Source organism: Humibacter ginsengiterrae (assembly GCF_054780115.1).
This window is the reverse complement of sequence record NZ_BAAGWY010000007.1, coordinates 110,269-167,108: the sequence shown is the minus strand read 5'-3', so window position 1 is coordinate 167,108 and position 56,840 is coordinate 110,269. Positions and strand designations below refer to the sequence as shown.

The 56,840-nt window shown below is 67.4% G+C and carries 54 protein-coding genes, 1 tRNA gene and 1 riboswitch (1 of these 56 running past the window's edge); of the genes, 38 read left to right on the top strand and 17 right to left on the bottom strand.

Annotation, left to right across the window (positions count from 1 at the left end):
- Nucleotides 1–74: the 3' portion of an L-idonate 5-dehydrogenase gene (locus ACYVII_RS10645; RefSeq protein WP_460534705.1), read on the top strand. 970 nt of this gene lie to the left of the window's left edge; the window shows 74 of its 1,044 coding nt (coding positions 971–1,044); the start codon falls outside the window, past its left edge; its stop codon occupies nt 72–74.
- A gap of 69 nt (nt 75–143) precedes the next feature.
- On the opposite strand, the gene ACYVII_RS10640 is transcribed toward ACYVII_RS10645, so the two are convergent.
- The 7 genes from ACYVII_RS10640 to ACYVII_RS10610 are packed head-to-tail and all read right to left on the bottom strand — an operon-like array spanning nt 144 to nt 6,852.
- Nucleotides 144–1,358, bottom strand: coding sequence for an aspartate transaminase (locus ACYVII_RS10640; RefSeq protein WP_460534703.1), 1,215 nt, complete (start codon nt 1,356–1,358; stop codon nt 144–146).
- Between the two features lie 29 nt (nt 1,359–1,387).
- A complete protein-coding gene (locus ACYVII_RS10635) occupies nt 1,388–2,134 on the bottom strand; it encodes an RraA family protein (protein WP_460534701.1) in 747 nt (248 codons plus the stop codon).
- Complete coding sequence (locus ACYVII_RS10630) at nt 2,131–2,886, bottom strand: SDR family oxidoreductase (protein ID WP_460534699.1); 756 nt, start codon at nt 2,884–2,886, stop codon at nt 2,131–2,133. The genes ACYVII_RS10635 and ACYVII_RS10630 overlap by 4 nt, the downstream gene beginning before the upstream one ends.
- Nucleotides 2,867–3,901 carry a 5-oxoprolinase subunit C family protein gene (locus ACYVII_RS10625; protein ID WP_460534697.1) on the bottom strand — a complete coding sequence of 345 codons (1,035 nt, stop codon included), beginning with the start codon at nt 3,899–3,901 and terminating at the stop codon, nt 2,867–2,869. The genes ACYVII_RS10630 and ACYVII_RS10625 overlap by 20 nt, the downstream gene beginning before the upstream one ends.
- Before the next feature lie 28 nt (nt 3,902–3,929).
- A complete protein-coding gene (locus ACYVII_RS10620) occupies nt 3,930–4,661 on the bottom strand; it encodes a 5-oxoprolinase subunit B family protein (protein ID WP_460534695.1) in 732 nt (243 codons plus the stop codon).
- On the bottom strand, nt 4,658–5,425 hold the full coding sequence (locus ACYVII_RS10615) for a LamB/YcsF family protein (protein ID WP_460534693.1): 768 nt from the start codon (nt 5,423–5,425) through the stop codon (nt 4,658–4,660). Before ACYVII_RS10615 ends, ACYVII_RS10620 begins: the two co-directional genes overlap by 4 nt.
- A gap of 56 nt (nt 5,426–5,481) precedes the next feature.
- Nucleotides 5,482–6,852, bottom strand: a complete 1,371-nt coding sequence (locus ACYVII_RS10610; RefSeq protein ID WP_460534691.1) for an MFS transporter — start codon at nt 6,850–6,852, stop codon at nt 5,482–5,484.
- Between the two features lie 197 nt (nt 6,853–7,049).
- Between ACYVII_RS10610 and ACYVII_RS10605 the strand changes: the two genes are divergently transcribed.
- From ACYVII_RS10605 to lpdA, 4 genes are all read left to right on the top strand, one after another.
- On the top strand, nt 7,050–8,087 hold the full coding sequence (locus tag ACYVII_RS10605) for a LacI family DNA-binding transcriptional regulator (RefSeq protein WP_460534837.1): 1,038 nt from the start codon (nt 7,050–7,052) through the stop codon (nt 8,085–8,087).
- 67 nt (nt 8,088–8,154) lie between these two features.
- A complete protein-coding gene (locus ACYVII_RS10600) occupies nt 8,155–8,691 on the top strand; it encodes a gluconokinase (RefSeq protein WP_460534689.1) in 537 nt (178 codons plus the stop codon).
- An 85-nt stretch (nt 8,692–8,776) separates the two neighbouring features.
- Nucleotides 8,777–10,009, top strand: coding sequence for a 23S rRNA (adenine(2503)-C(2))-methyltransferase RlmN (gene rlmN, locus ACYVII_RS10595; RefSeq protein WP_460534687.1), 1,233 nt, complete (start codon nt 8,777–8,779; stop codon nt 10,007–10,009).
- 94 nt (nt 10,010–10,103) lie between these two features.
- Nucleotides 10,104–11,501 carry a dihydrolipoyl dehydrogenase family protein gene (gene lpdA / locus ACYVII_RS10590; RefSeq protein WP_460534685.1) on the top strand — a complete coding sequence of 466 codons (1,398 nt, stop codon included), beginning with the start codon at nt 10,104–10,106 and terminating at the stop codon, nt 11,499–11,501.
- A 47-nt stretch (nt 11,502–11,548) separates the two neighbouring features.
- Here lpdA and uxaC read toward each other — a convergent pair whose 3' ends face one another.
- Complete coding sequence (gene uxaC / locus ACYVII_RS10585) at nt 11,549–12,967, bottom strand: glucuronate isomerase (RefSeq protein ID WP_460534683.1); 1,419 nt, start codon at nt 12,965–12,967, stop codon at nt 11,549–11,551.
- 18 nt (nt 12,968–12,985) lie between these two features.
- Nucleotides 12,986–14,104, bottom strand: a complete 1,119-nt coding sequence (locus tag ACYVII_RS10580) for a LacI family DNA-binding transcriptional regulator (RefSeq protein WP_460534681.1) — start codon at nt 14,102–14,104, stop codon at nt 12,986–12,988.
- A 185-nt stretch (nt 14,105–14,289) separates the two neighbouring features.
- Between ACYVII_RS10580 and ACYVII_RS10575 the strand changes: the two genes are divergently transcribed.
- The 3 genes from ACYVII_RS10575 (at nt 14,290) to ACYVII_RS10565 (ending at nt 17,494) form a co-directional block, all read left to right on the top strand.
- On the top strand, nt 14,290–15,642 hold the full coding sequence (locus ACYVII_RS10575) for an ABC transporter substrate-binding protein (protein ID WP_460534679.1): 1,353 nt from the start codon (nt 14,290–14,292) through the stop codon (nt 15,640–15,642).
- A 77-nt stretch (nt 15,643–15,719) separates the two neighbouring features.
- Nucleotides 15,720–16,595, top strand: a complete 876-nt coding sequence (locus ACYVII_RS10570; RefSeq protein ID WP_460534678.1) for a carbohydrate ABC transporter permease — start codon at nt 15,720–15,722, stop codon at nt 16,593–16,595.
- Between the two features lie 89 nt (nt 16,596–16,684).
- Nucleotides 16,685–17,494 (top strand): carbohydrate ABC transporter permease, encoded by an 810-nt coding sequence (locus ACYVII_RS10565; RefSeq protein ID WP_460534834.1) that lies wholly within the window; start codon nt 16,685–16,687, stop codon nt 17,492–17,494.
- Here ACYVII_RS10565 and ACYVII_RS10560 read toward each other — a convergent pair.
- Nucleotides 17,487–18,542: a LacI family DNA-binding transcriptional regulator gene (locus ACYVII_RS10560; protein WP_460534676.1), complete on the bottom strand. Its 1,056-nt coding sequence runs from the start codon at nt 18,540–18,542 to the stop codon at nt 17,487–17,489. The two genes, ACYVII_RS10565 and ACYVII_RS10560, sit on opposite strands and share 8 nt — an antisense overlap.
- Before the next feature lie 184 nt (nt 18,543–18,726).
- A complete protein-coding gene (locus ACYVII_RS10555) occupies nt 18,727–19,341 on the bottom strand; it encodes a TetR/AcrR family transcriptional regulator (RefSeq protein WP_460534674.1) in 615 nt (204 codons plus the stop codon).
- 241 nt (nt 19,342–19,582) lie between these two features.
- Here ACYVII_RS10555 and ACYVII_RS10550 point away from each other — a divergent pair, with 241 nt between their 5' ends.
- From ACYVII_RS10550 to ACYVII_RS10495, 12 genes are all read left to right on the top strand, one after another.
- A complete protein-coding gene (locus ACYVII_RS10550) occupies nt 19,583–20,173 on the top strand; it encodes a DUF6230 family protein (protein ID WP_460534672.1) in 591 nt (196 codons plus the stop codon).
- A gap of 5 nt (nt 20,174–20,178) precedes the next feature.
- Nucleotides 20,179–21,357: a DUF6114 domain-containing protein gene (locus ACYVII_RS10545; protein ID WP_460534670.1), complete on the top strand. Its 1,179-nt coding sequence runs from the start codon at nt 20,179–20,181 to the stop codon at nt 21,355–21,357.
- Between the two features lie 114 nt (nt 21,358–21,471).
- Nucleotides 21,472–22,329, top strand: a complete 858-nt coding sequence (locus ACYVII_RS10540; RefSeq protein WP_460534668.1) for a sugar phosphate isomerase/epimerase family protein — start codon at nt 21,472–21,474, stop codon at nt 22,327–22,329.
- Nucleotides 22,326–23,522 carry a Gfo/Idh/MocA family protein gene (locus ACYVII_RS10535; RefSeq protein ID WP_460534666.1) on the top strand — a complete coding sequence of 399 codons (1,197 nt, stop codon included), beginning with the start codon at nt 22,326–22,328 and terminating at the stop codon, nt 23,520–23,522. Before ACYVII_RS10540 ends, ACYVII_RS10535 begins: the two co-directional genes overlap by 4 nt.
- A gap of 60 nt (nt 23,523–23,582) precedes the next feature.
- Complete coding sequence (locus tag ACYVII_RS10530; RefSeq protein WP_460534664.1) at nt 23,583–24,788, top strand: mannitol dehydrogenase family protein; 1,206 nt, start codon at nt 23,583–23,585, stop codon at nt 24,786–24,788.
- A 40-nt stretch (nt 24,789–24,828) separates the two neighbouring features.
- Nucleotides 24,829–26,079: a D-galactonate dehydratase family protein gene (gene manD / locus ACYVII_RS10525; protein WP_460534662.1), complete on the top strand. Its 1,251-nt coding sequence runs from the start codon at nt 24,829–24,831 to the stop codon at nt 26,077–26,079.
- Between the two features lie 185 nt (nt 26,080–26,264).
- Nucleotides 26,265–27,122 carry a serine protein kinase RIO gene (locus ACYVII_RS10520; RefSeq protein ID WP_460534660.1) on the top strand — a complete coding sequence of 286 codons (858 nt, stop codon included), beginning with the start codon at nt 26,265–26,267 and terminating at the stop codon, nt 27,120–27,122.
- Nucleotides 27,123–27,359: 237 nt separating this feature from the next.
- Entirely contained in the window at nt 27,360–27,986 is a 627-nt protein-coding gene (locus ACYVII_RS10515; protein ID WP_460534658.1) for a 50S ribosomal protein L25/general stress protein Ctc, read from the top strand.
- A 21-nt stretch (nt 27,987–28,007) separates the two neighbouring features.
- Nucleotides 28,008–28,595 carry an aminoacyl-tRNA hydrolase gene (pth, locus tag ACYVII_RS10510; protein ID WP_460534656.1) on the top strand — a complete coding sequence of 196 codons (588 nt, stop codon included), beginning with the start codon at nt 28,008–28,010 and terminating at the stop codon, nt 28,593–28,595.
- A 73-nt stretch (nt 28,596–28,668) separates the two neighbouring features.
- Nucleotides 28,669–29,379 (top strand): alpha/beta fold hydrolase, encoded by a 711-nt coding sequence (locus ACYVII_RS10505; protein ID WP_460534654.1) that lies wholly within the window; start codon nt 28,669–28,671, stop codon nt 29,377–29,379.
- A gap of 49 nt (nt 29,380–29,428) precedes the next feature.
- Nucleotides 29,429–29,866 carry a GNAT family N-acetyltransferase gene (locus ACYVII_RS10500; RefSeq protein ID WP_460534652.1) on the top strand — a complete coding sequence of 146 codons (438 nt, stop codon included), beginning with the start codon at nt 29,429–29,431 and terminating at the stop codon, nt 29,864–29,866.
- A 65-nt stretch (nt 29,867–29,931) separates the two neighbouring features.
- A riboswitch (guanidine-III (ykkC-III) riboswitch) is annotated at nt 29,932–29,997 on the top strand.
- A 10-nt stretch (nt 29,998–30,007) separates the two neighbouring features.
- Nucleotides 30,008–30,301 carry a CBU_0592 family membrane protein gene (locus tag ACYVII_RS10495; RefSeq protein WP_460534650.1) on the top strand — a complete coding sequence of 98 codons (294 nt, stop codon included), beginning with the start codon at nt 30,008–30,010 and terminating at the stop codon, nt 30,299–30,301.
- Between the two features lie 86 nt (nt 30,302–30,387).
- Here the strand turns inward: ACYVII_RS10495 and ACYVII_RS10490 are convergent, their stop codons facing one another.
- Together ACYVII_RS10490 and ACYVII_RS10485 are read right to left on the bottom strand one after the other, a co-directional pair.
- Nucleotides 30,388–30,648: a hypothetical protein gene (locus tag ACYVII_RS10490; protein ID WP_460534648.1), complete on the bottom strand. Its 261-nt coding sequence runs from the start codon at nt 30,646–30,648 to the stop codon at nt 30,388–30,390.
- Between the two features lie 169 nt (nt 30,649–30,817).
- Nucleotides 30,818–31,384, bottom strand: a complete 567-nt coding sequence (locus ACYVII_RS10485) for a YceI family protein (protein WP_460534646.1) — start codon at nt 31,382–31,384, stop codon at nt 30,818–30,820.
- A 155-nt stretch (nt 31,385–31,539) separates the two neighbouring features.
- Between ACYVII_RS10485 and mfd the strand changes: the two genes are divergently transcribed.
- From mfd to ACYVII_RS10455, 6 genes are all read left to right on the top strand, one after another.
- Complete coding sequence (mfd, locus tag ACYVII_RS10480; protein WP_460534644.1) at nt 31,540–35,184, top strand: transcription-repair coupling factor; 3,645 nt, start codon at nt 31,540–31,542, stop codon at nt 35,182–35,184.
- Between the two features lie 11 nt (nt 35,185–35,195).
- Complete coding sequence (locus tag ACYVII_RS10475) at nt 35,196–37,091, top strand: gamma-glutamyltransferase family protein (RefSeq protein WP_460534642.1); 1,896 nt, start codon at nt 35,196–35,198, stop codon at nt 37,089–37,091.
- Nucleotides 37,092–37,118: 27 nt separating this feature from the next.
- Nucleotides 37,119–38,087, top strand: a complete 969-nt coding sequence (locus ACYVII_RS10470; protein WP_460534640.1) for an aldo/keto reductase — start codon at nt 37,119–37,121, stop codon at nt 38,085–38,087.
- A 68-nt stretch (nt 38,088–38,155) separates the two neighbouring features.
- Nucleotides 38,156–38,614: a GntR family transcriptional regulator gene (locus tag ACYVII_RS10465; RefSeq protein WP_460534638.1), complete on the top strand. Its 459-nt coding sequence runs from the start codon at nt 38,156–38,158 to the stop codon at nt 38,612–38,614.
- Complete coding sequence (locus ACYVII_RS10460; RefSeq protein WP_460534636.1) at nt 38,611–39,795, top strand: DUF1648 domain-containing protein; 1,185 nt, start codon at nt 38,611–38,613, stop codon at nt 39,793–39,795. Before ACYVII_RS10465 ends, ACYVII_RS10460 begins: the two co-directional genes overlap by 4 nt.
- A gap of 83 nt (nt 39,796–39,878) precedes the next feature.
- Nucleotides 39,879–40,829 carry a lysostaphin resistance A-like protein gene (locus ACYVII_RS10455; RefSeq protein ID WP_460534634.1) on the top strand — a complete coding sequence of 317 codons (951 nt, stop codon included), beginning with the start codon at nt 39,879–39,881 and terminating at the stop codon, nt 40,827–40,829.
- Nucleotides 40,830–40,843: 14 nt separating this feature from the next.
- Here ACYVII_RS10455 and nhaA read toward each other — a convergent pair whose 3' ends face one another.
- The gene (nhaA, locus tag ACYVII_RS10450) at nt 40,844–41,995 is read right to left on the bottom strand and encodes a Na+/H+ antiporter NhaA (RefSeq protein ID WP_460534632.1); all 1,152 of its coding nucleotides are present in this window, start codon (nt 41,993–41,995) and stop codon (nt 40,844–40,846) included.
- Nucleotides 41,992–42,483 carry a VOC family protein gene (locus ACYVII_RS10445; RefSeq protein WP_460534630.1) on the bottom strand — a complete coding sequence of 164 codons (492 nt, stop codon included), beginning with the start codon at nt 42,481–42,483 and terminating at the stop codon, nt 41,992–41,994. Before ACYVII_RS10445 ends, nhaA begins: the two co-directional genes overlap by 4 nt.
- On the opposite strand from ACYVII_RS10445, the gene ACYVII_RS10440 reads away from it, so the two are divergent.
- A complete protein-coding gene (locus tag ACYVII_RS10440; RefSeq protein ID WP_460534628.1) occupies nt 42,440–43,099 on the top strand; it encodes a nucleoside triphosphate pyrophosphohydrolase in 660 nt (219 codons plus the stop codon). The genes ACYVII_RS10445 and ACYVII_RS10440 overlap by 44 nt on opposite strands.
- 13 nt (nt 43,100–43,112) lie before the next feature.
- On the opposite strand, the gene ACYVII_RS10435 is transcribed toward ACYVII_RS10440, so the two are convergent.
- A complete protein-coding gene (locus ACYVII_RS10435; RefSeq protein ID WP_460534626.1) occupies nt 43,113–44,579 on the bottom strand; it encodes an MDR family MFS transporter in 1,467 nt (488 codons plus the stop codon).
- Nucleotides 44,580–44,928: 349 nt separating this feature from the next.
- On the opposite strand from ACYVII_RS10435, the gene hisS reads away from it, so the two are divergent.
- Nucleotides 44,929–46,212 (top strand): histidine--tRNA ligase, encoded by a 1,284-nt coding sequence (gene hisS / locus ACYVII_RS10430; RefSeq protein WP_460534624.1) that lies wholly within the window; start codon nt 44,929–44,931, stop codon nt 46,210–46,212.
- A 17-nt stretch (nt 46,213–46,229) separates the two neighbouring features.
- On the opposite strand, the gene ACYVII_RS10425 is transcribed toward hisS, so the two are convergent.
- The gene (locus ACYVII_RS10425) at nt 46,230–47,201 is read right to left on the bottom strand and encodes an N-acetylglucosamine kinase (protein ID WP_460534622.1); all 972 of its coding nucleotides are present in this window, start codon (nt 47,199–47,201) and stop codon (nt 46,230–46,232) included.
- Between the two features lie 93 nt (nt 47,202–47,294).
- Between ACYVII_RS10425 and ACYVII_RS10420 the strand changes: the two genes are divergently transcribed.
- From ACYVII_RS10420 to ACYVII_RS10375, 10 genes are all read left to right on the top strand, one after another.
- A complete protein-coding gene (locus ACYVII_RS10420; protein WP_460534620.1) occupies nt 47,295–48,299 on the top strand; it encodes a MurR/RpiR family transcriptional regulator in 1,005 nt (334 codons plus the stop codon).
- Nucleotides 48,296–49,051, top strand: coding sequence for a sugar isomerase domain-containing protein (locus tag ACYVII_RS10415; protein ID WP_460534618.1), 756 nt, complete (start codon nt 48,296–48,298; stop codon nt 49,049–49,051). The genes ACYVII_RS10420 and ACYVII_RS10415 overlap by 4 nt, the downstream gene beginning before the upstream one ends.
- 72 nt (nt 49,052–49,123) lie before the next feature.
- A complete protein-coding gene (gene ngcE, locus ACYVII_RS10410; RefSeq protein WP_460534616.1) occupies nt 49,124–50,503 on the top strand; it encodes a type 2 periplasmic-binding domain-containing protein in 1,380 nt (459 codons plus the stop codon).
- On the top strand, nt 50,500–51,504 hold the full coding sequence (locus tag ACYVII_RS10405; protein ID WP_460534614.1) for a carbohydrate ABC transporter permease: 1,005 nt from the start codon (nt 50,500–50,502) through the stop codon (nt 51,502–51,504). The genes ngcE and ACYVII_RS10405 overlap by 4 nt, the downstream gene beginning before the upstream one ends.
- On the top strand, nt 51,501–52,403 hold the full coding sequence (locus ACYVII_RS10400; RefSeq protein WP_460534612.1) for a carbohydrate ABC transporter permease: 903 nt from the start codon (nt 51,501–51,503) through the stop codon (nt 52,401–52,403). Before ACYVII_RS10405 ends, ACYVII_RS10400 begins: the two co-directional genes overlap by 4 nt.
- A 177-nt stretch (nt 52,404–52,580) precedes the next feature.
- A complete protein-coding gene (eno, locus tag ACYVII_RS10395) occupies nt 52,581–53,861 on the top strand; it encodes a phosphopyruvate hydratase (RefSeq protein ID WP_460534610.1) in 1,281 nt (426 codons plus the stop codon).
- A gap of 39 nt (nt 53,862–53,900) precedes the next feature.
- On the top strand, nt 53,901–54,350 hold the full coding sequence (locus ACYVII_RS10390) for an FtsB family cell division protein (protein WP_460534608.1): 450 nt from the start codon (nt 53,901–53,903) through the stop codon (nt 54,348–54,350).
- Nucleotides 54,351–54,368: 18 nt separating this feature from the next.
- Entirely contained in the window at nt 54,369–54,884 is a 516-nt protein-coding gene (locus ACYVII_RS10385; protein ID WP_460534606.1) for a DUF501 domain-containing protein, read from the top strand.
- Between the two features lie 39 nt (nt 54,885–54,923).
- Nucleotides 54,924–56,342 carry an NAD(P)/FAD-dependent oxidoreductase gene (locus ACYVII_RS10380; RefSeq protein ID WP_460534604.1) on the top strand — a complete coding sequence of 473 codons (1,419 nt, stop codon included), beginning with the start codon at nt 54,924–54,926 and terminating at the stop codon, nt 56,340–56,342.
- 185 nt (nt 56,343–56,527) lie between these two features.
- Nucleotides 56,528–56,601, top strand: a tRNA-Leu gene (locus tag ACYVII_RS10375).
- Nucleotides 56,602–56,840: the final 239 nt, after the last annotated feature.

Below are 56,840 nucleotides of genomic sequence, written 5' to 3'. Positions count from 1 at the left end.
TCAGTGACGCACTCGAGGCGTTCGAGACCGCGCGCGATGCCGCGCGTTCCGGCAAGGTGCTTCTTCGCTTCTGAGCGATGACGCCAGCCGGAGGCGTTCCCTGATCGCAGGCGACCAAGCTCGGCGCTGGCTCAGCGCCGCACCTATGACAGCTTCGCGACCGCGTCGGCGATGGCCGCCGTCCCGCGCTCGATCTGGTCGAGGCCGGTGGCGAACGAGATACGGAAGAACGGCTCGCTGCCGTAGGCGAACCCCTGGATGACGGCGGCCCCTGCCTGCTCGAGCAGATAGAGCGTCACGTCGAGATCGTTCTGAATCGTCTCGCCGGACGGCGTGCGTTTGCCGATGAGCCCCGAGCATCCGACGAAGAGGTAGAAGGCACCATCCGGCACGCTGGGGCGCAACCCCGGTACGCGATCGAGAGCGGCGACGGCGTGATCGCGCCGCGCGCGATAGGCGTCGCCGCACTCCGCCACGAATGTCTGGTCTCCAGTGAGAGCCGCGGCGGCCGCAGCCTGACTGATCGACGACGGGCACGACGAGCTCTGCGACTGGAGCTTGTTGATGGCGGCGACCAGGCGTTCGTCGCCCACTGCGTACCCGAGACGCCAGCCGGTCATCGCGTACGCCTTGGAGACACCGTTCACTGTCAGGGTGCGATCGCGAAGCTCTGGCGCGGCTTCGGCGAAGCCCACGTATGGCTCGTCGGTGTAGAGGATCTCGTCATAGATCTCGTCGGAGAGCACCCACACGTGCGGGAAGTCGGCGAGAACGGCCGCTATGGCCTCCAGCGAAGCGCGATCGTAGACGGCGCCCGTCGGGTTGCCGGGAGCATTCAGTACCAGCCACTTCGTCCGTGGTGTGATGGCGGCGCGCAGCGCCTCGGGCGTGAGCCGGTATCCGTCCTCCTGCCTGGTCTGCACCGGGACCGGCGTGCCATCGTTCATGAGCACCATGTCGGGATACGACACCCAGTAGGGCGCAGGAACGATGACCTCGTCACCGGCGTCGAGCGTCGCGGCGAACGCCAGGTTGATCAGCTGCTTGCCGCCGCCTCCTACGGTGATCTGCGAGTCCCCGTAACGGATGCCGGAGGTTCGCAGCATCCGTTCCCGGATGGCGTTGCGCAGCACGGCGGTGCCGTTCACCGGGGTGTACTTGGTCTCGCCGGCCTCGATGGCAGCGATGGCGGCGTCCTTGACGTGGCGTGGGGTGTCGAAGTCGGGCTCACCCGCGGTGAAGTCTACGATCGTCCGGCCGGCCTCGCGCAGCTCCCGTGCCCGTTGCGCGGCCGCGAGGCTCGGCGAGATCCGGATCCTGCTCACCCGCTGTGCCGGGGAGAATGCTGCCGCGCTCAATCTGTGCTCATCTCTCTTAGCCGGAGCGCTCATCGGGTGCCCAGGCCCTGGTAGGGGTCGATGTCGTCGAGGTCGGTCGTGATGCCCTTCGCACGAAGCACGTCGTGGAGGTTGCAGAGGTCGATGGTCGTGCGGCCCTGCTTGTACAGCTCGACCAGTTCCTCCTCCTTCGCGTCGCGGTCGGCGGAGAGCGCGATGACGTCGTCGACCTCCTCGCGCCGCACCACGACGACGCCGTCCACGTCGCCCTTCACCACGTCCCCGGGGCGGATGAGCTCGCCACCGAGCACGACCGCCTGGTTGATGTGACCGAGCGTCTCCTTCACGGTGCCCCTGATCGAGATGCTGCCGGAGAAGACGGGGAGGCCGAGCTCGCGGAGCTCGCGTGTGTCGCGCACGCCGCTGTCGGTGACCAGCGCGGCGATGCCCTTCGCCTTGCACGCGTTGCCGAGCACGCCGCCGAAGGTGCCTGCATCCGCGAGCTCTCCGGCCGAGACGATGAGTACGTCTCCTGCCTGTGCGAAGTGGATGGCGACCTGCAGCATGAGATTGTCGCGCGGAGCGCAGACGACGGTGAAGGCGGAGCCGACGAACGACATTCCCGGATCGATGGGCTTGATGCGTGAGGCGACTGCCCCGCGACGACCCTGAGCCTCATGGATGGTCGCGGCGCTGAACGTTCCGAGTCGCTCGATGCTCTCCGGGTCGGCCCGTTGGATGCGCGTGGTGACGTGCGGGGCAGTGCTCAGCTTGGGTAGGCCGACGGTGTTCGTCATGCGTCTCTCCTGTCGAAGGTCAGACCACCTGGAACCTGGAATGTCGGGGTGATCTCGATGAGCCCGAGGTTGACGTGTCTCGGGGCGTCGATGGCGAAGTCGACGGTGTTCACGATGTCGTCGACGGTGAGGGACTCGAAGCCCTCGTAATAGGTGTTCCACGCCTCGGCCATCGCCTCCGGCGTTCCGCCCAGGTTGCGGCCGAAGATCTCGGTCTCGACGCGCCCGGGGCAGATCTCGGTGACCCGGATACGCCTGCCCAGGACGTCGTTGCGAAGCTGCCGGGAGAGCTGCGACACGGCCGCCTTCGTAGCGTGGTAAGCCGTGTGGCCGAAGAAGTTGTATCGGCCGGCGATGCTGGAGATGTTGATCACATGGCCGAGATCCCGTTCGGCCATCCCCGGCAGGAGAAGGCGGGCGAGGTGCAGCGCGGCCCGCAGGTTCACGTCGACCATCGCATCCACCGTCTGCCGAGAGGCGTCGAGGATGTTGCCGGTCGCGCTCACACCGGCGTTGTTCACGAGGATGTCCACCGGGATGGCGCCCAGCTCCGCCTCGAGCATGTCGACATCGGCAAGGTCGACGACGTGCGCGACGGCCCCGGTCCGTTCGGCGAGCTCGGCGAGGCGGGAAGCGTCGCGTGCCACGGCGTGCACGTGCAGGCCGCGCTCGCGGAACTTCTGGACGATCGCGGCTCCCATCCCGGTCGATGCACCGGTGACGAGCGCAGTCTCATAGTCGCTGTAAGGCACGGGGTTCCTCTCTGTCGGTGGTCCGGCGTTCGATCCCGAGCGGCTCGGCGAGACCGAGGGCCGAGTAGATGGCGGCGACGCGGCGTCGCAGCTGCTGGAGGCGGATACGCCACTCGCGGACATCCTGGGCGGCGTGCTCGACGGTGATGTGCCGGAAGCACACGTGTTGCCCGGGTCTGGCCTGGCCGAGATCGTCGAGCGAGACCGGCGTCACCACAGCCAGAACGGGGTAACCGGCCGTCACGCCGCGACCCCTGTGAAGCACGACGAGCTCATCGCCTGGCGGCACCTCGATCGCGCCGACGGGTACGCCACGCGAGAGCACCTCCGCGGTGCTCGTGCGCACCGGGAGCCGGCCCGTCATGCGAAGGCCGATGTGGTTGCTCTTCTCCGTCACCGTGTATGGGGCTTGGAAGAGTCGCCCCGAGGTGCCCGCGAACTCGTCCTCGTCGGGTCCGTCGGTGACCTTCACGACGACGTCGTCGCCGAAGTAGGGGACCAGCACTCCGAGGTTGAAAAGCGACATGTCGAAGTACGGGTTCACGACGGGCCCGATCGAGGTGCGCACGTCGAGATGAGAACCGGCGGAGAGGCGCACGCCGAAGCCCACGCCGGTATCCGGGGCACAGCTGCCGAGCAGCAGCGGCACGTCGAAGGAGCCGTGCACGGCCACGTAGGTGCGCAGGCCCGCCGACATCTCGGTCAGAACCACGTGCTGGCCCGCACAGATCGACACTGGTTCCCACATGCTGCGCTCGACACCGTCGACGAGGAGCGTCATGGGCGCGCCGGTCACCGCGATGAGAAGGTCGACCTCGGCGACGAAGGAGAGATCGAACGCGGTCGCCTCGATGAGCGGGGCGTCGTCGTCGTTGGCGACCAGGATGTTCGCGACGCGTGCCGAGTATTGGTCGCTCGCACCGCCTGTGGGCAATCCCATCGCGGGCCCGCGTGATCGACCGAGGTCGGTGACGACGGCGTTGCCCGCCGCCTCGGTCCGCAATGTCCCGCTCATGCTCGTGCTCCGGTCGGGGAAGTGCGCATCATCGTTCTGCTCCGTCGGGAACGAGCGCCCGGCCGGACAGGCGCTCGAAGGCATCCTCGTCTATCCGCTCGAAGCGGAGCACGTCGCCGGGCCGGTAGGGCACGAGCGGTTCGCGGGAGAGGTCGAGGATGGTCAGCGGCGTGCGGCCGATGACGCGCCACCCTCCTGGCGACGTGGCCGGGGCGATGGTGGCCTGGCGCCCCGCGAGCGAGACGACGCCCGCGGGCACGCTGGCGCGAGGGCTCGCAAGCCGGGGGATCGGGACCGGAAAGTCGGGACCGTCGAGCATGGGGGACCCACCGGGTGCACCGAGGCAGCGCACCGTGTAGGCCGGCATTAGATGCCGCCGGATCACCTCCTCGGGGTCGAGGCCCGTCAAGCGCGCAACCTCGTCGAGGTCCTCCTGCCATGGGCCGCCGTAGAGCACGGGCACGACGAATGTGCGAGGCGCCGTCTCGAGGGGCTCACCAGCGTCGATGGTGTGCAACAACTGCCGCACGTGCTCGGCCACCGCTGCGACGGTCGTGGCCGTCGGATCGAACTCGACGAGCACGGACTCGTACGTCGGGATCGACCCGATGAGCCCGGGCTCCTGCCGCTCGGCGATTCGGCGGGAGAGTCCGTGAACGACCCGCCAGTCGAGTTCCCGGTCGCCGAGATGCGCTGAGACGCGGAGCGCGGCGGGACCGCACTCCGCGACGCGCACGTCGTGCTGGCTGACAGGACTCATCCGTCTCCCTCGGGCGCCGCGATCGTGACGCCTGCGGTCTCCAGGTCACGTCGGATGCGCTGCGCGAGTTCGACGGCTTCTGCGTTGTCGCCGTGCAGGAGAACGGTGTCGACGGCGACCGGGATCGCCACCCCGTTGCGGCTGTCGATGACGCCCTCGGTCACCATGCGCACCGTCCGCCGGGCGATCTCGTCGGCATCGTGGATGACCGCACCGGGCTGAGAGCGCAGCACCAGCGTGCCATCGTCTTCGTACGCACGATCGGCGATCCCGACGATCGACACCCGGATGCCGGCCTCTCGGGCGGCCTCCGCGAGGCAGCCGTCCTGCGCGAGCACGCGCAGCGACGGGTCGACGTGGCGAATGGCATCCACCACGGCATCCGCATAGTCCGCGCGGGTCCCGACGAGGTTCCCGAGCCTGCCGTGCGGGGTGAGGTGTGTCAGGCGGGTGCCATGATACGCGGCGAATGCGGCCAGGGCTCCGAGCTGATACACCACGTCGGTGCGCACTTCGTGGGCGGTCAGATCCATGGTGCGCCGGCCGAAGCCGACGAGGTCCGGAAAGCTCGGATGCGCTCCGACGTGCACGCCGCGGCGCACGCACTCGCCGACGGTGCGATCCATGATCCGTGGGTCGCCGGCGTGGAAGCCGCAGGCAACGTTCGCCGAGGTGACGATCTCGAGCAGGGCGTCATCGTCGCCCATGGACCAGGGGCCGAAGCCCTCGCCCAGGTCGGCCACCAGATCGATGCTGCGTGACATCATCTCCATCCTTCGATCGCGGGGAACCAGGTCGCTCGCAAGCAGGTCGCTCCCGCTTACGGAGCGGGCGCTACCGTCGGCAACACCGTGGCCGCGGTGACGGCGGCCCTCTCATGTTCGCTCTGCTGCACCTCGTCGAGTTCATCGAGCGTGTACTTGCGGGTCTCCTTCGCCATGAGCGCTGATGCACCTGCCACGACCATGAACCCGAGCGCGAGTATGGACGGCCCGACCCACCCCGTCAGCGCACTGCCCGCTAGAGCGGTCGCAAGCACGGGGCCGATCGCGCCCGAGGCGGCGAAACCGATCTGGGTGCCCACGGCGAGGCCGGAGACGCGCACCCGGCTCGGGAACATCTCGGCGAAGAACGAGGGCCAGGATGCGTTCACCACCGAGTAGAAGAGGCTGTAGTTGACGATGCCGAACAGGAAGATCAGTGCCCAGTCGCCGGTCGTGATCGACCAGAGGTAGGGCACCATCGTGATGCCGACGCCGGCGGTTCCGATGAGGAACATGGTCTTGCGGCCGATCTTGTCCACCAGGAATCCGGAGAGCGGCGTGATCCCGAGCGCGATCACGGCCGAGACCGTCGTGACCAGCAGCATGGTCGCCTTGTCGAGCTTGTATCCGCCGGTTCCGAAGGCCACGGAGAAGGTCTGCATCATGTAGCTCGTGCCCGCGATGAGCGCGCAGAGTGCGACACGGAGAATAGCCCGCCAGTGGAAGCGTACGGCCTGATTGAGGGGAGCGATGTGCACCTTGATCGCCTGCGTGGCAACGAATGCGGGAGGCTCGTGCATGCGGCGACGGATCAGGTAAGCGGCGACGACGACCACGGCAGAGAACCAGAACGGGATCCGCCACGCCCAGCCGAGCAGTTGCGACTCGGGCAGGACCGTGAAGGGGAGGAACACGACCATCGACAGCAGCGTGCCCGATGAGGCGCCCAACGTGGTGAAGCTCGTCACGAACCCGCGCCGCTGGTCCGAGGCGTGTTCGAGGCTCATCGTGATGGCGCTCGCCTGCTCGCCGGAGAGGCACAGGCCCTGGAGCACGCGGATGGCGACGAGCAGTATGGGTGCGAGAGCGCCGACCTGAGCGTAGGTCGGCAGGCATCCGATCAAGAAGGTGCAGCCGCCGATGCCGAACAGCGTGAGCATCATCACGAACTTGCGGCCGAACCTGTCGCCGAGCGGGCCGAGGATGAGCGCGCCGATCGGGCGGACCACGTAGCCGACTGCCAGGGTCGCCATGCTGAGCAGGACGCTGATGCCCTCGGGCAGGTCGGGCGAGAAGAAGATCACGTTCAGCACGAGCGCCGACGCCGTGCCGTACACAGCGAAGTCGTAGTACTCGAGTGTCGTACCGATCCAGGCGGCGACGGCCGCCTTCACAGGCGTCTTCTTGGGGAGTGCAATCTCAGTCATTTCGTCTCCATCGACGGTTCACGGAACTGCAGAGCTGGGGTGACTTCACGATAGATATGATGCACTCGAGGTTCAATGATTGTGCCAACTCTGTGCAGTCCAGCGTGCTCGGATGACAGCGATCTACTGGTGTCTGGCCCGGAATCGATGCAATACTGGCACAATTGTTGCCAATCAATTTGCAGATCGGAGCGTTCGTGGTCGTGCCCCAGCGCCGCCATCCGCGGCATGTCACCCTCACGGCTATCGCGCAGGCCTGCGGTGTCGCTCCCTCCACGGTGTCGCGCGCCTTGAGCAATCCCCATCGGGTGAGCACGTCTATGTACGAGAAGATCGCCCGTAAAGCCAGGGAGATGGGCTACTTCTCAGCACTTCTGCCGGAGGCGGATGACTGGCGCACGCACGGCACCATCGGTCTCGTCGTGCCCAATCTGACCAATCCGTTCCTCTACGACCTCGTACGCGGCAGCCAGGGCCAGGCGCAGACAGCGGGTTACTTCCACCTGCTGGTGAGCACCGACGAGTCACCTTCGGTGGAAGCCACCTGGCTGACCGATCTTGCCCGCACGGTCGACGGCATCGTCGTCGTGGCGCCGCGAACGAGCGACGACGCACTCCGGTCGGTCGCCGACGCCGTGCCCGTCGTGGTCGTGAACCGCGAGGTCGAATCCCTGTCCAGCGTCGTGATCGACACACCTGCGGGCGCGGCGCAGGCCGTCGATTACTTGGCCAGTCTCGGCCACCGTCGCATCGCCTACGTCCGGGGGCCGGAGAACTCGTGGACCGATCGGGTGCGTTACGCGGCCCTTTGCGACGCCGCACAGCGCCACGAGGCGGAGATCGTGCCGATCGGCGCGTTCCATCCTTCGCTGGCGGCCGGTGCAGCGGCGGCCGACGCGGTCTCGCTGAGTATGGCGACGGCTGGGGTCTTCTTCAACGACACGTTGGCGATCGGTGCGCTCGGCCGGTTCCGGGAGCGCGGCATCCGCGTGCCCGAAGACATCAGTGTCATCGGGTGCGACGACGTCTTCGGATCGGCGTTCGTCACGCCGCCGCTGACGACCGTGACCACGTCGGGAGAACGGGCCGGGAGAACGGCGACGGAGATACTCATCGGCCACTTCTCCACCAAGGACCACGCGCCGAGAGCGGAGCATCTCGCGGTTCACCTCACGGTCAGGGGTTCGACCGGCCCTGTTCCATCGGAACGCACCGCCGCCGCGTCGGCACGATGACGTGCGCCGGATCGGGCAATCCTTCGCCGGTGAGTGGCAACGACGGCGATCGACCAGAATGGACTGCATGACCGTCGTTCCTCCCGTCCACCTTCCCGCGATCGTGCTGATGGGGGTGTCGGGCGCGGGCAAGAGCGTCGTCGGCAATGCCCTGGCAGACGTCTCCGGCCGGGTGTTCATCGACGGCGACGATCTGCATCCGGCGGCGAACAAGGAGAAGATGCGGGCAGGCATCCCGCTGACGGATGCCGACCGCGAGCCGTGGTTGCGGATCATCGGTGAGCGCCTCGCGGTGGGAGACGGCGTGATCGTGGCGTGCAGTGCGCTCCGGCGTCGCTACCGCGATCTGCTGCGGTCGTATGCGCCCGACACCTTCTTCGCGCACCTGGACCCCCAGCCGGAGACTCTCGAACAGCGGCTCGCCGTGCGGGTGCACGAGTACATGCCCGCCGACTTGCTCGGTTCGCAGCTGGCCACGCTCGAACCGCTGCAGCCGGACGAGTTCGGTGCCGTCTTCCGCTCCGATGCGTCGGTCGACGCGACTGTTGCGGACATCCGGGCGGCGCTGGCATCCGACCTCGAGGAGCCGCCCGCCAGTCGCTAGGCATGTCGAGCGACATCGCACGCAGGATCGCGCGGTGGATGCCTGCACCGGCGGATGCCCAGCCGCACCCTGAGAGAATGGCCGGGTGAGCGAGACGATCCTGCCCGATGAGCGCACTGCCGAGGTGCCTGCTGCGGCCCGCACCGGGCGCCGCCAGGTACGCCCGGCGGCCGAGGGCTGGACGCAGCAGCTCGCAGCTGACGGCCGGCCAGCGCTGCAGTTCGCCTCACCGCGCCGCAAGCAGCCCGAGACGCACCTCGCCGACCTGACTCCGGCCGAGCGCAAGGCGAAGGTCGAGGAGCTCGGGCTTCCGGCCTTCCGTGCCAAGCAACTGTCGACGCACTACTTCACCCACTGCACGACGGATGCCTCGGCCATGACCGATCTGCCGGCATCCGGTCGCGAAGAGCTCGTCTCGGCACTGCTGCCCCCGCTGCTCACGGAAGTGCGCCGTCTGCGCACCGACGACGGCCGCACCATCAAGTTCCTCTGGCGGCTGTTCGACGGTGCGCTGGTGGAGTCGGTGCTCATGCGGTATCCGGGTCGCATCACGCTATGCATCTCGTCGCAGGCAGGATGCGGCATGAACTGCCCGTTCTGCGCGACCGGCCAGGCCGGCCTCACCCGAAACCTGTCGGCGGCCGAGATCGTCGACCAGGTGGTTGCAGCGAACCGTGCCATCGCACAAGGCGAGCTCGGCCACGGGCCCTCCGGCGCCCCGGAGCGAGTTCACAACATCGTCTTCATGGGCATGGGGGAGCCGCTCGCAAACTACAAGCGCTTGATGAGCGCCGTGCGCACTCTGCTGGCCCCGCAGCCCGACGGCCTCGGAATGTCGGCACGAGGCATCACGGTGTCGTCGGTGGGGCTGGTGCCTGCCATCCGCAAGCTGGCCGACGAAGACATCCCCCTGACGTTCGCCCTTTCGCTGCACGCGCCCGACGACGGACTGCGCGACGAGCTCATCCCGGTGAACTCGCGCTGGAAGGTCGACGAGGCGCTGGATGCCGCCCGCTACTACTTCGAGAAGACCGGCCGCCGCGTCTCCATCGAGTACGCGCTCATCAAGGACATGAACGACCACGCGTGGCGTGCCGACCTGCTGGCGCAGAAGCTCAACGAGCGCGGTCGTGGCTGGGTGCACGTCAATCCGATCCCGCTGAACCCGACGCCTGGCTCCATCTGGACGGCGAGCGAGACGGATGTCACGGCCGAGTTCGTGCACCGGCTGGAGTCGGCCGGTATCCCGACGACCCTCCGCGACACCCGCGGCAAGGAGATCGACGGCGCCTGCGGCCAGCTGGCGGCGGCGGAGTAACCGCTGGCTTCCCGGGTGGCTTCACGAGGCCAGACCACGAGGCGTACCAGGTAGCATCCCGTAGCGAAACCCGCCCGATTCCTGAGGAGGACCCATGCCCCATTTCGACGTAGTCGTGCTCGGTGCCGGCCCCGGCGGTTACGTCGCCGCTGTGCGCGCCGCGCAGCTCGGCCTGCAGGTGGCCATCGTCGAGCAGCAGTACTGGGGCGGAGTGTGCCTGAACATCGGCTGCGTTCCGGCGAAGACGCTGATCCGCAACGCCGAGGTGCTGGGGCTGGTCACGCGCGAGGGCGCGGAGTTCGGCATCTCCGGCGACATTCACGCCGACTACGGCGTCGGCTGGGACCGCAGCCGCAAGGTCGCGGATGCCCGTGCCAAGGGCGTCAACTTCCTCATGCGCAAGAACAAGATCACCCAGTTCGACGGGCACGGCTTCTTCACGGGTCCGAAGTCGATGGATGTCGCGCTCGCCGCAGGAGGCACTGAGCAGCTCACGTTCGACAACGCGATCATCGCGACAGGTTCCACCGTGCGCCTGCTGCCGGGCGTGGAGCTCAGCGAGAACGTGGTCACCTACAAGGAGCTCATTCTCAGCCGCGAGCTCCCGAAGTCGATGGTCATCGTCGGCGCCGGCGCCATCGGACTCGAATTCGCGTACGTGCTGGCCAACTACGGTGTTCAGGCGACCGTCGTGGAGTTCCTCGACCGCGCGCTCCCCAACGAGGATGTCGACGTCTCCAAAGAGGTCACGAAGCACTTCAAGGCGCTCGGCGTGCCGATCCTCACCTCGACGAAGGTCGAGTCGGTGGTCGACGACGGCAACCAGGTGACGGTGACCTACACCGGTGCGGATGGCGCACAGGGCAGCATCACCGCCGACAAGGCGCTCATCTCGGTCGGTTTCGCCGCGAACGTTTCCGGCTACGGCCTCGAGAACACCGGCGTTGAACTCACCGATCGCGGCGCGATCGCGATCGACGACCACATGCGCACCAACGTTTCCGGCATCTACGCCATCGGCGACGTCACCGCCAAGCTGCAGCTCGCCCACGTGGCCGAGGCGCAGGCCGTCGTCGCGGCAGAGACCATCGGCGGCGCCGAGACCATGACACTCGGCGACTACCGCAACATGCCGCGCGCTACCTACATGCAGCCGCAGGTGGCGAGCTTCGGCCTCACCGAGCAGCAGGCCCGCGACGCCGGCTACGACGTCGAGGTCTCGACCTTCCCGATGATGGCCAATGCCAAAGCGCACGCCCTCGGCGACGCACGCGGGTTCGTCAAGCTCGTCGCCGACAAGAAGTACCACGAGCTGCTCGGCGGCCACATGGTCGGACTCGACGTCTCGGAGTTGCTGCCCGAACTCACGCTTGCTCAGAAGTGGGACCTCGGGGCGCTGGAGCTCGCACGCAACGTGCACCCGCATCCGTCGCTCTCCGAGTCGATGCAGGATGCCTTCCACGGCCTCGTCGGCCACATGATCAACCTGTAGCCCCGCACCCTCGCGGGTTCGTCCCCGCGAGGGTGCGCGTTCGTCGGCTACAGGCGGAAGACGCCTCGCGGGATGTCGGACACCAGCCGGCGGGCGACACCGAGCGCGTCGTCCTCGTCGAGCTGGTGCGTGACGACGAGGGATGCCAGGTAGCCGGCATCCAGCCGCCGTGACATGTCGTGACGGGCCGGGATCGAGCAGAACGCCCTGGTGTCGTCGATGAATCCGCTCGTCTTGGTGAAGCCGGCCGAGTCGGTCACCGCGGAACGGTAGCGGGTGATGCCCGCGGGGGAGTCCAGGAACCACCACGGCGCGCCCGCGTACACACTCGGGTAGAAACCGGCGAGCGGTGCGATCTCGCGCGAGAACAGGGTCTCGTCCACGGTGAAGAGCACGAGCCGGAATGTCGGGTTCACTCCGAAGTCGCGCAGGATCGGCGTGAGCGGCACGGTGTAGCCGCCCACCCCCGGCAGGTCGTGACCGGTGTCGGGACCGAAAGCGTCGAAGGTCGGCTTGTGGTGGTTGCGGATGACGCCGGCGTGCAGCTGCATCACGAGACCGTCGTCCGCGCTCATCTCCGCGAGCCGGTAAAGCAGGTTGCGGCGGTACGCGTCCGCATCCGCTTGGCTGATCGTGCCGGCCAGGGCATCGCGGTGGATGCGCTCGGCATCCGCCTCGGAAAGCGGCTCGCTGCCCGCGTCGATCACGCCGGTGTCCGTGGCCGTGCCGCCCGCCGCCTTGAAATACGCGCGCCGCGACCGAAGCGCGTCGAGCATCCCTGCGTACGTTCCGCAGTCGATGTTGGCTGCGGCCGAGAGCGTTGCGAGCGCGTCGCGCCAGCCGGCCTGCAGAGGATGCATGTAGCGGTCGGCGCGGAACGTGGGCACCACTGCGCCGGTGAAGGTCGGGTCGTCGCGCAGTGCGAGATGCGCCGAGAGGTCGTCCGCCGGATCGTCGGTCGTGGCCAGCACCGCGATGCGGAAGCGGTCGAACAGCGCTCGGGGACGGAATTCGGGCCGCGCGAGCGCTGCGCACAGCTGGTCGTACAGGGCGTCCGCGGTCTGCGGCGACGGAGCATCCGTCAGCCCGAAGACGTCGGCGAACTCGCTCTCGAACCAGAACCGCACGGGAGTGCCGAGAAAGACGCCCCAGTTCTCGCACAGTCTGCGCCAGATCTCGCGACCGGATGCCTGCGACGGCACACCGTTCCGCTTCAGTCCCAGCTCGGTCAGCGGCACACCCACCGCGTGCAGCAACCGTGTCACGTAGTGGTCGGGCGTGATCAGCAGCGCTGCCGGATCCCCGAACGGCTCGTCGTCGAGCAGCAGGCGGGCGTCGACGTGGCCGTGCGGTGAGTAGATCGGAGCGTCCGCCACCTCTGCATACAGCCGCCGCGCAACATCGCGGCTGGCCGGGTCGGCGGGCAGCAGACGGTCGGGGTGCGGGCTCAGCGTTCGAGCGCTCATCGAGTCTCCAATCTTGGGTCAGCGTCGTGACTCCCGCACCGAGCTGGGCGCGGGGCCGGTCGACTCGCGCACGGTGAGATGCGTCGCGAGCACGATTTCGTGGCTCAGGGCGAGATCGTCGAAGCGGTCATCATCGTCGACCACCGACCCGGTTTCGATCCGATGCAGAAGCGACCGAATCGCGACTCTTCCTGCTTGCTCAATGGGAGACGTCAGGGTGGTCAGCGGGGGATGGCAGAACGCAGCGCCGAAGATGTCGTCGCACCCGACCACGCTCATGTCTTCCGGCACGCGTACGCCACGCTCTCGGAACCGCTCCAGCATGCCGATCGCGAGCAGATCGTTGAACGCCACGCACGCCGTAGCATCCGTGTTCAGTGCGGCATCGGCGGCCGCTGCGCCAGAGTCGACGAACGGCACGTGCGGTCCGATTCTGTTCAGTGAGAGGTTCAGCCGCTTCGCGGCGGCATTCAAGGCCCCGAAGCGGCGTTCGTTGGACCACGAGCTGTCGGGGCCTGCAACGTAGAGGATGTTCCGGTGTCCGAGGGACACGAGATGTTGGAGGGCTTGCTCCATCCCGCCAGGGGTGTCGATGAGAACGGACGGAACGCCCCGCGGCTTGCGGTTGATCACCACCAGCGGAAGTCGCTCCGCGATCTCCGCGATCCGTTGATCCGACAAGCGAGATGCCGAAATCACTGCACCGTCAGCCCGTCCGGCGATGGCGTTCAGCGCTTGCAGCTCTGTGCTCGGCGACTCCTCGGTATCGACCAGCAGCTGGATCCATCCGGCGGCTGCGAGCTGGTGCTGCGTTCCGCGGATGATTCCGAAGTAGAACGGGTTGGTGACGTCCGAGACGACGACGGCGACCGCATGTTTTCGGTGCGCTTGCGGTTCGGGTCTGATGCGCTCGTAGCCGAGTTGCGCCGCCGTGTGTTCGATGTGCAAGCGCGTCGCCTGGTTCACACGATGTGGAAGCGAGAGCGCACGGGAGACCGTCGAAGGGGCCACGCCGGCGGCCCTCGCGACATCTCTGATGGATACCCGTTTGCGGGCTTCGTCGCTGCTCGTGGTCGGCTCCCGTTCAGGTCCCGCGTTCGGGTCCCAGTCCCTTGAAGGTAGCTGCGGTGGCAGCATTCGGCAACTTGTTGCAGAACGTTGTCATCGCCCGCGAGCATATGAAGCAGGGTGATATTCGCAGTCCAATTCACGGATTCGTTGCAGAGTGTGGCAACGAATGGCAACAGCTTGATGCTTGCCCAGTCGCGTCTCTACCGTGCGACTACTACGAAGCACGTGTACTCGATGGAGAGGACCGACCTATGCACAGAAGACGCGCGATCGCTGTAACCGCGGGGATGCTCGTTGCAGGACTCGCACTGGCAGGATGCAGTTCTGGTGGCAGTCCGACCGCCAGCGCCAGCAGCGGACCGGTCAATGGCAAGGGCAAGACCATCACCGTCTTCACGCTGGCTAACACGCAGTACCCGCAGCAGCAGAAACAGTTCGACGACGATGTGGCCGCAGCGTTCCAGAAGCAGACCGGCGCGAAGCTGGTGTGGGACATGGGCGCGTCGGCGAACGACGAGCAGACCAAAATCCAGACCTCGGCGGTCTCCGGTCAAGGCCCGGACATCTATGACATCGGCACCACATTCACGCCGACCGCCTACTCGACAGGCGACTTCGTCAGCATGACCACCGCCGACTGGAACGCGATCGGAGGAAAGAGCAAGTTCGTTCCTGCCTCGCTCGGCATCTCCGGCCCGAACTCCAAAGACCAGGTCGGCATCCCGTACGAGTCTCGTCCCTTCGTGATGGTCTACAACACCAAACTGTTCCAGCAGGCGGGCCTCACCAAGCCGGCCACGACGTGGGATGGCCTGATCGCCCAGGCGAAGAAACTCACCGGCAACGGGGTCTACGGCATGGCCATGGACTACAAAGACAGCTTCAGCCCCTGGAAGTACATCTGGATGTACGACATGCAGATGGGCAACCCGTTGATCTCGGGCAAGAAGGCCACCCTGAATGACCCGAAGACGCTCAAAGCCTACGAAGACTACTTCGGGCTGCTGACCCAGGATCACGTGATCGACCCGGCATCGGTCGGCTGGACGAGCGTGCAGGCACTTGCCGCGTTCGCTCAGGGCAAGGCCGCGATGCTGAACTGGACGACAGCAACGGCACAGAACACCTTGAACGCCTCACCGGTCAAGGGCGAGTACAAGTTCGCGGTCATGCCGACCGTCCCTCCGGGGTACTCCTCGCTGCCGAAGGGCGGGAACGCCGCCGCCAGCATCATCTCCGGCGACAATCTCGTCATCGCCAAGTACTCGAAGAACCAGGCGCTCGATCTCGCTCTCGTGAAGTACCTGACGAGCGACGAGGTGCAGAACAAGCTGTACACCAACTTCGGCAATCTTCCGGTGACGCAGTCCGAGGCCAAGAAGCTGGAAACCAACCAGGCGTCGCTGGCTCCGCTCCTGGAAGCCGGGTCGAAGTCGGTGACGACGCCGTTCTCGGGCGCGTGGGGCGCGACCGAGGTCGGATTGCTGAATGTGGTGACGCAGTCCATACCCGATCTCAACAACGGCTCGGTCAGCCCGAGCAAGCTCAAGAGCCTGCTCGACAATCTGCAGAACACCGCGACTCAGGCGCTGCAGTCCCAATGACGCCTGAGACGACCGTCGCGAGCCGCTCGTCCGCCATTCAGCCGGGCGGCTCGCGATCCGCCCGGCGAAGGCGGCCGGTGACCAAGCGCGGACGGCCGCTGTGGATGCTGATTCCCGGCGGTGTGCTGCTGGTGGCGATCATCCTCATCCCGCTGATCATCGGGATCTGGATGTCGCTGCTCAACTTGAGCCAGTACACGATCCGGCAGTGGCTCGCCGCACCTTTCGTGGCGTTCCAGAACTACGTCGTCGTGGTCACGCAGACGCAGTTCTTCCAATCCCTGGGTGTCAGCATCGGCTTTGCCGTGATCGCGACGGTGTGCAGCGTCCCCATCGGCGTCGCAGCGGCAGTGGTGACTCACAACTCATTCCGCGGTCGGGCTGTGGTGCGTTCCATCTTCTTGGTCCCCTATGTGATCCCGTCCTTCGTGGTAGCCACGATCTGGCGCACGATCATGCAGCCCGGAGGGGTGTGGACGGGCATGCTCACGAGCTTCGGCGTCAAGTCGAGCCTGTGGCTGAACGGACCGAACGCATTCTGGACTCTCGTGATCGTGGAGATCTGGGCGTCTTGGCCGTTCATCTACCTTCTGACGCTCGCGGGCATGCAGACGATCGAGCACCAGGTGTTCGAGGCGGCTGCGATAGACGGTGTGACCTGGGGCCGACAGCTGCGCTCCATCGTCTTCCCGAACATCGGCGGCCCGCTGGCACTGGCGTGCGTGGTCTCGGTGCTGAACCACATCAACAACTTCACGCTTCCGTATGTGCTGTTCGGGATTCCAGCGCCGGATAACGTGCAGACCCTGCCGTTCCTCACCTACATCCAGAGTTTCACCGTGTTCCGATTCGGCCTCGGCGCCGCGACTGCCGTGCTCTCTCTCGTGCTGCTTGCCATACCGCTCATCGTGTACCTGCGCATGGTGCGGCTCGATGTCGGAAAGGAGAGCTGAGAGTGACATCCGACTCTTTCACGGCACGTGATCGCCGCCGCGCGACGGCGGGCATCGCGGTGCTCGTGCCGGTATGGCTCCGAACGGTCATCATCGTCGTGATCCTCGTGATCATCGCGCTGCCGATGATGTTCGTGGTCTTCGGATCGGTCAACTCCGATCTGGGCGTGGCCAGTGGCGAGTACTTCCCGTCATCGTTCACTTTGGTCAATTACGCGAAGATCTGGACGACCGTCGGGCTTGCGAAGGGCATGGTGAACAGCATCATCGTCGCCGGGTCCACTGCTGTGGTGGCCACGGCGATCGCCACGGTGTCGGCGTACGTGCTCGTCCGATTCACCTTTTTGGGACGCTCGACGGTTCTGCGATCGATGCTGATCCTCCAGTCGATCCCGGGCACACTGCTCGTGCTGCCGCTCTTCGTCGTCTTCTCGTCGTTCACCACGTACATCGGCGTTCAGGTGATAGGCACCCGGTGGGGCTTGTTCATCACGTACCTCACCTTCGCGCTGCCATTCGCCACCTGGGTGATGGTGACCTACCTGCGAGGCCTTCCCCGCGAATTGGAGGAGGCGGCGCGGATGGATGGCGCATCCAATGTGCGGATCGTTCGGCAAGTGATCCTGCCGCTGAGCTGGCCGGGTATCGTCGTGGCGGGCATCTTCTCGTTCCTCCTGGGATGGAACGATGTGCTCTTCGCCTCGGTCATGACGAATTCGGACACCCAGACCGTCTCGATCGCGCTCAACATCTTCAGTGCGTCGCAGTCCGGCGGATCGCTGCCGCTCTACGGTCAGCTCATGGCCGCTTCGCTGATCTGCGCGGCGCCGGTCGTCATCCTCTACCTCTGCCTGCAGCGCTGGCTCGTCGGTGGACTCACTGCCGGCAGCGTCAAGTGACGACCAGCGCAGGCGCCGGCCCGGTGGATGAGCGGACGGTGAGATGGGTGGGCAGCGTTGCGCTCCGCCGCCGAGCCGAGTCGGCTCCCGCCTCGAGCTGCGCGAGCAGCAGCGTGACGGCGAGCCGGCCGGCCTGCTCGATCGGGGCGGTGAGCGTCGTGAGCGGCGGATCGCAGAAGTCGGCGCCGAAGATGTCGTCGCATCCGACGATGCTCATCTGCCCGGGAACTCGGATGCCCCGCCCTGCCAGGTGCTGCAGCATGCCGATCGCGAGCAGATCGTTGAACGCGATAGCGGCCGTGGCACCGGTGTTGAGCAGGGCGTCCGCCGCCGCCGCTCCTGCGCTGCGCAGCGGGGAGAACGGCCCGAGCCTGCGCGTCGTCACCGCGTGCTGCTTGCCGGCCTTGACGAACCGCCGCCAGCGTCCCTCGTTCGGCCAGGATGTCTCGGGACCCGACACGTAGGCGATGTCGCGGTGGCCGAGCGACACGAGGTGCTCGACGGCCTGCTCGATGCCCTTCGGTGTGTCGATGAACACCGTCGAGACGCCGCGCGTCTGCCGATTGACCGCGACGATGGGCAGTTGCGAAGCTAGTTCGGCGAGCATCCGGTCCGACAGCCGCGATGCGGCGAGCACGGCGCCGTCGAACGACGAGCGCAGGCGGTGCAGCAGGTCGTCTTCGTTCTGATCCGACTCCTCGGTGTCGATGAGCAGCTGCGAGTATCCGGATGCCTTCAGCTGACGCTGCGTGCCCTTGATGATGCCGAAATAGAACGGGTTGGTCACATCGGAGACGAGCACGGCGATGGCGCCCGTCTTGCCAGACGTCAACGCACGGGCAGGGGAGTTGGGGGAGTAGCCGAGTTCGGCCGCGATGCGCGCGATGCGTTCGCGTGTGGCCGCGTTCACCCTGCCCGGGTTCGAGAGCGCACGCGAGGCGGTGGAGATGGCGACGCCGGCCCGCTCCGCGATATCGGCCAGCGTGACGGGACGCGGCGCCTCAGCGAGCGCCACCTGGGGCGGCGCATCGTCGCGAACTCCTCCCATGACGACAGCCAACCAGGCCCGTGGCTCACTGGCAAACGAAAGGCAACCGTTTGCCACACCGGTGCCCGATCGCGAGACTGCACGCCCGCCCGAAACCGTGGGCAATATCCGCTGTCTCGGGTAGGCGATGCAGCCTGGCGAAAACGGGCGGCCGCCGCACCCGCGGACCGGACGGATGCCGCGGTCAGCGCGGAACAGGCCCGGCGACGGACTCGACGACGGCGAGGGCACTACGCTCCAGGAAGGCAACGAACGCGGCCGCGTCGTCGTCGCCATCCGGCCCTTCGACCAGCTCTCCGTCGACCAGCGCCCGCTCGGCGAAGGCGACCCACGCGCGCAGCGCGACCTTGAGCAGCGGCGACTGCGGAACGCCGAGTTCCTCGAAGACGGCGACCACACGCCCAGTCTGGATCTGCTCCGCCTCCTCGACGACGGCCCGCACCTCCTTGTCTCCGCTGGCGACGCCGTGCACGAGCGAGACGAACGTGCTGCGGTGTTCACGCACGAACTCCACGATCTTCGTCAGCGTCGTGCGCAGTCGCTCCAATGGCGGAAGGTCGAGTTGCGGCTCGGTCGCGTTCAGCATGCCGTCGCGGGCGGCACGCACGACCTCGCGGTGGAACCCCTGCTTCGAGTCGAAGTAGTAGAACAACAGCCCGCGTGAGACGCCGGCCTGTGCCGAGAGGTCTTCCACGTTCAGCTGATCGAGCGGCCGGTCGGCCAGTGCAGCCACTCCGAGGGCGACGAGCTGCGCACGGCGTTCCTCGGGCGTCATACGGGTGCGGCGCTCGGAAGGCATCTCTCGAGGATATGGGCGATTGGGCATGAATGATCTCGACAGAGCCATGACGCCGGCTCGCGGCGCCCCAGCGGACGTGCGAGGCCTTGTCGCACGTCGCATGCCTGGCATCGACTGCGGTGTGCCCCGTCCGCGGGTCGACACCATAGACTGGCGCGCGGTACTGACTCATGGTAAATAGTTACTGACGCCGCGTCAGTAAGGGTCGTCATCCAGGAGTTGCGCGGATCGAGGAGGATCTATGAAGCTACGTTCCCTGACGGCGAAGCGCGCGGGGCGCGTCGCACTTGCCGGCATACCGGTAGGCATCGTCGCAGGCCTTCTGATGACGGGCGTGGCCAACGGTGCGGTCCCGGTGGCGTTCACCGTCTCGGGGTCCACGTTCCAGGTCGCCGCCTCGCAGCTTGAGGGCACCGGCTTCTCCCAGTACGCCGGAACCGTGACGCTGAAGGATGGCTCGACGCATCCGGTCTCAGTCGCGAACATCGCCAGCGCGAAGCTCTACGACCTGTGCCAGTCGGTGACCGTGCCCGGCATGCCGGTCGGGTTGAAGATCACCGCAGGTGGTGGCGGTACGCCCGCCACGGCGACGAACATGCAGATCGGCATGACCGACCTGCAGGGCGACGCGACGTTCAACAACATCCGCATCGGCGTCGACGCCTCGACGGTGAACACGGATGCCAAGGGCTCGGTGGGTGACTTCGCTCAGGATGCCGACTCGGTCGAGATCAAGAACCTCAAGCAGACCGCGTGGAGCACGCAGGCATCCGTCTTCAACCTCGCCGGGCTGCACCTGCAGCTGACCGACGGCAAGACGACCTGCTTCTAGGCCAGATGCAGCGACTCAGGGAATGGTGGCACGCGTTCGTCGCGTGGTCGCGGCAGCGTCCGTTCATCGGCGGTCTGCTGACCGTGCTCGGCGGCGTCGAGATGTTCTTCTCCGGCCAGCTCTCGGTCGGCGCCATGCGGGTGCAGGTCGGGATCGAAGGCTTCCAGGCGATGATCATCCCGATCGTGCTCGTGGTGCTCGGCGTGCTGGCGACGCTCATGCCGCAGCACCGCATCTTCTACGGCGTGATCGCGCTCGTCGTCGCGGTGTACTCGCTCGTCGGAGTGAACCTCGGCGGCTTCTTCGCGGGCATGATCCTCGCCAGCGTTGGCGGTGTGCTGATCGTCTCGTGGATGCCGAGGGGGCCGGACAAGGCCGCTGACACCACTGCCGACGCCGACCGCGACGCCCCCGCCGCGGAACGCGGTCGGAGGCGACGAGGCGGAGACACCGCGCGGCGGGCCTCGGGAGGCGCTCTCGCGGTGGCGCTCACGGCGGCGATGAGTCTCGGACTCGTGGCGGCGCATCCGCAGTCCGCCTCCGCCGCAGTGCCGGAGACAGAGGCCAGCGGAGTATGCATCCTCGGGTTCATCGGCGACTGCTCCAACCCGAGTCCGACGCCGCGTCCCACCCCGACGTCCACGTCGACGACTGCCCCCGGCACCCCCTCTACGCCCGCTCCGTCGCCATCGCCGGGCAGCGCCAACGGGACCGGCGGTGCAGCCACACCTCCGGCCCCTACCGGACCGACCCTGATCGCACCGGCATCCGACTCGCCCGTGTTCACCGGAAAGCCCGCACTGCTGCAGGGCTCGTCGCTGTCGTTCTCAGGGCTGCGCTACCTCGGCCTCGCCACCGTGCGCCTGTCGGACGGCAGCACCGCGACCGTGCTCAAGCTCTCGATGGACAGCGTGACCATCCCCGGATTCCGGCTGGACACCCGCGACGCGAACGGTGCGGGCACCGACACCGTCGCGACATCCATGTCGTTCAGCGGGGGAGTGAACACGTACCTCGCATCGTTCAAGGCCGTGCTCGACAACGGGAAGGCCGTGCAGTACGACATCCAGCACCCGCCGTCGTCGGACGGATCGGTGCCGGTTCTGCGCATCCTCTCGCTCGAGGTCTTCGGCATCACCGGCGGCAGCTCGGCGCTGACCGGATTCCACGAGATGATCAGCTGACCGCTCCCTCAGAGGCACTCTCGCAACGACCGGTATCGCCCTCCGGTCTACGCGCCGTGGCAACGCATGGCAAACGTTTGCAGCGACTCCGCGCCGCTGCCTAACCTGAATGGCATGAGCTCCACTTCCACGGGCGACGACATCACCTGGAACCTCTCCGGATTCGGCGACGAGATCGACGAGTCACCGCAGGTGCAACTGGCCGTGCTCGAGGCACTCGGTGCCCGGCACATCGAGGTACGAAGCGCCTGGGGGGTGAACATCGTCGACCTCGACGCGGAGCAGCTCAGCGCTCTCAAGTCGATCATCGACGCAGCAGGCTTCGGCGTCTCCGCCATCGCCTCGCCGATCGGCAAGGTGGATGTCTCGTTGCCCGTCGAGCACGAGGTGGAGCGACTGGCACGAGCGATCAACGCCGCGCACGTGCTCGGCTCGCGCTACGTGCGCATGTTCTCCTTCTATCGGGGCGAGGGCATCCCGGCGGAGGCCATCCGCGACGACGTGATCGTGCGCATGCGTGCACTCGCCGACCTCGCCGAGCGCGAGGGCGTCGTGCTGCTGCACGAGAACGAGAAGGGGATCTACGGGGACGTGCCCGAGCGGGTCCTCGACATCGTCGAGTCCGTGGGCTCCGATGCGCTGCGTCTCGCCTGGGACAACGCGAACTTCGTGCAGTGCGGCGTGAAGCCGTTCACGGATGCGTGGCCGCTGCTTCACGAGCACGTCGAGTACCTCCAGGTGAAGGACGCGCTGTTCGCCGACGGTACGGTCGTGCCGGCCGGTGAGGGCGACGGCCAGCTCCTGGAGACGGTGACCGCGCTGCGGGATGCCGGGTACCGCGGCTTCGCCTCCCTCGAACCGCACCTCGCCGGGGGGTTCGCGCTCGGCGGCTTCTCCGGCCCGCGCGCGTTCGGCACCGCCGCTCGCGCGTTCGCCCGCCTGACCGACACGATCGGAGTCACCACAGCATGAACGACCAGGCCGACACGAATTCGGCGCCCACTCTCACCGCCGTGATCGTCGGCTGCGGTGTCATCGCCGACAACCACGTACGGGCGCTTGCGGCCAGGGGAGACGTCTCGATCGTCGCCCTCGTCGACACGGTCACGCCCGCAGCCGAGCGCGTCGCCACGTTGGTCGAGGAGGTCGGGATGCCCCGGCCCGCGCTTTTCGCCGATCTCGGCGAGGCACTGGCGGAGCATCCGGTCGACATCGTCGTCGTGCTGACGCCGAGCGGTCTGCATGTGCGCCTGGCGGAGACCGCCCTGAACGCAGGAAGCAACGTCGTCATCGAGAAGCCGCTCGACGTCTCCGTGCCCCGCGCCAGGCGCATCCGCGAGCTCGCCGACGAGGCCGCGAAGCGGGGGCTGGTGGCCACCGTGATCAGTCAGCACCGATTCGACCCGGCGTCGGCGGTCGTGGCCCGCGCCGCGCACTCCGGCGAGCTCGGTGTGCTGACCAGCGCCGTCGCATCCGTCGCGTGGTGGCGCACCCAGGAGTACTACGACTCCGGCCAGTGGCGCGGCACGTGGGAGCTCGACGGCGGCGGCGCCGTCATGAACCAGGGCGTGCACACCGTCGACCTTCTGGTCTGGTTCATGGGACGCCCCGTGGCCGTCTACGCGCACACGGCCCGCCTCGCCCACGAGCGCATCGAGGTGGAAGACACCGCCGTCGCGACCGTGCGTTTCGACAACGGCGCCATCGCCGTGCTGCACGCCACGACCGCCGCGTTCCCCGGGTTGTCCGTGCGCGTTCAGGTGCACGGCTCGAACGGTTCGGCGGTCATCGAGAACGACCAGCTCGCCTACTTCGCCTCAGGAGGCACTGCGGAGACGTACGGCAACGCCGACCCGACGCGCTCCGCGGGCGAGAACCGCGCGTCCGAGTTGGTGGAGCCGTCCCAGCTGTACGGCAGCCCGCGCGGAGCGGACGCATTCGTCGTCGGGCACCGCAGGCAGTACGACGACATCGTCGACGCCATCCGCACTCACCGGGAGCCCGGCGTGACAGTGACCGATGCGCTGCTGTCGCTCGCCGTCGTCCGTGCGCTCTACCTCTCGGCCACGCTCGGCCGCGAGGTGCTCGTCGACGACGTGCTCGATGGTGCGTACGACGACCAGGACGTGCACACCGAGACAACGAATACCCAGGTCACCGCATGAAGTTCGCGGTCTTCACGGCACCGGCCCTGCAGCGGACGCCGTCCGATGGGGAAGGCGCGGATGCCGTCCGTCGCTGAGGCGCGCACATCGCGGCCTCCGGTGCGCATCGCGCACCTCGGGCTGGGCCACTTCCACCGCGCGCATCAGGCCTGGTACACGCAGCACGCGAACGCGTTCTCCGGATCGTCGGACGGCTGGGGCATCGCGGCCTTCACCGGGCGTTCGCCGCGGGCCGCCGAGGTGCTGGCAGAGCAGGACTGCGTCTACAGCCTCATCACCCGCGCCGCCGACGGCGACTCCGCCGAGATCGTGCAGTCTGTCGTGCGCACGCAGGACGGCGCGGGGGCGGGGTGGACGGGCACGCTCTCGGATCCGGCAGTCGTTGTCCTCACCGTCACCGTGACGGAGCGCGGATATGAGACTGCTGCCCCTGACGGGCCATCGGGCGGCCGCGAGAGCGCGGGTGCTCGGATCGCACGCGGTCTCACGGCGCGGGCACGGGCATCCGCCGGTCCGATCGCCCTCGTCAGCTGCGACAACCTAAGCGGCAACGGCGAGGCACTGCGTGGCGCCGTGCTGGCCGAGTCCGACGCGGATCTGGCCGCCTGGATCGGCGAGAACGTCTCGTTCGTCTCGACGATGGTCGACCGCATAACGCCGGGAACCACGGATGCCGACCGCACAACCGCCCGCGAGCTCACCGGATACGACGACGCGGCTCCGGTCGTCACGGAGCCGTTCAGCGAATGGATCCTCAGCGGCGCCTTCCCCGCCGGGCGTCCCGAGTGGGATCGGGTCGGCGCCCGCTTCGTCGACGACATCGAACCGTACGAGCGTCGCAAGCTCTGGCTGCTCAACGCCGGCCACACGCTGCTGGCCGCGGTCGGACTCCCGCGCGGCCACGAAACGGTGGCCGCCGCGTTCGCCGATCCCGAGTGCCGCATGCTGCTCGAAGACCTATGGGCGGAGGCGCGGGGCGTGCTCCCGTTCGATGAGGGGTCGACGGATGCCTTCCTCTCCGCCCTGCGCACCCGCTTCGCCAACCCGCGCATCGCGCACCGCCTGACGCAGATCGACGACGGCAGCCTGCAGAAACTGCGCCAGAGGCAGGCTGCGATCGTCGCCGCACGGCTCGAGAACGGGGACGAGCCCGGGCGCGCATCCCTCGCTACCGTCGAGTCATGGGGGCGCACCCGCGGACTCGATCTGGCCGAGGCGCTCGACGTGCTGCAGCCGGGCCTTGCCCGGCGCGTCTACGCCAACTGAACCGAACGACAACCCGAACTCCACAACGTAGGGAGAGACCATGCTGATCCAGTCCGCCGAGGTGCTCGTCGCGAGTCCCGGACGCAACTTCGTCACCCTGCGCATCACGACCGACGACGGGTACACCGGTCTCGGTGACGCCACACTGAACGGCCGTGAGCTCGCGGTGGCCGCGTACCTGAAGGAGCACGTCGTCCCGCTGCTCATCGGGCGCGAGGCGAGCCGCATCGAAGACACCTGGCAGTATCTGTATCGGGGCGCATACTGGCGGCGCGGGCCGGTGACCATGGCCGCGATCGCCGCCGTCGACACCGCGCTCTGGGACATCAAGGCGAAGGCCGCCGGCATGCCGCTCTACCAGCTGCTGGGCGGGCGGAGCCGCGACGGTCTCCTGGTGTACGGGCACGCATCAGGCCTCGAGCTGCCCGAACTGTTCGACTCGATCCGCGAGCACCTCGAGGAGGGCTATCGCGCGATCCGCATCCAGACCGGCATCCCGGGCCTGCCTTCCGTGTACGGCGTGGCACACAGCCGCAACGCCGAAGCGGGCACGGAAGCCGGAACGGACGCCCGCTACGACTACGAGCCGGCGCGCCGCAGCGCGCTACCGGTCGAGGAGACCTGGGACACCCGCGCGTACCTGCGGCACATCCCCGGCGTCTTCGAGGCGGTGCGGAGCGAGTTCGGGCCCGAGCTGCCGCTTTTGCACGACGCGCATCACCGGCTCACGCCCATCCAGGCGGCGAAGCTCGGCAAGTCGCTGGAGCCGTACGACCTGTTCTGGCTCGAAGATGTCACGCCTGCCGAGAACCAGGCCGTGCTGCGCAGGGTGCGCGAGCACACCACGACGCCGCTCGCGATCGGTGAGGTCTTCAACACCATCTGGGACTATCGCGAGCTGTTCGAGGAGCAGCTCATCGACTACGTGCGCAGCCCTGTCACCCACGCCGGTGGCATCACCGGCCTGCGCCGCATCTTCGACTACGCCGCCGTCTACCAGATCAAGTCGGGCGCGCACGGCCCCACCGATATCTCGCCGGTCGGGCTGGCCGCCGCGATCCACCTCGGGCTGGCGATCCCCAACTTCGGCATCCAGGAGTACATGCGGCATGCGCCGGTCACGCACGAGGTGTTCCGCACCACCTATTCGTTCGAGAACGGCATGCTGAATCCGTCGGATGCCCCTGGTCTCGGGGTCGACTATGACGACGAGGTCGCTGCGGCGCATCCGTATTCCGGGGCGTACCTGCCGGTGAATCGTCTGCTCGACGGCGCGATGCACGACTGGTAGTCTCGCTCGGGTGCGAGCCAGTACTGGCCGCACCGACATGCACCGCTGGTGCTTCGAATCGAGGAGGTGATGACGTGACGGTATTCTTCCGCGCCTCCGTCCGACCTCTCACTCGATTCGGGGCCGTTCGTCGCTGACGTCAACGCCTGCGACCGCCGCGGCCTCCTCGTCATTTGGAGACCGCAGTGTCTTTCTTCGGCGACGACTTCGTCGTCCCCACCTTCGCCGACTTGCGTCTTGAAGACGGCCAGCGCAGCTCGACCTGGCCTGCCACCATGCCCAGCGAGCGCGGACCGACGCCGCGCCCCGACTGGGTCGTCACCTCCGCGGATGCCATCGACAACGAACTCGGCATCGTCAAGTCGGGCAAAGAAGCCGACGTCTGGCTGCTCGAACGTGCGGTGCCGGATGTCGTGACATCCGTCTCCGGCGCACGTTCCGCCATCCTCGCCGCCAAGCGGTACCGAGGAGCAGAGACCAGCGACTTCCACCGTTCTGCCTCCTACACGGAGGGGCGACGCCTCCGCAACACGCGCGACATGCGCGCCATGAGCCGCAAGTCCTCGTACGGACGGGAGGTCGCCGCGGGGCAGTGGGCGGCGGCCGAGTTCGCCGGGCTGTGCGCCGCATGCGTGGCGGGCGTGCCCGTTCCGTATCCGGTTCAGCTGAGCGGCACGGAGATCTTGATGGAGTTCATCGGGGATGCCGACCGCGGAGTAGCGGCACCACGACTGGCATCCGCTGCGCTCACCCCGGTCGAACTCGAGTCCTGCTTCGACCAGGTCGTCGAGATCATGCACCGCTTCGCCCTCGCCGGCACCGCTCATGGCGACCTGTCACCGTACAACCTGCTCGTGCACGAAGGGCGCGTCGTCGTGATCGACCTCCCGCAGATCGTCGATGTGATCGGCAACCCGAACGGCATCGAGCTCCTCGAACGCGACGTTCGCAACGTGTGCACCTGGTTCGCCAGGCGCGGGCTCGACAGCGATCCGGAGGAGATCTTCGGCGAGCTCTGCGCCGACGCCTGGGCGAAGCGTTGAACCACAACCCGCGCGAGCGCGACGGTCCGCTGGACCGTCGTTCCAAGCTCCAGCGCGCTGGTAGACTTGTGCACCGAACTTCGGCGAGGGATGCGCGCTTCCGAAAGCGCCGGCATCCGTGATCGACGCGGTGGATCAGGCTCACGTCTGTCCTCACGCTGACATGCAGCACGAGTTGACAACGAATCCCTTCAAACGATGTGGGCCGCTGAAGCCCACCGAAAGCGAGACATCACCATGGCTGACGACAGCAACAAGGTGGCCGCGGAGACCCGCGACCGATTCGGCAAGGGCGCGGCGCGCAAGATCCGTGCGGCGGGCAAGATCCCTGCGGTTCTCTACGGTCACGGCACGGACCCGCAGCACCTGACCCTGCCCGCGCACCAGCTCGGGCTGATCCTGCGCAAGGCGAACGCGGTGCTCGACCTCGACATCGCCGGCAAGTCGCAGCTCGCCCTCGTGAAGGACGTGCAGAAAGACCCGGTGCACCAGATCATCGAGCACATCGACCTCATCATCGTGCGTCGCGGCGAGAAGGTTCAGATCGAGGTTCCGGTGCACGTAGAGGGCGAGCCGTTCTCCGGCACGATCGTGGTGCAAGACCTCTCGACCATCTCCGTCGAGGCCGAGGCCACCCACATCCCGGAGCGCGTGGTCGTCGACGTCGAGGGCCTGGAAGACGGCACTCACATCACTGCCGCAGACATCAAGCTGCCGAACGGTGTCTCCCTGCTGAGCGAGCCGGAGGCCCTGGTCGTCGCCATCAGCACGCCGTCCGCGCCGGCGGCCGAGGAGACGGAGGAGGCCGAGGAGGCCGCCGAAGCCGAGGCGGCGTCGGAAACACCCGCCGAGTCCGCCGAGTAGCTCGGGCCGGACGGCACACGGATGGCGGAACAGCCCTGGCTCATCGTCGGCCTCGGCAACCCCGGCGCGCAGTACGAGCGCACCCGCCACAACATCGGGCAGATGGTGGTGGACGAGCTCGCACGCCGGGCATCCGCCGTGTTCAAGTCGCACAAGACCAACGCGAGGGTCGCCGAGGGACGCATCGTCCCCGGCGGCCCTCGCCTGGTCCTGGCCAAGCCGAACACGTACATGAACGTCTCGGGCGGTCCCGTCGCGCAGCTCATGCGGTTCTACTCGCTGCAGCCGGATCGGCTCATCGTGGTGCACGACGAGCTGGACATCCCCTTCGACACGATCAAGCTGAAGTCCGGCGGCGGCCACGGGGGCCACAACGGGGTGCGCGACATCGCCAGCGCTCTGCGCAACCCCGACTTCACCCGCGTGCGTGTCGGCGTCGGCCGTCCCCCTGGACGAACGGACGCCGCCGATCACGTTCTCAGTCCCTTCACGTCGGCGCAACGGCAGGTGCTTCCGAGCCTGATCTCCGACGCGGCGGATGCCGTCGAGCTCGTCACGACGGACGGCCTGCTCGTGGCGCAGCAGAAATACCACGCGCCATCCGAGTGACTCACGGCCGGCTCATAGCCGGCATCCTGCTGCTCCGAGGCATCCGCACACCAACGTGACGTAGCTTCGCACCATGCAGTTGTTCACCCGGGAATGGGGCACCGGCGACCGGGTGGCCGTTCTCGTGCACGGCCTGTTCAGCAGCTCTCGCACCTGGCACCGGGTAGGTCCCGCGCTCGCCGATCAGGGCTACCGCGTCGTCGCCGTCGACCTCGCCGGACACGGGAAGAGCCCGCGCTCGCTGTCGTATTCCGTTGCGGAGCTCGTGCGGAGCATCGCTGACAGCGTTCCCCTGAGACCGGAGCTCGCCATCGGGCATTCGCTCGGGGGTCTGACGCTTTCGCGTCTCGTGCGACGGCTTCAGCCCGAGCGTGCCGTTTACATCGATCCGGCGTTCCTCGGCACGCGGCTGCCCTGGTGGCAACGCGCCGGAGCGCCGATGCTCTTCCACAGCCTGCTCAACCGGCCGGAGAAGGCGGTCGCCCGCAGCAACCCGCGCTGGCACAAGGTCGACGTCGAGATCGAGGTTTCCGACTACGCGGCATTCGACCGGCGCTTCTTCCGGCGGTTCGGCGACGGCCGGGCCATGCCCCTGAGTGCGCCCGACCGCATGGTCGTGCCGTCGCTGATGATGCTCGCCGACCGCTCGCGGCTCGTGAGCGAGCCCGTGGCGGAGCGGATGCGTGGCCTCGGCTTCGAAGTTCGTGTCGTCGCCGGCGCCGGCCACACCGTGCACCGGGACGACTTCGACGGCTTCCAGAGGGCCCTGCGCGGCTGGGTCTGACGCGGTTCCCACGTCGATCGATCGGCGGAGCGTCGCCTAAGCTTCGACAATGGTTCGCATCGCGCCCGTGCGCCCCGAAGATCGCGCCGAATGGCTCGAGCTGTTCCGCGGATACCTCACGTTCTATGCAGCCCACCTGGATGAAGCGACCATCGACGCGCTGTTCACCCGATTGCTCGACACGGAGATCCACGGTGCGCTGGCTCGGGATGAGCAAGGGCGGGCGATCGGGCTGGTCCACTGGCTGACGCACGCTGCGACCTGGACGACGGCGGACTACTGCTACCTCGAGGATCTCTTCGTCTCACCGGATGCCCGTCGCACCGGAGCAGGCGCGGCATTGATCGAGCATGTGCGAGCGTGGGCGGAGGAACACGGTTCGGCCAAGGTCTACTGGCTCACGGCCGAGACGAACGCCACCGCTCGTTCCCTCTACGATCGGGTGGCACAGCGGAGCGGATTCATCCACTACGAGATCGCGCTCTGAACCTCGGTAGCCGAGCGGCCGGAGCTGCCCAGTGCGTGCCCAGGCCGATCGGATAGCGTCGCCGAGGACCGGCGGTTTCTCGTCGTTCCCCGGACGAGACGCGCCGTACCCGGATCCGACGACGACGCTCGGGAGAGCATCGTGGACATCCTCATCCAGGTCATCGGCTCGCTACTCGTGCTCGCGGGGTTCGCACTCGCTCAGTGGGGTGTGCTGAATCCGAAGTCGCCGACCTATCTCGTTCTGAACGTGGTGGGTTCGGGCATCCTGGCCGTCGATGCGGTGGTCGAGGCGCAGTGGGGATTCCTGCTGCTGGAGGGCGTGTGGGCGATCGTGTCGCTCGTGTCGCTCATCGGCGTGCTGCGCGTGCGGGCGGCCGTCGGCGGCGGCACCGGCGCAGAAGACGACGCAAAGGCAAGCTCGCCGGGACGATGACGAGCTCGAACTGCTCTTCCTCTACTACGCCGCAGGGTGGTCAGCGGCTGCCGGAATCACCTTTGCGGCCGGACGGTTCGGCCGCCTCAGCGGCCGTGGGCCGCGAGGATCTGGTCGAGGTCGATGTGGGCGAGCAGCTGCGTCCAGTCGAGCTCGCGCGCGACATCCTCGACATCCTTCTCCGCGAACACCCGGCCGTTGCGCTGCACGACGATCCCTTGCGGGATGATCGCGTTCAGCTCGGCCAGCACGGCGTCATTCACCGCCTCGGTGTCGAAGTCGGCTCCGTAGCGCGCATAGACATCGGCGGGAACGGTGTAGTCGATGGTCGTGATCTCGGTCGCCATGCCGCGAGCCTATCGACGCTGCCTCGCACCCGTCACGGGGTTGCGGGTACCATCGGGCACCTCGCCCAGCCATCCGCAAACTGCCGAGCCACCCCCATATTCGCGTGAATCTGGAGGTGGCTCGGCAGTACGGGGGTGGCTCGACGTGCGGGACTCGCCGGGCGGAGTGTCAGGACTCCAGGGCTGCCTGCAAGTCGATCGTGATGGTCACGGTGTCGCCGAGAAGCATGCCGCCGGTCTCGAGCGCCGCGTTCCAGGTGAGACCGAAGTCTTCACGGTTGACGACAGCCTTGGCGCTGGCGCCGGCCTTGTAGTTGCCGTAGGCATCCGCCCCGAAACCGCCGAAGTCGAACTCGAACGTGACCGGCTTGGTGACGCCCTTGATGGTCAGATCTCCGTCGACGAAGAAGTCGCCGTTCTCCACGCGGGCGCCGGTGGAGACGAAGTCGATGGTCGGGTAGGTGTCGGCCTCGAAGAAGTCGCCGGTGCGCAGGTGGCCGTCACGGTTCGGGTCACCGGTGGAGATGGATGCCACCTCGGCGCTGGCCGTCACGCTCGCCTCGAGCGGGTTGGCCGGCGTGACGAACGACGCCTGGAACTTCTCGAACTTGCCCTTCACCTTGCTGATCATCAGGTGACGGATGCTGAAGCCCACCTCGCTGTGCGCGGGGTCGATCACCCAGGTGCCCTCGCGGTAGCCGGGAATCTCGAGTGTGGTCGTGGCGGTGTCGGTCATGGTTCTCCTCGTGTGCTGATGAAAGGAAAGAGTCGTGCGGGCCGGTGCCGCACACGTATGCAAACGCATGGGATGGAGCGGTATTCCGCGCTCAGAGAAAAAGTTCGCGAGGCAGGTGTCCGACGGTGTCTGACGCGGTATCTACACTTGACCGAGTGATCCTCGAGGGCTTGACCGAGGCGCTTTCGCGCGCCCAGACATTCGCTGACGCCCTCGCCTACGCGAACCGCGATGCGGACTTCTCGGTGACGAGCGGCCTGCGCGTTCCCCTCGCGGTGGCGCTGCTCGGTAATCGTCCCGCCGACAAGCAGGTGCTGCTCGTCGTCACCGCCACGGGCCGCGAGTCGGAGGCCCTTCGCTCCGCGCTCGGGTCCGTGGCACCGCACGCGGAGGTGGTGGAGTTCCCGGCGTGGGAGACCCTGCCGCACGAGCGGCTGAGCCCGAGCGCCGAGATCGTGGGCAAACGACTGACCGCGCTGCGAAGGCTGACCACGTGGGAGCCGGATGCCGGGCATCCGCTTGTCGTCGTCGCCTCGGTTCGCGCCGCGCTCCAGCCGCTCGCCGCGGGCCTGGATCTCCTGGAGCCCATCGTGCTGGCCGAGGGCAGCAGGGGCAACGATCTGACCGGCATTGCGTCGCACCTCGTCGACATGGCGTACGCACGCGTCGACATGGTGACGCGCCGGGGTGAGTTCGCGGTGCGTGGAGGCATCCTCGACGTGTTCCCGCCGACGGCAGAGCATCCGGTGCGGGTGGACTTCTTCGGTGACGAGGTCGAGCAGATCCGGGCATTCTCGGTGGCCGACCAGCGGTCGCTGCCGCACGATGTGCCCGAGGTGCAACTGGCGCCCGCGCGCGAGCTGCTGCTGACGGACGCCGTCAGGCAACGCGCCGCCGAGATGGCGCACGAGTTCCCCGGCCTCGAGCAGCTGCTGACCAAGGTGGCGGAGGGCATCCCGGTCGAGGGAATGGAATCGCTGGCACCGGCCCTCGTCGACCGGCTGGTGCCGCTCACTGAGTATCTGCCGGACGGGGCAGCAGTGGCCGTGATGGGTCCGGAGCGCGTCGCCGCGCGAGCGGTGAGCCTGGCGGAGACGAACCGCGAGTTCCTCGAGGCCGCGTGGAGTGCGGCGACGGTCGGTGCCGCCGCGCCGATCGACCTGGCCTCCGGCGACTTCCTGTCGCTGCGGCAGTTACGCGACGCCGCGCAGCTCAGCCGGCCGGGAGAGCAGGCGCCCGACCACCCCTGGTGGACGTTCTCCGGCTTCGACACCGGGGGAGCCGAGCCGATCGTGCCGATCGCCGAGCAGTCCGTCGAAGACCTCGTCGAGTCTGCGGGCGACTACGTGCGCGTGGCGGCCGAAGCCGTCCCGAGCTTCGCGGGGAACGTCGACGGCGCGGTGGGCCACGTGGCCCAGAGGTTGTCCGAAGGATGGCGGATCGCCATCGTCGCGGAGGGACACGGTCTCGTGGAACGCGCGGTCGACGTGCTGTCCGAGCACGGGATCGCTGCGCGGCAGGTCGAGGACTACCCGGCGGATGCCTCCAGCGGCGTCGCCTACGTGCTGGCGGCATCCGTCGAGCAGGGCTTCGAGCTGCCGGAGGCGAAGTTCGCCCTGATCGGCGAGACCGAGTTCTATGGCCGCACGATCGGCTACGACTCCAGGCAGGTCAAGAAGCTCGGCGTTCGGCGCAAGAACGTCGTGGATCCGCTGCAGTTGAAGGCGGGCGACTTCGTGGTGCACGAGACGCATGGCATCGGGAAGTTCGTGGAGCTCGTGCAGCGCGAGGTCTCCAGCGGCGGCCGCAACGCGGTGAAATCAAAACGCGAGTACCTGGTGCTGGAGTACGCGCCGTCGAAGCGCGGGTATCCGGGCGACAAGCTTTACGTTCCGACCGACCAGCTGGATCTGCTCAGCCGCTACGTCGGCGGCGAGGCTCCGCAGCTGTCGAAGATGGGCGGCAGCGACTGGTCGCAGGCGAAGGGTCGTGCCCGAAAAGCGGTGCGCGACATCGCCGTCGAGCTCGTGAAGCTGTATTCGGCGCGGATGGCGTCGAAGGGTCACGCGTTCGGGCCGGATACGCCGTGGCAGCGCGAGCTGGAGGAGGCGTTCCCGTTCGTGGAGACGCCCGACCAGCTGCAGACCATCGACGAGGTGAAGGCCGACATGGAGCGCCCGATCCCGATGGATCGTCTGGTCTCCGGCGACGTCGGCTTCGGCAAGACCGAGATCGCGGTACGCGCTGCGTTCAAGGCCGTGCAAGACGGCAAGCAGGTGCTTCTGCTCGTGCCCACCACGTTGCTCGTTCGCCAGCACTTCGAGACGTTCCAGGAACGGTTCGCCGGATTCCCGGTGCACCTGCGGCAACTCAGCCGGTTCCAGAGCGACCGTGAGGCGAAGGAGGTCATGGACGGTCTCGCCGACGGAACGGTCGACGTCGTGATCGGCACGCACCGGCTGCTCTCGAAGAACCTCGTGGTGAAAGACCTCGGGCTGGTGATCGTCGACGAGGAACAGCGCTTCGGTGTAGAGCACAAGGATGCCCTCAAGAAGCTGAAGACGAATGTCGACGTGCTCGCGATGAGCGCGACACCCATTCCGCGAACACTCGAGATGGCGGTCACCGGCATCCGCGAGATGTCGACCCTGGCGACGCCGCCGGAGGACAGGCATCCGATCCTCACGTTCGTGGGGCCGTACTCCGACAAGCAGGTGGCGGCCGCGATTCGGCGCGAGCTGCTGCGCGAGGGACAGGTTTTCTTCGTGCACAACCGGGTGTCGAGCATCCAGCGCATCGCATCGCAGCTTGCCGAGCTCGTTCCGGAGGCCCGGATCGCGGTCGCGCACGGGCAGATGAACGAGCACGTGCTGGAGCAGATGGTCGTCGACTTCTGGGAGCGCAAGTTCGACGTGCTCGTCTCGACGACGATCATCGAGACCGGGCTCGATATCGCCAACGCGAACACGATCATCATCGATCGCGCCGACAAGTACGGGTTGTCGCAGCTGCACCAGCTGCGCGGGCGTGTGGGCCGGGGACGCGAACGCGCGTACGCGTACTTTCTGTGGGATGCCGACAAGCCGCTCTCCGAGACGGCCCATGACCGCCTCTCGACGATCGCGGCGAACAACGAACTGGGCAGCGGCATGCAGGTGGCGCTGAAAGACCTGGAGCTGCGCGGTGCGGGCAACCTGCTCGGCGGCGAGCAGTCCGGTCACATTGCCGGGGTCGGATTCGACCTCTATCTGCGGATGATCGGCGAGGCGGTCGGCACGTTCCGCGGCGAGGTCGCCGAGGGACAGACGGAACTGCGGCTGGAACTGCCGGTGGATGCGCACATTCCTGAGGAGTACGTGGACTCCGAGCGGCTGCGGCTCGAGGCGTATCAGAAGCTGTCGGCGGCAACCGCTCCGAACGCGAAGCCGGATGCGATCGATCTCGTGCTCGAGGAGCTCACGGATCGGTACGGGGTGCCGCCCGAGGCGGTGACCAACCTCATCTCGGTCTCGCGGCTGCGCCGCCGCGCCCAGCAGGCCGGACTGTCGGATGTCGTGGCGATGGGTTCGAATCTGCGCATCGCGCCCGCTGAGCTGCGGGACTCGTTGCAGGTGCGACTGCAGCGCATGTACCCGAAATCGCGCATTGTGGCGGCTCAGAAGGTGCTGCTCGTGCCCCTCCCGGTCGTGGACGGCGAATCACTGCCGGATGCCGACCTGATCGGCTGGGTGCGAGGGCTGCTCGACGCGATCTTCCCGCAGCCGGAGGCGGCACAGACGGAAGAGGCCGCGGCGGGCTAGCGTCTTCTCACGTGACCTTCACCCCAGCACCCGCGTTCACCACTCGCCCGACGCTGCGTGGCACGTTCGGCATGTCGGCCTCCACGCACTGGCTCGCGACCGCGACCGCGCAGTCGGTGCTCGAGCGCGGCGGCAACGCGTTCGATGCGGCGGTAGCGGCCGGGTTCGTGCTGCATATCGTCGAGCCGCACCTGAACGGCCCGGGCGGCGATCTCACGGGATTGTTCCGCGTCGCGGGTGGCGAGGTCCGCGTGCTCATGGGGCAGGGGCCGGCGCCAGCAGGCGCGACCCTCGAGCACTATCGCGACGCCGAGGGTCTCGCCGAAGTGCCGGGTGCCGGTGCGCTCGCCGCAGCCGTTCCGGGGTCTGTGGATGCCTGGCTCTGGCTCCTCGCCGAACACGGCACCTGGGAGCTCGGAGACGTGCTCGCGTACGCGATCGGGTATGCCGAGCACGGGCATCCGGCACATCAGAACGTGGTGACGACGATCGAGCGCATCCGGGAGCACTTCACGCAGCACTGGCCGACATCGGCCGCTCTCTGGCTGGACGCCGACGGCAACGCGCCTGTCGAGGGCGCACTGCTCGTGAACCCTGCGTACGCGGCGGTGCTTCGGCGGCTGGCGGCGGCAGCCGAACACGCGGGGGAGGGCGCGGGCCGCACAGACCGGATCGACGCTGCCCGACGGGAGTGGAAGTCGGGCTTCGTCGCCGAAGCCATAGAGAGGTTCGCGCGGCAGCCGCACCGTCACAGCGACGGCCGCGATCACGCCGGGGTGATGCGGGCGTCCGATCTCGCCGCCTTCGACGCGGGCGATGAGGATGCCGTGACCTACGACTTCCGCGGATGGCGCGTGCACAAGACCGGCCCGTGGGGCCAGGGCCCGGTGCTGCTGCAGATGCTCGCGATCCTCGACGCATACGGACGGCTGCACTCGCTCGGCGACGAGCACCTCGACCCGTCGACCGCGTTCGGCATCCATGCGATCGCGGAGGCCGAGAAGCTCGCGCTCGCCGACCGCGACGCCTGGTACGGCGATCCGGCCTTCGTCGACGTGCCGCGGTCGACGTTGCTGTCGGCCGAGTACGCGGAGTCCCGTGCCGCTCTCATCGGGGAGAGCGCCAGCGCTGAGCTTCGGCCAGGCGCACCTGACGGGCGCACTCCCCACCTGCCGGCGGTGACGATCGGCGCCGGCAAGGACGGCCTCGAAGAGTCCGACGCTGCCGGCGAGACCGAGGACCGCGCAGCAGGCGTCGGCGAGCCGACCGTCGACCGGCACGGTCAGACCCGCGGCGACACGTGCCACCTCGATGTGGTCGACCGCTGGGGCAACATGGTCACCGTGACGCCCTCCGGCGGTTGGCTGCAGTCGTCCCCGACGATCCCCGAACTCGGCTTCTGCCTCGGCACGCGGCTGCAGATGGCGTGGCTCGACGAGAGCGTTCCCACGGTTCTGCGACCCGGAGCGCGCCCGCGAACGACCTTGTCGGCGACGCTGATCACGGCATCCGAGCCGGGGGACGGCGAGCCCGTGCTGACGCTCGGCACGCCCGGCGGCGACCAGCAGGACCAGTGGCAGCTGCCGGCGCTGCTCAGGATGCTCGTGGGAGGCTGGAGCGCGCAGGCCGCGATCGACGCCCCCACGTTCCACACCACCAGCCATATCTCCAGCTTCTGGCCGCGCGACTGGGAGCCGGCAGGTCTCGTCGTAGAGGAGCGGATCGGTCCGGATGTGATCGAGGAGCTTCGTCGGCGCGGACACCGCGTCACGGTCTCCGGCCCCTGGGCGCTCGGCCGCCTTAGCGCCGTTGGCATGGAACCGGCGGGTGCCGGAACGGAGTCGCCGCGTCTGTTCTGGGCGGCCGCCAACCCGCGCGGTACGCAGGGCTATGCCGCCGGTCGCTGATGCGTCACCGGCGATAACGTCGACACCATGCCAGACATCGAATACCGCACCCTCGGACCCTCCGGCCTCGTCGTCTCCACCGTCGGCCTCGGCTGCAACAACTTCGGTCGCGCCGACACGCGCACCGAGACGCAGGAGGGCACGACCGCGGTCATCGACGCCGCGATCGATGCGGGCATCACCTTCTTCGACACCGCAGACATCTATGGCAGGGAGCCGGGACTCAGCGAGGTGCTGATGGGCAACGCGCTTCGTGGGCGCCGCGATCGCGTCGTGCTCGCGACGAAGTTCGGCATGGACATGCGCGGCGCCAACGGCCCCGACTGGGGTGCGCGCGGCTCCCGCCGCTACGTGCGGCTCGCGGTCGAGGCATCCCTCGGCCGACTGAAGACGGACTGGATCGACCTCTACCAGTTGCACGCTCCCGACCCGGTCACGCCGATCGAAGAGACCCTTGAGGTGCTCGACGACCTCATCGCCGAGGGCAAGGTGCGCTACATCGGGCACTCCAACCTCGCAGGCTGGCAGATCGCGGACGCCGAATACCAAGCCGTGCTGCACGGGCATCCGCGATTCGTCTCCGCCCAGAACCAGTACAACCTGCTGCACCGCGAGGCCGAGCACGAGGTGCTCCCCGCCGCTCGGCACTACGGACTCGGGTTCCTGCCGTTCTTCCCCCTGTACAACGGGCTCTTCACCGGCAAGTTCTCTCGCAAGGGCGGCCCCGACGACAGCCGCATCATGCGGCAGAGGCGGCACATCCTCGACGAGGCGCCATGGGACGCACTGGATGCTTACCAGCGGTTCTGCGACGAGCGCGGCGTCACGATGCTGCAGGCCACGTTCGGCTGGCTGCTCGCACAGCCGGCGCTGACGAGCGTGATCGCCGGAGCGACGACACCGGAGCAGGTCGTCGCCAACGCGCAAGCGGGCACCGCATGGCATCCGTCGCCCGAGGACGTCGCCGCAATCGCGGAACTGTTCCCGCCGAGTTGAACTCCGCAGCCCCCACTGTGTTATAACTACTAATACAGATAGTACGGTGAGCGGGAATGGGAGTGCGGATGATGCAGATCGCCATCGACCCGTTGTCGGACGTTCCGCTCTACCAGCAGCTGCGCGACCGCATCGTCGAGGGCATCGCCACGCGAGAGCTCGAGCCCGGTGAAGCGCTCGCCTCGGTTCGTCAGCTCGCCATGGAATTCGGCATCAATCCGGCGACGGTGGCCAAGGGTTACGACCTGCTGCGTGCCGAGGGGCTGCTCACCACGCACCGGAGCGCCGGCTCGGTCGTCGCTCCTGGCGCCTTGCAGGGCTGGAACGACGCGGCCGAGGCGGCGTGGCGATCTCGGCTGTTCACGCTGGTCGCCGAGGCCATCGCTCACGGCGCGGAGACGAGCAGCATCGCCGCACTCCTCGGCGAGGTGCTCGATGAATTCCCGAACGACGATGAGCGGAGAAGGACGGGCACTCCGCCCACCGCGAGCAAGAAGCCCGATCACCGGAAGGACGCACGTTCGTGACCATCTTCGCCATCGTGTTCACCATCGTCGTCACCGCGGTGATCGCCGCGCTCCTGCTGGCGATGCCGTCGATCGTGCGGCCTACCCTGCCGCTCGGCGTCAGCGTGCCGACCGAGCGTGTCTCCGATCCGGCCGTGCGATCGGCCGTGCGACTTTACCGCTGGTGCGTCACGATCGCATGGCTGATCTGCGTCATCGTCGGTGCGGTCGTCGCATTCATCGTCCCGGTTTTGACGGTGGCGATCATGCCGCTGCTGTTCCCGGTGCTCGCGTTCATCGCCTACGTCGTCGTGCGAAGGCGCATCGTCGCCGCCAAACGCGACGGCGGATGGTACGAGGGCAAGCCCACCAGGCTCGTGGCGGATGCCTCACCGCGCCACCACGGACATCCGCCGATCGGCTGGCTGCTCGCGTCACTGGCCGTGGTGTGTGCCGTCGTCGCGCTCGGCATCGCCGTCTACGCGTCGCTGCCCGACATCGTGCCTGTGCACTGGGGAGCAGGCGGTCACGTCGACCGCACAGCGCCGAAGTCGGTGTGGAGCGTCTTCAGCCTGCCAATCGTGGCAGGAGCGATGTCGATCGGGCTCTATGGCATGTCATGGGTCACGAGGTCGAACGGCGGCCGCAGGGTGGCGTCCGACACCCCCGAGCAGTCGGCGATGCGAGCGGATGCACAGCGGCACCTCGCGTCAACCGGTCTCGGCATCCTGTCCCTGGCTCTCACGCTCGGGCTCGGCGCCTCAGCCGCGACGACGTGGCTCGCGCCGTCGTCGCCCGGCCTCATGTTCGCCTCGATCGGCCTGACGCTCCTGCTCACGCTGGGCGCGACCGCCGGGATCGTCGTCGCGTACGGCAGGGCGATGACACGAGCGAATGCGCTCGCTACGCACTCCGCCGGAGTTCCCGCCGCAGCAGGTGGCGCAGTTGCCACGCATACGCATGCGGCCGCGCATCCGGCTGCCGAGTCGCCGCGGCCCGAGGCTCCCGACGACGACAGGTACTGGAAGCTCGGCGTGCTCTACGTCAACCGGGACGACCCGGCGACCTTCGTGCCCAAGCGCTTCGGCGTGGGCTGGACCATCAACCTGGGCAGTCCCGGCGGCATCGTGTTCGGCATCATCGCTGCGGTCGTCGTGGTGGGATCGATCGTCACCTCGATCGTTGCCGGCGCGACTCACTGAGCTCGAAATGCCCTGAACTTCAAGACAACGAAAGGTCAAACGTCGTGACTTCTCCCGCCCAGCCCTCGCCATTCCCTGCGCGTGTGCCGTGGATCTCCGTGGCGGCGTTCGTCGTCATCGCGTTCGGTCTCGCGTGGCTGATCGCCCTGCCGCTGTGGCTGAGCGGAAGGGGCCTGGCGACGCCGGGAGCGACCTTCCTCATCGCGGGCATGATGTACGCCCCGGCAGCGGCCGCCCTGATCGTCGCGTTCTTCATTCAACGACCAAGGCCGCGCCCGCTGCCCGAATACCTCGGACTCTGGCCCCTTCGGCCGGTGAAACGAGTGATCGGTATGACGCTCGTCGGGCTGTTCGGCAGCGTGCTGCTGGTCATCGCGGGCGTCTTCATCTCGGCGGCGTTCGGCCTCGTGCACCTTGACCTCGTGCACTTCTCCGGCTTCCAGCGATTTCTCGAGGTCTCCTCCCACGATCGCCCCATCCCGGTGCCCGTCGGTCTGCTGGTGCTGATCCAGCTCCTCTCGCTCCCGTTCGGTGCACTGTTCAACGCATTCGCGACGATCGGTGAAGAGCTCGGCTGGCGCGGGTGGCTGCTGCCCAGCCTGAGACCACTGGGCACGTGGCCCGCGCTCGTCATCACCGGCGTCGTGTGGGGCCTGTGGCACTCGCCGGTCATCCTTCTCGGCTACAACTTCGCTCAGCCGAACGCCTTCGGTGTGCTGATGATGGTGGGCGGATGCGTGTTCGTCGGCATTCTGTTCGGCTGGTTGCGCCTGCGCAGCGGCTCCCTCTGGCCCTCCGTGTTCGCACACGCCGGATTCAACGCGGCCGGCGGATTCCTCGCCCTGGTCGCTGCGGCAGGCGCCACCGCGAGCCCCGTGCTCGTCGGCCCGCTCGGACTGGTGCCGTGGGCTGTGGCGGCCGTGATCATCGTCGTGCTCGCTCTCACCGGGCAGTTCCGCAAGCAGCCGCGCCTGCTGCGCAAGAAGCCTCTTCCGGAATGGGCGCCGCCGACCGGTACATCCGCGAGCCGCTGAGACGGATACGTTCCTCAGGCGTGCGGATGCAGCCGCCGGTAGCGTCGCGCCAGAGCGGCGACGGCGATGCCACCGGCGACGATCGAGACGGATGACCCGAGCAGCACCGCCAGCACACCTTCGTCGCGTACTTCGGCGGCGTCATCGAACGCGAGCTCGTTCATCAACAACGAGACGGTGAACCCGATGCCGCCGAGCGCGGCGACGACCAGTCCGTCGACGAGACCGCCCGACTGCCGGCTGGTTCGCGGACCGATCCGGGCGCCGATCCAGCCTCCGATCGTGATGCCGACGAACTTGCCCAGCGGCAGCGCCATCAGGATGCCCCAGAACGCCGGGGACAGCTCGCTCACCGACACCGCCGGCACCGCTACGAGCGCCGCCGAGAACGCGAACAGCGGAAGCACCAAGCCGTTCGACCAGGGCTCCAGGACGTGCGCCATTCGGCGCGCGGGACCCCTCGACATGACGAGGCCGAGGGCGACGCCCGCAATCGTGGCGTGAACGCCCGAAGCGTGCACGAGCATCCAGGTCAGAATGCCCAACAGCACCATGAGCACCGCCACGGGGCCCCGCAAGCGGCCACGGAGCATCCGGCTCAAGAGACCGAATGCGACGACGCACACGACGGCGAGCCCGAGGTCGGCGAGATTGGGGTTCGAGGTGAAGAACACGGCGATGATGACGATCGCGATCAGGTCGTCAAGCACCGCGAGCGCGAGCAGAAAGACCCGGATGCGATGGGGAAGGCCGCGCCCGAAGACGGCGAGCACGCCGAGCGCGAACGCGATGTCGGTCGCGGTGGGCACCGGCCATCCCGTCTCGTATCCGCTGCCCGCGGTGACCGCCAGGTACACGAGCGCTGGGGCGATCACGCCGAAGACCGCCGCAATGGCGGGATGAAGCGCCTTCTGCCACGAGCTCAGCTCGCCCACCGTCAGTTCGTGCCGCAGCTCGATCGCGACGATGAAGAAGAACACCGCAAGCAGTCCGTCGCTGATCCACGCGCCGACGCTCAGCTCGAGGTGCAACGACGCCGGACCGAACGAAGCGGCCTTCACCTCTTGCAGCACCGGGCCGAACGCCGTGTTGGCCAGCACCAGCCCGAGCACGGCTGCGCCCAGCAGGATGCCGGCGGCAGCACGCTCCGACCGGATAAGGCTCATGCCGTGCGGATGGGCGTGACCAGGCAGAACACGTGCCCATCCGGATCGTGCAGCACGGTCTGACGCTCGCCCCAGGGTTCGTCGTTCGGGCCGTGCACGACCTGCGAGCCCGCCGCCACAGCCGCGGCCGTCACCGTGTCGACGTCGTCGACAGCGAACGTCGCCGCCACGCCGAGTTCAGACGGCACAGGGGTGCGCTGGTGCAGCATGAGCTCTACGTCGCCCGCACTGAGCCGTGCCACCTCGTCGTTCGACCACAGACGCGACAGCCCCAGCGCGTGTTCGTACACGGCCAACGACCGCTCCAAGTCCGACACCGATACGACGATCCGATGCACAGACGCGCGGTGAACAGAAGTTGTCTCGTGATTGGCCGTGGTCACACGAATAGCGTAGGGGGCGCCGGCGACATGAAGCGCGGCGAGCGAGACGACAGGAGAGCCGATGACCGACGCGCAGTCGCGACTGGATGCGTTCGCGGATGCCATGGCATCCGTTCTCGACGAGTGCGTCTGGTCGCAGACCATGACGCACGAGACGCTCGTGCCCTACCTCATCGAGGAGACGTACGAGCTCGTCGACGCGATCGAGGCGGGCACAACCGAGGAGATCATCGAGGAGCTCGGCGACGTGCTCTGGCAGGTGGCGTTCCACTCCGAGATCGCTTCGCGTACAGCAGGCGAGAGGTTCGACATCCAGGATGTCGCCGCCCACGTCACCGAGAAGATGGTGCGCAGGCATCCGCACGTGTTCGGTGACGAGGTGGCGGAGACGCCCGAGGAGGTGCTGCGGCTCTGGACGGCGGCCAAGGCGGCCGAGAAGCGTCAGCGCGCCAGTGTGCTGGACGGCATCCCCCAGGGCATGCCCGCCCTCGCGCTGGCGGACAAGGTCATCTCACGCGCCGGCCGGGTCGGGGTGGTCTTCGAACGTGCGTCCGAGCGCTTCGCCGACGAGGGTGCGCTCGGCGCCGCGCTCTTGTCGATCGTCGCATCGGCTCGCGACCAGGGGCTCGACGCGGAGCGCGCGCTGCGCATCGCCGTGCGCGGCCTGCAGGGCGACATCCGCTCGGCAGAGGCGGCCCCGGCCGAGGATGATCGCACCTGAATCACGGCGCGAGTCACTGCGCGGCTGCGGTCTCCGTGGACGCAGTGGCGGTCCCGACCTCTGACGAACGCCTCGTCGGCATCAGCAGCACGGCCACGAAGAGCACGAGCGCGACGATCGCGATCGCGAGGAACACCAGGTGCGTCGCGACGGCGAGCTGCGGGCCGTGCGGCGCGCCATCCGGACCGATGGTCGCGTTCGCGTTGACGATCGCGCCGAACACCGCAACGCCGATCGCCGAACCGATCGAGCGGGCGAACATGTTCGTCCCCGTCACCAGGCCACGCTCCTGCCAGTCCACCGAGCTCTGCGCCGCGATCAACGTCGGCACCGCCGTGAGCCCCATCCCTGCGCCGATCACGAAGCAGAACAGTGCCACCAGCCACACGCTGGTCCCGGTGGCGAGCGTGGTGAGCAGCAGAGTGCCCCCTACCACGATCACAGAGCCGATCACCGCGGTCGACCGGAACCCGATCCGCAGATAGAACCGGCCAGCGATCGAGGAGGTGAGCGGCCAGCCGACGGTCAGCGCAGCCACGGCGAATCCGGCGATCAGGGCACTCGTGCCGAGCACGTTCTGCGCGTAGATCGGCACATACGTGGTGAGGCCGAGCACAACGGCGCCGATGATCAGCGACGCCACGGTGGAACTCCAGATCACGCGGCGCTTCAACACGCCGAGCGGCAGAATCGGATGCTCCGCCCTGAGCTCCACGAGCACGAACGCCACGAGCGCGGCGCCACCCACCGCGAAGACGGCGATCGACGTGGCCGACGCCCACGCCCAGGCAGTGCCGCCCTCGAGCAGCCCGAGGATGACGAGCGCCGTCCCCACGGTGAGCAGGATGGCGCCCGCGTAGTCGATGCGCGGGCGCGTGCGCTCGCCGTGGTTCTTCTCGCTGAACTTGCGCCACAGCATCCACGCCGCCAGCAGTGACAGCGGGATGTTGATGAAGAAGATCCAGCGCCAGCTCACGAACTCGCTGAACACGCCGCCGAGCGTCGGCCCAACGACGGCCGAGATGCCCCACACGCTCGCGAGGTATCCCTGCGCCTTGGCGCGCTCCTTCAGCGTGTAGATGTCGCTCGCGATGGTCATGCTCATGGGCAGCACCGCACCGGCGCCCAAGCCCTGCACGATGCGCGCCGCGATGAGAACCGGCATCGACCACGCGAACCCCGCCAGGATCGACCCGGCCAGGAACAGGCCGATGCCGATCAGCATGAGGTGCTTGCGGCCGAAGAAGTCGGCGAGACGCCCATAGATCGGCACCGAGACGGCCTGCGCGAGCACGTAGATCGAGAACAGCCAGGGGATCTGCGAGAAGTTGCCGAGTTCGCGGGCGATCGAGGTGGACGCCGTGGCGATGATCGTGGAGTCCAGCGCCACAAGCGCCGTCGCGAGCATGAGCGAGAGGAGGATGGGACCGCGCTCGGAGCGCAGCCCTACGCCGTCGCGCGGAATCGTGTTCTCTGACATCGCATGATGCAATCCGGATGCCGCCTCCGCTATTCCCCGCGGACGGCGCGGCGACGGACCGTCCGCGTGCTGCGAAGCGGGAGCCCGACGATGGAGTCGAGGACGGCTCGGGCTCGGAGCAAGCGGTCGATCGAGTCGGTGATGCGCGCACGTTCGGCAGCGATGCCGTCGGGACTCGACGCCAGTGCTTTGCGGGCAACACAACAGACCATCGAACGCGCGATGCGCGACGGCCATGGTGAAGCCGGCCTGGCGCTCCTCTCGCGGTACGTATAACGAAGCCGGTAAGTGCCTGCAGCGGAACCTCGACCGCAAGAAGGGCCCGGCTCGGCACTGAAAGAATGGACCCATGGCCCAACCCGTGAACCCGCCCCGCGGCATGCGCGACTTCCTCCCAGCCGACAAGGCCCGCCGCGAGCACGCGCTGGGGATCATCCGCTCCAGCTATGCGGCGCAGGGCTTCGATGAGATCGAGACGCCGGTCATGGAGGATGCCTCGCGACTGCACTCGGGACTCGGCGGCGACAACGAGAAGCTCGCGTTCGGCATCCTGCGCCGAGGTCTCACGCGGGAGACGGTCGCGGAGCTGGCGACGGCCGGCGACCTCGAGGCTCTCACCGATCTCGGTCTGCGCTTCGACCTCACCGTGCCGCTCGCACGGTTCTACGCCAGCCACCGGGCGGCGCTGCCGAGCGTGTTCAAGTCCATCCAGATCGCGCCGGTCTGGCGGGCGGAGCGCCCGCAGAAGGGCCGCTACCGGCAGTTCGTGCAGTGCGACATCGACATCATCGGCGAGCAGGGCGTCATTGCCGAGATCGAGCTGATCACGGCGACGATCGCCACGCTCGACGCGCTCGGGCTCACCGGCTGCACGATCCGGATCAACCACAGGGCGATCCTGCGCGGACTGATCGCGTCGTGGGGTGTGGCCGAGGCCGACTATGAACGCGCCATGATCACGATCGACAAGGAAGACAAGATCGGGGTCGACGGCGTGGTCGCCGAACTCGTCGAACTGGGTCTCGTGCCGGAATCCGCCTCGGCCGTCGTCGCCGAGAGTCTCTCCGGCCTTCCCGACGACGGCTGGAACCTCGACCGCGGCGTCGTGCCACCGCCTGCCTGGCTCGACACGGATGCGTACCGCAGCCTGCACGAGATCCGGGATGCGGTCGCCGCCGTCTCTCCCGGCACTCCGCTGGTCTTCTCGCACAACCTGGTGCGCGGAATGGGCTACTACACGGGCGCGATCTTCGAGATCCAGCACCCCGAGTTCGGGTACTCGCTGGGCGGGGGAGGCCGGTACGACGGCATGATCGGCCGCTTCCTCGGCACCGATGTGCCCGCCGTGGGCTTCTCACTCGGGTTCGAGCGCATCGTCGACCTGGTGGAGGTGCCCGAGCAGGCCGCGGGAGACGCTGTGGTGCTCGTCTACGACCACGACGTCGACGCGCCGACGCTGTTCCGGCTCAAGGCGCAGCTCGTGGACTCCGGCGCCCGGGTGCGGGTGGAACGCCGCGTGAAGAACCTCAAACCGCTGCTGGCACGCCTGGCGGATGCCGGGTACACGCGATTCGCGCCCGTCACCCCCGCGACGACCGAGGTCGACGACCTGCAGTTCCGCGACCTCGGCTGACCGGCAGCGGCTACCACCTAACCGCGCAGCGACTCCAGAGTCTCCCGCACCCGCTCGAAAACGTCGCGATCGACGGTGACGCCGTTGTGGCGAAGCGCCAGCACCGCAGCACCCACCGCGCCATCCGCCACCGAACGCACCTCTGTCACGCCGGAGAGACCCTCGACGGGCAGTCCCAGCGCTCCGAGCACACCCCCACCGCACACGACGGGCCCGCGCACGGCGGCGGTGTCGATCGCGGCGAGCGTCGTGTGCAAGGCGGCACGGGCATCCGTCACGATCCTGCTGGCGACGTCGTCGTCGCCGGCCTTGAACACGAGCGGCGCGAACCTGGCGAGCTCGATCGGACGCAGGGCGTACACCGCGTCGAGCAGCAGCCGAAGGGACTCCGGCCGTCCATCGTAACCGGGCGTGTTCGACGCGTCGGCCGGCACGTTCAGCACCCCCAAAAGTAGGGGAGTCAGTGACGTGCGCGGACCGCGCCCGTCCAGCTGCGCGGCGACCGAGCGCACCACCTGCTGGCCCAGCCAGAACCCGGAGCCGTCGTCGCCCAGCAGCCAGCCAAGGCCGTCGGCCGAGAGGTCCTGCTGCCCGCCCCGCACCCGGATCGCGGCGGCGCCCGTGCCGGCCACCACCGCGTACCCGTCCGCCTCCCACGCCCCGGAGCAGAACGTCGCCAGCAGGTCGGACTCCAGCACCACGCGACCCCGCACATCCACCGCGTTCAGGGCGGCGGTGATCCAGTCGGTGGAGACGTAGGTGCGCGATCCGGCCATGGCGAGCACCGCTGTGTCGGCGATCGCGGACACGGATGCCTGTGCCAGCGCCGACCGCACCGCGGCCACCACTTCTCGTGCGGCATGTTCGGTACCCGACGAGATCGGATTCCCCGATCCCGCCTTGCCGTAGCCGAGGCATTCGCCCGTGGCCGTGAGCACCACCGCGCGGGTGGACGTGCCGCCTGCGTCGACGGCGAGGAGATTTCCCATAGGTTGCGTTTCGATTTCGGAGCTTGATAAGCGGGCCAGATGTCCTGATAATACTTTTCAGCCAGACCCCGACGAAGTGAGACGGATTTTCACATGAATGCTTCCCCCGGAGTGACCAGCGACCAGGGCGCCGTCCCGGCCGCTGCGGGCCCGGGCGTCGGCATGCGCATCCAGTCTCGCCTTCCCCAGATGTCGCAGGCAATGGCGAAGATCGCCTCGCTGCTGCTGGAATCCCCGGATGCCCCGCTGCGGCTCTCGATCACCGAGCTCGCCGAGTCCGCCGGTACTTCGCCCGCGACAGTGACGCGATTCTGCCGAACCATCGGCTTCTCCGGCTACGTGCCGCTACGCGTCGCCGTCGCATCGGATGTCGGCCGCGAGCGAGCGCGCGAGACCTGGAGCGAAGACATCGGCCGGGCGTTCGGCCCGGACGACTCGCCCACGCAGGTCATGAGCACCCTGCTCACCGCGCACACCCGGTCGCTGCACGAGACGGCGGAGCTCATCGACCTCGCCCGGCTCGAGCGGATCGCCACGCGCGTGGCCACCAGCCGCCATGTCGACCTGTACGGCATCGGCGGCAGCGCGATCATGGCCGAGGAGATGCAGTCCCGGCTCTACCGCATCGGGATCAACTCGCACTTCTGGCCAGAGGTGCACTCGGGCCTCACGAGTGCCGCGCTGCAGGACGAGCATTCGGTCGCCATCGGCATCTCGAACACCGGTCTCACCGAAGAGACCATTCAGATGCTCGAGTGCGCCAAGTCGACCGGTGCCCTCACGATCGCCGTCACGAACTCACCGGACTCGCCGCTGGCGCAGTTGGCGCACGAGCACATCGTGACTCTGGCGCACGAGCAGTTCCTGCAGCCCGACGACCTCTCGGCCAAGCACTCCCAGCTGTTCGTGCTCGACCTGCTCTATCTGCTGGTCGCACAGCGCAACTTCGGGCGTACGACGACGACGCTCGCTGCGTCTGCACTCGCGGTGTCCCCGCACCGCCGCTCGACACGGGGTCGCAGACCGCGCGACCTGGAGAAGTCCGGTCGCACCACCTCCGAACGACGCGAGGACTCACACGAAAAGGAGCACGCATGACCCGCCTCTTCGACGACTTCCGGCACGAGGCCGAGACGCGCATCGCCGCGTTGACGGCCGAGGCGGATGCCGGTGCCCTCGACCCCGCCATCGACCTGCTGGTCGACGCGGTCGTGGCAGGCGGCGTGCTCCAAGCCTTCGGCACGGGGCACTCGGAGGCGTTCGCGATGGAGATCGCCGGACGGGCGGGCGGACTCATCCCCACGAACCGCATCGCCCTGCGCGACGTCGTGCTGCGCGGCTCTCGCGAGGTGGACATCCTGGGAGGCAGCAGCCTGGAGCGCGACCCGGCGATCGTCGACGAGCTCTTCGAGCTGACCCCGGTGGGAGAGCACGATGTCTTCCTCATCGCGTCGAACTCCGGTGTGAACGGCTCCATCGTCGGCATGGCGCTGAAGGCGAAGGAGACCGGTCACAAGGTGATCGCGGTGACCAGCCTCGAGCACACCGACGCGGTCGAGCCGAAGCATCCGAGCGGCAAGAAGCTGCGCGACATCGCGGATGTCGTCATCGACAACAAGGCCCCGTACGGCGACGCCACGCTCGAGTTGTCCGGCGGGGTGAAGGCCGGCGCCATCTCGTCGATCACGGCGGCGTTCATCGCGCAGCTGCTCACTCTCGCCGTCGCCGAGCGCATCGGCGAATCCGGGCAGACCCCGCCCGTCTACATCTCGGCGAACATTCCGGGCGGGGACGAGCACAACCAGGCATTGGAGGACCTCTATCGAGACCGAATCAGCCGGACCGCCTGACCATCCGGCGATCCGGCCGCACCTGACGCACCACCAACACATTCGAGAACACGGAAAGGCAACATACCTACCATGACCACAGAAAACAGAGGACTGGACCGGCGCATGTTCCTGCGCGGCGCCTTGGCCGCCGCGGTCGCCGTGCCGATCACTGTCTCGCTCGCATCCTGCTCCAGCGGGAGCGGCAACGGTGGCGGCGGTGGCGGCACGAAGTCGGCGTCGAACCCGTTCGGCATCAAGCAGAGCTCGAGCATCGAAGCCGTGATCTTCAACGGCGGCTACGGCTACGACTACGTCACCTTCGCGGCGAACCTCGTCGACAAGAAGTGGAAGACGAAGTCCAAGGTCACGCCGCAGACGAACATCGCGCAGTCGCTGCAGCCTCGCTTCGTCGGTGGTAACCCGCCGGACCTCATCGACAACTCGGGTGCGAACCAGATCGGCTTCAACACGATCCTGAAGAGCCTCGAGACCCTCGACGACGTATTCGAGGCGAACAACTACGAGGGCAAGAAGATCTCCGACACCCTCTACCCGAACGTGAAGACGCCGGGCACCTTCAGCAACAAGTTCGTTGCGATGAACTACGTGATGACCGTGTACGCGATCTGGTATTCCGCCACCCTGTTCGAGGAGAACGGCTGGACCCCGCCCAAGACCTGGGACGAGGCGACCGACCTCGGTGCCAAGGCGAAGGCGAAGGGCAAGTACCTCTTCGTCTGGGGCAAGGAGGCTGCGACCTACTGGCTGACGCTCGCACTCGACTCGGCCATCAAGGAGGGCGGCATGGACGTGCTCAACGCGGTCAACAACCTCGAGAAGAACGCGTGGTCGCAGAAGCCGATCCAGGATGTCTTCAACGCGTTGGGCAAGATCGTGTCGCTTGGGTACTTCATCCCGGGCGGCGCCGGAACGCAGTTCACGGCCGCACAGGCGAAGTGGAGCAACGACCAGCAGGCGATCCTGTATGCATCGGGTGGCTGGATCGAGAACGAGATGAAGAAGGCGACCGCGCCGAACTTCAAGATGACGGGTGCTCCCGCGCCGACGGTGACGACGAGCCCGAAGATGCCGTACGAGTCGCTTCGCGCGGCGGCCGGTGAGCCGTACATCGTTCCCTCGCAGGGTAAGAACGTCGCAGGCGGCAAGGAGATCATGCGTGCCATGCTCTCCAAGGACGCCGCGACGAACTTCTCCAAGACGCGTCTCGCGCCGACCATCGTCAAGGGTCTCGTGCCCTCCGACGGTTTCGGTTCGACCGCGCTCGTGTCCCAGACCAAGATGCTCGACGCCGCAGGCTCGAACATCTTCGACTGGGAGTTCGCCAGCCTGTACGGTCTCAACACCGACCAGCTCGTGATCTGGAACTCGTTCCTCTCAGGGGCTGCCACGGTGGCACAGTTGACGCAGCAGATGCAGGCGATCTCGGACAAGGCCGCGGCATCCAAGTGACCGTACCGAACAGCACCACGACGACCGGGGGGCGGCTCGCCCCGCCCCCCGGGCGCCGCCGTACGACCAAGTGGACCTTCGATCGGGTCAGCTTCATGGCGGTGTTCCTCATCCTGCCCCTGGCGATCTTCCTGATCTTCGTGATCCTGCCGTTCGTCCAGGCGATCTACTACTCGCTCACCGACTGGGGCGGGTTCTCGCCGACGATGAACTTCATCGGCTTCACGAACTTCATCAACCTCGCGCAGGACTCGACGTTCATGCACGCGGTGCTCAACTGCATCCTGCTGGGCTTGATCGTGCCTTTCGTCACGATCTTCGTCGCACTCGTCATCGCGAGTGTGGTCACGGTCGCAGGCCCCAGCAAGGGGCAGATCCGCGGCATCAAGGGCTCGGGCTTCTACCGCACCGTCTCGTTCTTCCCGTACTGCATCCCGGCCATCGTGATCGGCCTGATCTGGGCGGAGGTGTACGACCCGAGTTCCGGCCTGTTGAACGGTTTCCTCACCGCGATCGGCCTTCACCAGTTCACGAACTTCGCCTGGCTGGGCGTGGTGGCCACCGCGATGCCGGCGTCGATGTTCGTCATCATCTGGGGCTTCATCGGCTTCTACACGGTGCTGTTCGTCGCAGCGATCAAGGCCATCCCGGCCGAAACCTACGAAGCCGTGCGCCTCGACGGTGCAGGACGCTTCCGCACCGCGATCTCGATCACGATCCCGTCGATCCGTGACAACATCCAGACCGCATACATCTATTTGGGTATCGCGGCCCTCGACTCCTTCGTCTACATGTCCGCGCTGTTCCCCAATGCCGGCGGACCGGCCAACACGACACTCGTGATCAGCCAGGACCTGTTCAACACGGCGTTCCGCAAGGGCCAGTTCGGCTACGCAACGGCGATGGGCGTCGTTCTCGCGGCGATCACGCTGCTGTTCGCGGCGATCGTGTTCGCGGTGAACCGGCTGAGCAAGGGACGAGAAGAGAAGGGCCGAGCATGACCGCCACCGCCTCGACCGTGAAGGCCGGCACGGCCGGCCTCAAGCCTTCCCGTAACAAGACGAAGCTCACCGGCGGCGACGTCGCCGTCGGCACCGCCTCGCACGTCCTGCTGGTCGCCTGGTCGCTGATCGTGGGCATCCCGCTGCTGTGGGTGTTCATGTCGTCGTTCAAGACGACGAAGCAGATCCTCGACAGCCCGTTCAGCCTGCCGCAGAAGCTCGACTTCACGAACTACGTCAACGCGTGGAACGGGTCGGGCATCGGCAGCTACTTCGCCAACACCCTGATCGTGGTCGTGAGCGCACTCGTGATCGTCATGATCCTGGGCGCCATGTGCGCCTACGTGCTCGCACGTTTCAAATTCTTCGGCGCCCGGGCGATCTACTACCTGATGCTCGCCGGCCTCACGTTCCCGCCTTTCCTCGCGATCGTGCCGCTGTTCAAGATCCTGCAGGGCATCGGCCTGCTGAACACCCTGCCCGGCCTGATCCTCACGTACGTCGCGTTCGCGCTCCCGTTCACCGTCTTCTTCCTGTACTCCTTCTTCCAAGGGCTGCCGGACGAGATCTACGAGGCAGCGCAGGTCGACGGCGCCAGCGAGTGGCGCACGTTCTTCCAGGTGATGCTGCCGATGGCCACCCCCGGCATGGCAGCCGTCGCGATCTTCAACTTCCTCGGCCTGTGGAACCAGTTCCTCCTGCCTGTGGCGTTGAACTCGAACCAGAGCAACTACGTGCTCACCCAGGGCATGGCATCCTTCGCGTCGCAGGCGGGGTACTCCGTCGACTTCGGCGCGCTGTACGCAGCCGTGGTCATCACGGTCATCCCCGTGCTCATCGTGTACGTCTTCTTCCAGCGTCAGCTGCAGGGATCGGTGTCGCAGGGCACCAGCAAGTAGCAGGCAACTCCACGTCAGCGGGCGGTCGTCATGAGGACGGCCGCCCGCTGCTGTGCAACGCCCAGAGCCCCGCCCTAGCGCGGATATAGACTTGGCCGCGCCGGGCGCTCGCCCGTGCCCCTGTCGGCGCCGTCGCCGGCGACACCCCCTCACCCATGAAGAAACAAGGAGACCGTTGTGGCTTTGATCGAGGCTGTAGGCGCTCGCGAGATTCTGGATTCCCGCGGCAACCCGACCGTCGAGGTCGAGGTGCTTCTCGAAGACGGCACCGTGTCGCGTGCGGCTGTTCCCTCCGGCGCATCCACCGGAGCGTTCGAGGCGTACGAGCTCCGCGACGGCGACAAGTCGCGCTACGGCGGCAAGGGCGTCGAGAAGGCCGTCGACGCGGTGCTCGACGAACTGGGCCCGGCGATCGAGGGTTTCGAGGCATCCGAACAGCGTGCGGTCGACGCAGCGCTCATCGAGGTCGACGGCACCGAGAACAAGAGCCGCGTCGGAGCCAACGCCATCCTGGGCGTGAGCCTCGCTGTCGCCCGTGCCGCGGCCGACGCCGCCGACCTCCCGCTCTTCCGTTACGTGGGCGGCCCTAACGCACACTTGCTCCCGGTGCCGCTGTTCAACGTCATCAACGGCGGCGAGCACGCCGACAACGGCATCGACATGCAGGAGTTCTTCCTCGCGCCGATCGGCGCATCCACCTTCCGGGAGGCGCTGCGCTGGGGTGCAGAGACCTACCACGTGCTCAAGTCCGAGCTCAAGGCGGCGGGGTTCAGCACGGGCCTCGGCGACGAGGGCGGCTTCGCCCCCGACCTGCCGAGCAACCGGGAGGGTCTCGACTTCCTCGTCAAGGCGATCGAGAAGGCGGGCTTCACCCCGGGCAGCGACATCGCACTCGGGCTGGATGCCGCGGCCACCGAGTTCTTCGACGACGGCGTGTACACGCTCGACAAGAAGCAGTGGTCGGCGCCCGAGCTGATCGACTACTACGCCGACCTCGTCGACTCGTACCCGATCGTGACGATCGAGGACGGCCTCGCCGAAGACGACTGGGAGAACTGGCAGCTGCTCACCGAGAAGCTCGGAAAGAAGATCCAGCTCGTCGGCGACGACCTGTTCGTGACCAACCCGAAGCGCCTGGCCAAGGGCATCGAGCTCGGGGTCGCCAACTCACTGCTGGTCAAGGTCAACCAGATCGGCACCCTCACGGAGACGCTCGACGCTGTCGCTCTGGCGCACCGCTCCGGCTACACCACGATGTTCTCGCACCGCTCAGGCGAGACCGAGGACACCACCATCGCAGACCTCGTCGTGGCGGTGAACTCCGGTCAGATCAAGAGCGGTGCACCCGCTCGAAGCGAACGCGTCGCCAAGTACAACCAGCTGCTGCGCATCGAGGAGGAGCTCGACACGGCAGCAGAGTACGCCGGCCGCAGCGCCTTCCCGCGCTTCACGGCGTAGCTCACGGGATTCGGGGCGGGCGTGCACCAGACTGGAAGCATGCCCGCCTCGAACGTTCGCGCCTCCGCGAAATGGCTGCGCGGCATCCGCTTTTCCTGGTTCAGCCTTGTGATGCTCGGCCTCGTCGTGCTGGGTGTGCTGGTCGTAGCGCCCACGCTGAACCTCTACGTCGACCAGCAGCACCAGATCGCGAAGCTCGAGCAGAGCAACGCCGACACGGCGAAGAAGGTCACCGATCTGAACAAGCAGGTCGCGGACTGGAGCGATCCGGACTACATCAAGGCCCAGGCCAGGCAGCGACTGCTCTTCGTGATGCCGGGGGAGACCAGCTATCTTGTGATCGACGACCGGCCGCCGGCACCTAAGAAGAATGACGCACCGGTGAGTTCGAGCATCCAGAAGACCAAGTCGGACTGGCTCACCACGATCGCCGGATCGTTCCTCACTGCAGGGCTGACCGACCAGACGGCCGCGCAACTCTCCCGATGAATTCTCCAGAGTGATCCGATGACAACACCCCCGTTCGATGCGGTGTCGGCGCGCGACATCGAGGTCGTCTCAGCACAGCTCGGCCGCCCGGCACGTGGCGTGATCGGCATCGCCGCGCGATGCGTGTGCGGCGCTCCCACCGTGGTGGCCACCGCGCCACGGCTGCCCGGCGGTGCACCCTTCCCGACGCTCTACTACCTGAGCCATCCGGCCGCGACGGCCGCGATGTCGAGGCTGGAAGCATCCGGAATCATGGCCGAATTCGGCCGGATGCTCGAAGATGACGAAGAATTGCGTGCTGCCTACCAGCGTGCTCACGCCGCATACCTCGCCGACCGTGACAGCGTGGAGCATGTCGAGGAGATCGACGGATTCTCCGCCGGCGGCATGCCCACCCGGGTCAAATGCCTGCACGCGCTGGCCGCGCATGCGCTGGCGGCAGGACCGGGAGTGAATCCGATCGGCGACCTCGCGCTGGCGCGTGGCGACTGGTCGCCGGATGCGTGCGAATGTGCCGACTACCCCGTGCGGTAGATTGGACTCATACTTTTCGTTTCAAGGAGACGCTGCACTGTGCCCAAAATCCTGATCGTCGGCGGCGGATACGCCGGCTTCTACACGGCCTGGAAACTCGAGAAGTGGCTGCGCAAGGGCGAGGCAGAGGTCACGCTCGTTGACCCGCTTCCCTACATGACGTACCAGCCCTTCCTCCCCGAGGTCGCCGCTGGTGAGATCGAGCCGCGCCACGCGGTCGTCTCCCACCGCCGTCACCTCAAGAAGACGAACGTGATCACGGCGAAGGTCACCTACGTGAACCACGCCGAGAAGAAGGCGACGATCACGCCGGCGATCGGCGAGCCGTGGGAGTTCGAGTACGACCAGGTCGTGGTCACCGCCGGTGCGGTGAGCCGCACGTTCCCGATCCCGGGCGTGGCCGACCAGGCGATCGGCCTGAAGAACATCGAGGAAGCAGTCGCGATCCGCGATCGCATCCTGGGCAACTTCGACAAGGCTGCGGCGCTCCCGCCCGGGCCGGAGCGCGAGCGACTGCTCACGTTCGTCGTCGTCGGTGGTGGATTCGCCGGCATCGAGGCCTTCGCCGAGATGCGGGCGTTCGCGAGCGCGCTGCTGAAGCAGTACCCGCAGATCACGTTCGAGGAGACGCACTTCCACCTGATCGAGGCGATGGGCCGCATCATGCCCGAGGTCTCGCTGCCCACGAGCCACTGGGTGATCAAGAACCTGGCCGAGCGCGGTGCGCAGATCCACCTGGAGACCCAGCTCTCCAGCGCGGTCGACGGCCACATCGAGCTGTCCACTGGCGAGAGCTTCGACTCCGACCTGATCGTGTGGACGGCCGGTGTCATGGCGAACCCGCAGATCGTGCGGCACACCGACCTGCCGATCGAGGAGCGCGGACGACTCCGCGTTCGCGCCGACCTGCGCGTCGGAACCGATGACGACATCATCGCGGATGCCTGGGGCTGCGGAGACGTGGCGGCCGTTCCCGACCTCACCGGCTTCGGTGTCGGAGGGTACTGCGTTCCGAACGCCCAGCACGCCGTGCGTCAGGCAAAGCTGCTGGCGAAGAACATCGTCGCGGCGCTGCGTGGCGAGGGCATCAAGGAGTACTTCCACAAGCCCCTAGGTGCGGTGGCCGGTCTCGGCCTCGGCATCGGTGTCTACCAGTACAAGAACCTCGCCATCAAGGGCCTGATCGCATGGTTCATGCACCGCGGATACCACGGCCTGGCCATGCCGAGCTGGGAACGCAAGTGGCGCGTGCTGGGCGACTGGTGGCTGGACTTCTGGCTCGGCCGCGACAACGTCTCGCTGGCCGCCGTGCAGAACCCGCGAGGCGTCTTCGAGGAGTTCGCGGCGCGTCCGAAGCCTCAGGTCGAGGCGGCCTCGCCGAAGAACGACGCCGCGCCTGCCGCGGCCAAGAAGCCGGCGGCGAAGAAGGAGCCGGCCAAGGCATCCGTCGCCAGCTGAGTACGACGTCGAACGGCCGCGCGGGCGAGACCTGCGCGGCCGTTCGTGTCGCCGTCGCACTGCCTGCGCCGAACCACCCTTGAAGTGCCGAGCCACCCAGGAATCGGCGCGAATTCGCGGGTGGCTCGGCAACATGCGGGTGGCTCGCGGCACGAAGGCGGCTAACCTGCGTGTAGCTGCGCGGCGCCCCCGTAGCCCAATCGGCAGAGGCAGGCGACTTAAAATCGCTTCAGTCTGGGTTCGAGTCCCAGCGGGGGCACCGAGGATTGAGGGCTGGAAAAGCGAGCTCGCTCGCTTTTCCAGGCCGATTGACTCGGTTGAGCGACGCGGGCACCGCGTCGCGAGCACAAGCGATTGACCCGTGAAGCCGCGAGCACAAGCGATTGACCCGTGAAGCCGCGAGCACAAGCGATTGACCCGTGAAGCCGCGAGCACAAGCGATTGACCCGTGAAGCCGCGAGCACAAGCGATTGACCCGTGAAGCCGCGAGCACAAGCG

What these genes read in the sequence shown, in the direction of transcription:
- ACYVII_RS10440 (WP_460534628.1), top strand. Translation starts at nt 42,440, where the DNA reads ATGACCGACGCGCAGTCGCGACTGGATGCGTTCGCGGATGCCATGGCA.
- ACYVII_RS10545 (WP_460534670.1), top strand. Translation starts at nt 20,179, where the DNA reads ATGCAGCGACTCAGGGAATGGTGGCACGCGTTCGTCGCGTGGTCGCGG.
- ACYVII_RS10500 (WP_460534652.1), top strand. Translation starts at nt 29,429, where the DNA reads ATGGTTCGCATCGCGCCCGTGCGCCCCGAAGATCGCGCCGAATGGCTC.
- ACYVII_RS10600 (WP_460534689.1), top strand. Translation starts at nt 8,155, where the DNA reads ATGACCGTCGTTCCTCCCGTCCACCTTCCCGCGATCGTGCTGATGGGG.
- ACYVII_RS10625 (WP_460534697.1), bottom strand. Translation starts at nt 3,901, where the DNA reads ATGAGCGGGACATTGCGGACCGAGGCGGCGGGCAACGCCGTCGTCACC.
- manD (WP_460534662.1), top strand. Translation starts at nt 24,829, where the DNA reads ATGCTGATCCAGTCCGCCGAGGTGCTCGTCGCGAGTCCCGGACGCAAC.
- pth (WP_460534656.1), top strand. Translation starts at nt 28,008, where the DNA reads ATGGCGGAACAGCCCTGGCTCATCGTCGGCCTCGGCAACCCCGGCGCG.
- ACYVII_RS10535 (WP_460534666.1), top strand. Translation starts at nt 22,326, where the DNA reads ATGAACGACCAGGCCGACACGAATTCGGCGCCCACTCTCACCGCCGTG.
- ACYVII_RS10485 (WP_460534646.1), bottom strand. Translation starts at nt 31,384, where the DNA reads ATGACCGACACCGCCACGACCACACTCGAGATTCCCGGCTACCGCGAG.
- hisS (WP_460534624.1), top strand. Translation starts at nt 44,929, where the DNA reads ATGGCCCAACCCGTGAACCCGCCCCGCGGCATGCGCGACTTCCTCCCA.
- ACYVII_RS10470 (WP_460534640.1), top strand. Translation starts at nt 37,119, where the DNA reads ATGCCAGACATCGAATACCGCACCCTCGGACCCTCCGGCCTCGTCGTC.
- ACYVII_RS10575 (WP_460534679.1), top strand. Translation starts at nt 14,290, where the DNA reads ATGCACAGAAGACGCGCGATCGCTGTAACCGCGGGGATGCTCGTTGCA.
- ACYVII_RS10550 (WP_460534672.1), top strand. Translation starts at nt 19,583, where the DNA reads ATGAAGCTACGTTCCCTGACGGCGAAGCGCGCGGGGCGCGTCGCACTT.
- ACYVII_RS10465 (WP_460534638.1), top strand. Translation starts at nt 38,156, where the DNA reads ATGATGCAGATCGCCATCGACCCGTTGTCGGACGTTCCGCTCTACCAG.
- ACYVII_RS10515 (WP_460534658.1), top strand. Translation starts at nt 27,360, where the DNA reads ATGGCTGACGACAGCAACAAGGTGGCCGCGGAGACCCGCGACCGATTC.
- ACYVII_RS10580 (WP_460534681.1), bottom strand. Translation starts at nt 14,104, where the DNA reads ATGCTGCCACCGCAGCTACCTTCAAGGGACTGGGACCCGAACGCGGGA.
- uxaC (WP_460534683.1), bottom strand. Translation starts at nt 12,967, where the DNA reads ATGAGCGCTCGAACGCTGAGCCCGCACCCCGACCGTCTGCTGCCCGCC.
- ACYVII_RS10530 (WP_460534664.1), top strand. Translation starts at nt 23,583, where the DNA reads ATGCCGTCCGTCGCTGAGGCGCGCACATCGCGGCCTCCGGTGCGCATC.
- ACYVII_RS10415 (WP_460534618.1), top strand. Translation starts at nt 48,296, where the DNA reads ATGACCCGCCTCTTCGACGACTTCCGGCACGAGGCCGAGACGCGCATC.
- ACYVII_RS10490 (WP_460534648.1), bottom strand. Translation starts at nt 30,648, where the DNA reads ATGGCGACCGAGATCACGACCATCGACTACACCGTTCCCGCCGATGTC.
- nhaA (WP_460534632.1), bottom strand. Translation starts at nt 41,995, where the DNA reads ATGAGCCTTATCCGGTCGGAGCGTGCTGCCGCCGGCATCCTGCTGGGC.
- ACYVII_RS10425 (WP_460534622.1), bottom strand. Translation starts at nt 47,201, where the DNA reads ATGGGAAATCTCCTCGCCGTCGACGCAGGCGGCACGTCCACCCGCGCG.
- ACYVII_RS10505 (WP_460534654.1), top strand. Translation starts at nt 28,669, where the DNA reads ATGCAGTTGTTCACCCGGGAATGGGGCACCGGCGACCGGGTGGCCGTT.
- ACYVII_RS10620 (WP_460534695.1), bottom strand. Translation starts at nt 4,661, where the DNA reads ATGAGTCCTGTCAGCCAGCACGACGTGCGCGTCGCGGAGTGCGGTCCC.
- ACYVII_RS10555 (WP_460534674.1), bottom strand. Translation starts at nt 19,341, where the DNA reads ATGCCTTCCGAGCGCCGCACCCGTATGACGCCCGAGGAACGCCGTGCG.
- lpdA (WP_460534685.1), top strand. Translation starts at nt 10,104, where the DNA reads ATGCCCCATTTCGACGTAGTCGTGCTCGGTGCCGGCCCCGGCGGTTAC.
- ACYVII_RS10420 (WP_460534620.1), top strand. Translation starts at nt 47,295, where the DNA reads ATGAATGCTTCCCCCGGAGTGACCAGCGACCAGGGCGCCGTCCCGGCC.
- ACYVII_RS10610 (WP_460534691.1), bottom strand. Translation starts at nt 6,852, where the DNA reads ATGACTGAGATTGCACTCCCCAAGAAGACGCCTGTGAAGGCGGCCGTC.
- ACYVII_RS10560 (WP_460534676.1), bottom strand. Translation starts at nt 18,542, where the DNA reads ATGGGAGGAGTTCGCGACGATGCGCCGCCCCAGGTGGCGCTCGCTGAG.
- ACYVII_RS10385 (WP_460534606.1), top strand. Translation starts at nt 54,369, where the DNA reads ATGACAACACCCCCGTTCGATGCGGTGTCGGCGCGCGACATCGAGGTC.
- ACYVII_RS10615 (WP_460534693.1), bottom strand. Translation starts at nt 5,425, where the DNA reads ATGTCACGCAGCATCGATCTGGTGGCCGACCTGGGCGAGGGCTTCGGC.
- ACYVII_RS10540 (WP_460534668.1), top strand. Translation starts at nt 21,472, where the DNA reads ATGAGCTCCACTTCCACGGGCGACGACATCACCTGGAACCTCTCCGGA.
- ACYVII_RS10445 (WP_460534630.1), bottom strand. Translation starts at nt 42,483, where the DNA reads ATGGCATCCGCGAACGCATCCAGTCGCGACTGCGCGTCGGTCATCGGC.
- ACYVII_RS10435 (WP_460534626.1), bottom strand. Translation starts at nt 44,579, where the DNA reads ATGTCAGAGAACACGATTCCGCGCGACGGCGTAGGGCTGCGCTCCGAG.
- ACYVII_RS10635 (WP_460534701.1), bottom strand. Translation starts at nt 2,134, where the DNA reads ATGACGAACACCGTCGGCCTACCCAAGCTGAGCACTGCCCCGCACGTC.
- ngcE (WP_460534616.1), top strand. Translation starts at nt 49,124, where the DNA reads ATGACCACAGAAAACAGAGGACTGGACCGGCGCATGTTCCTGCGCGGC.
- ACYVII_RS10390 (WP_460534608.1), top strand. Translation starts at nt 53,901, where the DNA reads ATGCCCGCCTCGAACGTTCGCGCCTCCGCGAAATGGCTGCGCGGCATC.
- ACYVII_RS10400 (WP_460534612.1), top strand. Translation starts at nt 51,501, where the DNA reads ATGACCGCCACCGCCTCGACCGTGAAGGCCGGCACGGCCGGCCTCAAG.